Here is a 57,671-nt window from a genome sequence, read left to right as displayed (position 1 = left end):
TTCAGCTATCCTTGGAGATACTTATGGTGTAAATATCAACCTTTATGCCACACCCATTAGGTTCATGTATCACTTTAAAGAAAATCTAATGTTTACTGCTGGTTTTGGTTTGGCTAATATTGATTATACCAATCATAACGCTATATCGATTTTATCCCTAAACGCATCTTTAAACAATAACAGTGGATTCGGAATTTTCTATACTTTTAAATAAATTCCAACAAACCCTATTTCAATGCGATTCTCCTTATGGTTTCTTTCTCTTTTCTCGTTCACTATTTTTTCTTGTCAAAAAGAGGAGATAAAGAAACCAAACATCCTTTTCATTTTAACAGATGACCAAGGATGGGGAGATATGAGTAGTCATGGAAATACGTTTATTGAAACACCTCATCTAGACCAACTCAGCCAAAATGGAGCGGAGTTTGACCGCTTTTATGTATCGCCACTTTGTGCACCTACCAGAGCCAGCTTATTGACGGGTAGATATCACTTAAAAACTGGAGCCACTTCTGTTTCTAACGGCCTAGAGATTATGGACTCAGAAGAAGAGACGATTGCCGAGGTTTTTAAAAATAATGGCTATAAGACGGGTATTTTTGGCAAATGGCATAATGGCTCGCATTACCCAAACCGCCCAACAGACCAAGGCTTTGATGAATTTATAGGCTTTTGTGCCGGACATTGGAGCAACTATTTTGACACTAAACTAGATAGTAATAATACCGAAATTCAGAGTACAGGATTCATCACAGATTATTTGACAGACAAAGCCATAGACTTTATAGATAGAAATAAGGACGAACCTTTCCTATGCTATGTTCCTTATAATGCCCCTCATAGCCCTTTTCAAGTGCCAGACCGCTATTTTGACAAGTATAAAGCGAAAGGCTTAGAAGATGAACTCTCCACCATTTATGGTATGGTAGATAACGTGGACTTCAATATTGGAAGATTACTAGAAAAACTGGAGAAGGAAGGATTATCAGAAAACACCATCATCGTTTTTATGTCTGACAATGGACCAAACGGTGTACGTTATAATGGCGAAATGAAAGGTGTAAAAGGCCATGTGGATGAAGGTGGCGTAAGAGTACCTGCCATGATCAACTGGCCAAATAAAATAGCGAAAGGAAGGAAAATTGAAGGGCTTGCCGCACACATTGACTGGTTACCAACACTCAAGGAGCTTTGTGGTATTGAGCAAGCTTCTAAAAAAGGTATGGACGGCATAAGTCTGGCAAACGTATTGTTAGACTCGGAAATAGAAATACCAGAAAGAGAAATATTTAGTCATGTGGCCTTTTTAGAGAAAGAATTAAAAGACAATCCAGGAGCTTTAAGAATAGGCGAAAACTTGATGGTTTATAAGGGCAAAAAGCCGGAACTTTATCAACTAAAAACAGACCCCTCACAGAAAATAGACCTTGCCAGTGCCAACAGTTCAATTACTGATGACCTATTTAATAAGTACCTCCATTGGTTTAAAGAGAGCTCAAAGAATTACCAATCTGTAAAACCTATATCAGTCAATACTGCATATATAGAACTCCCAGCTTATGAAGCTCAATTTTCTGGAAATTTAAAATATGAGGAAGGGCATGGCTGGGCACATGATTGGCTAAAAAACTGGACATCTACCAAAGACCAAATGAGCTGGTTAATCAGTTCCACAGAGGAAACCAAGCTTAATGCATACTTAATTTACAATTGCCCTGAGTCATCCATAAATTCTGAAATCAAATTAGAAATTGGCGACCAAAAGGTGAGCAGTTCTATCTCCAAAGCATTCGAGGCTCCTTTAATACATAGTCCAGGCAGGGTTAAAAGGAAAGAAGCCTATGAAAAGGAATGGGCAAAAATGAAAATTGGAAATATCAAGATTCCAAAAGGTACAAACGAAATTGTACTTTCAGCTCTTTCTATTCCCAATTCAGAAGTCGCAGAAGTAAAGGCTATTGTTCTTTCGAAATATTAGTTCGTATCAATTTTCACGAACTCAGCCAGTTTCTTGCGAAACAATTTTAATTAAAAACCTACGCTTGTATTTTCTGATCTTGGGTCTGATGCTCCTTCTAGCATACCATTAGGATGTAGCATAATACAGTCCATTCTGCCCAAAGAACCTCTTTGTACTTCTATGATGAAATCTTTATTCAAGAGCTCTTGTAAATCCTTTAAATCTATAGCATCTTTTTCAAAAAAGGTTTTATCTGGTAACCACTGATGGTGAAATTTCAAAGCATTCACCGCCTGCTGCATGCCCATACCATGCTCCACTACATTTAAGATGGTTTGGTAAACCGATGTGATAATAGTACTTCCTCCAGGTGTACCCACCACCATAAGCAACTTTCCATCTTTCTCCACAATGGTTGGTGTCATAGAAGAAAGCATTCTCTTACCGGGCTGAATTTCATTGGCCTTATTTCCAACCAAACCAAACATGTTTGGAACGCCAGCTTTTACGCTAAAGTCGTCCATTTCGTTATTCATTAAAAAGCCAGCTCCATCCACCACCACTTTACTTCCGTATCCGCCATTTAACGTTGTGGTCAGAGAAACCGCCATGCCGTCGCCATCTACGATAGAAAAGTGTGTGGTTTCGTCAGACTCATAATAGGGTACTGCTCCACCTGAGATATCGTCGCTCTTACTTGCTTTTCTCTCATCAAAAGACGCCCACCTTTCTTCCAAATAAGGATAAGACATTAACTCCGTCATGGGTACTTTCACAAAATCCGTATCGCCCATCCATTTGGCTCTATCGGCGTATACTCTTCTTTCTGCTTCTATCATGACCTGAACCGTTTTACTTGAATTCCAACCCCAATCTTTTAAAGGAAAAGGCTCTACCAATCTCATTAACTGCACCAAAGCCACTCCTCCACTAGATGAAGGCGGCATAGAAACGATATCATAATTTTTATATGATTTTTTTATGGCCTCTCTCCAAATGGCATCATAAGATTCTAAGTCCTCATGACTGATAATTCCACCGCCTTTTTCCATTTCTTTTACAAGTAAATTTGCTGTAATACCCTCATAAAAGCCCTTGGCTCCTCCCTTTTGAATTCTTTTAAGGCTTTCCGCCAAATCCTTTTGAACAAACAAATCCCCTTCTTCCCAACTTTCCTTGGAGGGATGAATAAAATAGGGCGTATCGTCACCATTAATTTCTTGAAAACGCTCTTTAGTACGATTCATTCCTGTAGCTCTACCTTCGGTTAGTATCACTCCTTGCTCTGCAAGATCAATAGCAGGTTGTAATAGCTTCTCCCAAGACATTTTTCCTAGCTTTTGATGAAGCTCTACCATTCCAGCTACTGCACCAGGTACACCAGAAGCTAAATGGCCTGAGGTACTTTTTCCTTTAATAACGTCGCCATTGGCATCCAAATACATATCTCTATGAGCCTTAAGAGGTGCTTTTTCTCTAAAATCCAAAGCGTGGTTAGTTCCATTTGCCTCACGGATTACCGCAAAGCCTCCGCCACCCAAATTTCCTGCGAAAGGATACGTAACTGCTAAAGCAAAAAATGTGGCCACCGAAGCGTCTGCGGCATTTCCACCCTTTCTTAAGATTTCTTTGCCTACTTCTGAGGCCATAACATCAGCAGAAGCCACCATGCCGTTTTTACCGAAAACGCCTTTTTTATCTGAATAGAATGTACTTCTATTCTCATCCTCCACAAAGAGTTCAAATAAACCTTCCCCGGTTTTAATGTCAGCTGCCTTTTGAGTGGTTTTACAAGAAAACAGAAATAATCCTAAGAGAAGGATAGTAAGATTTTTAGTCATTATTAATATTTTTATATAGCGGGATGTATACCCACCAACAACACACAATAGATAAATTTTATATTCACATGAAATACCTCACTAAAATATTACTTTTAAACATTTTACTTTCATCTAATTTCGCTTTCTCCCAAGATACTACCATATTCTTACCTAAATATGCAATAAAATTCCGACCATTTGCCATGGTCAACATTGACCCAACAATTCAGTTTCAGGCGGAGTATTTTCTAAATACAGAAAACAGCCTTCAATTTTCATACGGATTTGGTGCTCCTAAAATATTTACAGAAAATAGATATACTAAAGCCAACCTTTATAGGCTAGAATATAAAAGATATTACAAAATTATAGATATGGATAATCCTTGGGGGACTTATTTTGGAGGAGAGCTTTTTTACAAAAATGTCCTTTACCCCCAAACGGCCACCAAATCCGAAGAATTTCCCAGTGAAAACCCTCAAACAGACCAATATATTGTTAACATTAATGTTGCTGCATTTCATTTGAAATATGGCAAAACTTTTATTCAAAAAGGTGTCCCTGCTTTCGACTTTTTTGTTGGAGCTGGCGTGAGGTATTATTACAACTATGACCAAGACCTTCTGCCAGGATATAAGTTCTCACACCATACACAATACAACCGATTAGCCGGAAGGGGCTTTGCTCCTTCATTCACCATGGGTATTACTTTCGGTATGAATGGATGGGCACACCATCCATAAATCCGCTTTTTCATCCGTTCGTTTGCCTACGCACGGCCTCCCTCCCAAAAACATTGTTTATAGCACAGTATTTATATTCCTTTACATTTCCATAAATGGCAAAATGAATGAAATTTCTACGACTGGTATTTGAAAGTTTTAGGTTTGCGTGGCAAGCTCTGAAAGCCAATTTACTTAGAACGCTTCTCTCCTTACTTGGGGTTACGGTAGGGATTTTCTCGATCATTGGCGTATTAACCATGGTAGATTCCTTAGAAGCTAACATTAGAAACTCATTGAGCAGTATTGGAGAAAAAACTATTTACGTAGATAAATTTCCTTGGATGTTTGAAGGTGGAGCAGACTATCCATGGTGGAAATACTTTACCCGCCCCAGACCCAAATACTCGGAATATCAATATTTAAAAGAAAGCGTAAAGAATGCCAATGCCATTACTATAATGGACTATTCTGTAGCAAATGCAAAATACCAAAACAGTAGTTTTGACGCTTTATGCCACGGTATCACAGCAGATTTTAACCTCATTACGGATGTACCCATCATAGAAGGCAGATATTTTACGGAGCAGGAGGTAAATGCGGGTCAAAGTGTAGCCATTTTAGGTGGAGAGGTTTATGATACTTTTTTTCCAAAAGGAAATGGAATAGGCGAAAGTATAAAAATCAAAGGGCAAAAATTCACCGTAATAGGTACCCAAGAAAAGAAAGGGAAACAACTGGTGGATGTTGGAGGAAACCCTGACTATAAAATATATATTCCCTTTCTAAAGCACAAAAGAATGTTTTCTTCGGGAAACCTTTATGGCATGATACAGCTTCAGGCCTATCCTGATGACGAAAACATGGTGGCCTTAGAAGGAGAAATCACCGGATTAATGCGAACGGTAAGAGGTTTGAGACCTACGCAAGAAGATAATTTTGCACTTAACAGACCAGATGCTGCGGCAAATGCCCTCTCCGCAGTTTTTAGCTCGCTAAGAATAGGTGGTTATATTATTGGTGCCTTTGCCTTACTAATAGGTGGGTTTGGCATAGCCAACATTATGTTTGTTTCTGTAAAGGAACGAACCAATATCATAGGCATACAAAAGTCTTTAGGGGCCAAAAACTACTTCATTCTTTTCCAATTTCTATTTGAATCCGTGTTTCTTTGTGTTTTAGGAGGTAGCATTGGACTACTCTTGGTGTATCTCATCAGCTTTATAGACTTGGGCTCCCTTGATCTTATTCTGACTTCTGGAAATATGATTGTCGGTATTTTCATAGCCAGTTTCATTGGAATTTTATCTGGAATTATACCCGCTTCTCAGGCTGCCGCCATGAACCCAGTGATTGCTATTAGATCGAAATAAGTATCTTGACCTTACAAATAGGGATAATCTTGAAAAAAATCCTTTGATTTGTGTTACAAACTATAAAAAACCGCATTTTATGAAATTTAGAATATTTCTGCTCATAACACTCTTACTTCTTATTGGAGCATTTTGGTATATTAGTACAGGATATTTTAGCTCAGGTGAAAGGGCCGGAACACTTTCAAAACTTAGTGAAAGAGGCTATATTTTCAAAACTTACGAAGGCGTTTTAAACGAAGGAGGCTTCTCTGGCGAAACGGGTACATTACAGCCTCGTTACTGGGATTTCTCTACTGTGGCAGATTCTGTTATTTTAGATTTAAGAACAGCTCTAGCCAGTGGCGAAAGAGTGACCCTTATTTATCAAGAGAAATTTGTGCGATTTCCATGGAACGGAGACACCAAATATTTTATAACCAAAGTAGTTTTCAGACCTACTCCTGAAAGACCTGCATATCAGGACTATGAAACGCCTGAAAGTTTCCCAGGGCAAAGTTCAACTCCTCAACCACAACCAGTTAATCCTGTTAAAGTGGATACTTTAGTGGCCGAACCTGTTTAGTTTTTGATAAAAGATTTTACAAAGACTTTATTCGTAGCGTCTTTAAATTTAATAAAATACCTTCCAGCCGGAAGGTATTTTACGTTTAGGCCATTCCCATCCCACGCTCCTTCTGATAAATTTTGCCCTAAACTATTCAGTAATTCATACTGGAAGTCCTGATTTAGAACACCATTAAGATTCAATTTGTCAAAAGTAGGATTGGGATAAATCTTTAAATCATACAATTCATTTGTACTTAATACATTTGAAAAATCGACTTCAGAAACATCCTTTAGAATATGGTTATTAGGATCTAACTCGACCGACAATACGGCTTCTGTTAGATCATCAAACTCGAAAACAAGCTCATTGGCATCAACGAAAACCTTCTTTATTAAGCTATTGCCATTGGCATAAGAGATCTTGATTTCCATGGGCATTTTAAAAGTTTTCACGGTGTTAGACCCAGAGTGCATAACACTAATTTTTAAAGACTTATCAATACTTTGTTGCCATCCAAAATTATATTTGGGATATCCATCTCCAAAAAGCCATTGGTCAAAAAAGTAGGTCAAATCCAATCCGGAAACACTTTCGGCAACAGATTTAAAATCTTCTATAGATGCATTGCCATAAGCAAATTCTGTGTTCTGAAACTCTTTTAAAGTGGCAAAAAACACCTCATCTCCTAAAACACCTCTGAGCATGTGAACCACCATGGAGCCTTTCTGATAAGTCTTGGAAAAATTAAAAATTGCGTTCACGGAAGATGTATTCTCTATGGCCACGCTTCCTACCGCAAATTTGGCTCCTTCCATAGCGTCCTCTATCAGTCTCTTATACGTAGCGGATGTTCTAGTACTAGACTTCTCAAAAAAGTAAATAGACGCCCATTCCGCAAAACCTTCATTGATCCAAATATCTCGCCATGTTTTACAAGTCACATTATCTCCAAACCATTGGTGAGCCAGCTCATGCCCTATCAAACTTGCAGAAAACCCTCCCATGGAGCTAATGGTCTGATGCTCCATACCTCCTCCAAAACCAAACATGGCATGACCATACTTTTCTTTCACAAAAGGATACTCCCCAAAACTTTCCGAAAACACCGCTAGCATTTCTACGGTTTCGTCTAATAAGGGTTTAAGCCGTGTATCATTTGCTATTTCTGGATAAACATAATTTAAAACGGGCATCTCCTTATCTTCAGCGTTCACATAGGTGCTTTCCAATAAAACATAATTGGATGCGGCTATTGAAATTAAGTATTGGGAAATAGGATATCTGTGTTTCCATTTGGCCGTATTTGTACCGTCAGCATTAATTTTAAGTTCTTCCAATATGCCTTGAGAAACAGCGGTGTAGAAATTTGGAAGCGTAATCCAAACATCGCAAGAGTCTGCCTTGTCGGCCGGATTATCTACACATGGCCACCACAACGGTGCATCGTAAGGTTCACTTAACGTCCATATCACGGGCTGCCCTCCACCATGAGTGCTAAACTGAAGACTAAAATTATTTTCACTTACTGGCGGTGTACCGTGATAATAAACCATTAAAGAACTTACCTCAGAATTAGAGGCTGCCGTTTTTAATTCAACTTTAAGGGTAGAAGCCGCATGACTATAAGTAAGCTTCTGCTTCTTTGCTACAATTGAATCAACGGTATAAGCATTACTTAAATCTAGGGACACCTCTTTCAAAGAAGCCACCAAGGGAAGAAAGTCTATTCTAACCGCCCCACTTATGTTTTTCTTAGTACTTGGGTCAATCTTAAGATCAAGGAAATAATATTTTACATCGATGTTTCCCTCACCTGGGAAAGCCACCTTCGATTTTTTAAGGTTGCCATCAGACATTCTTGATTTGGCCTCGAAACAACTGATACCTTCCTCAAAATAATTCTGAGCTGAAAGTGCATTAGAAACAAGCACCGTAACCATTAATAATATTTTCTTCATATCTCAGAGAAACTTCTTAAGCTATTTACATAAAAACCAAACACTAAATAATGCTTTATCATTGTACGTAAAGCTATACCTAATAGATCTGAAAGCCACTTTTAATAAAAAAAGCCCTTAAAAAGGGCTAATTAATAAAATTAATGGTTCTTAAAGACATTAAACACTCATGATGTCTTTTTCTTTGTTGGCCAACATGTCGTCCACTTTTCCCATGTATTTATCTGTTAATTTCTGGACCCTCTCTTCACCTATCTTAATGGCATCCTCAGAAACACCATCGTTCTTAAGTTTTTTAATCTCGTCATTAGAATCCTGTCTTACTTTCCTCACGTTTACTCTGGCGGTTTCCATTTCAACTTTCACCTTTTTTACCAAGTCAAATCTTCTTTCTTCGGTCATCGGTGGCAAGTTAAGTCTAACGAATTCCCCATCATTGGTAGGAGCCAAACCTAGATTGGCGTTGATAATAGCTCTTTCAATAAGCGACAATAAACTTTTTTCGAATGGTCTTATAGATATCGTTCTAGCATCTGGAGTGGTAATAGAGGAGGCCTGACTGATAGGTGTAGGCACACCATAATAATCTACACTAATACCATCGAGCATATTTGGATTTGCTTTTCCTGCTCTAATTTTTTTCAATTCAGATGAGGTATAACGCAATGCCTTCTGCATGCTATCTTCCGCCATCTCTAAAATCATGTCTATTTCTTCCATCTTATAATTTATTTCAAATTCTTATAAAATTGATTTGTTCTAGAATCATTAATTCAATAACGACCTAAATTTATAATTTATTAAACGCTAATCTTTTACCAAAGTACCAATTTTCTCGCCTTGAACCACTCTAAGCAGATTTCCTGCCCCGTTCATATTAAAAACGATAATGGGTAAATCATTTTCTTGACACAATGTGAACGCCGTTCTATCCATAACTTTCAAGCCCTTATTGATGGCATCATCAAAAGTAATTTCGGTATACTTTACAGCATCATCATGTTTACGGGGGTCTTTATCATAAACGCCGTCCACGTTGGTTCCTTTTAATAGAACCTCTGCTTCAATCTCGTTAGCTCTTAAAGCTCCACCAGAATCTGTAGAAAAGTAAGGATTACCTGTACCTGCTCCAAAAATCACCACTCTTCCCTTCTCTAGGTGTCTAATAGCCCTTCTTCTAATAAAAGGCTCTGCTATTTGCTCCATTTTAATAGCAGAAAGTAATCTGGTTTGCAGGCCATGGTTTTCAAGGATCGACTGAACCGCCATTCCGTTAATTACAGTGGCAAGCATCCCCATATAATCTCCTTGAGATCTATCTATGCCAGAATCGGCAGAGGCACCTCTATATATATTACCGCCGCCAATGACAATGGCCACTTCGCAACCCGCTTCTACCACTTCTTTGACCTCTTTGGCAAACTGAGACAGTATTTCTGGATTGATTATCTGGCTTTTATCACCTCCGTTTAAGGCTTCGCCGCTTAATTTTAGTAGAATTCTTTTGTACTTGATTGACATTAATTAGGGAGTTTGTGCAAATATAATTGAATTGAAATTAAATTTTAAATTAACAAATTGGCTTTTCGGCTAAAAGCTATTCTAATGCTGCTACTTTGTCTTTCTTATTGATTAAATAAACACCTATTAAGATAATAGACATACCTGTATAGTGCCACACTGAAATTAACTCACCATCAAACAAACCGGCAACAGTAGCCACAATTGGAACAAGATAAGTGACCGAAGATGCAAAAACAGGAGAAGAAATTTGAACCATATAATTAAACAAAACCAAAGCTAGAGAGGTATTAACCCCCGCTAAACATAGCAGATAATATAGGGTAACCCTATTCTCTGGAGCCAAGATTTTAACGTAAAAGTCTGTAAAGGATAAAATTATCATGGCAACAATGCCGACAAAAAAGAAAGCTACAGCCGTTAAATGCACTGGTTTGAGCTCATTAAGAAACCGACTCACTATATTAACATTGAAACCATACATTACCGTAGCACTCATGGCCAAAAGAGCATAAGGGTTAGCAAAATTTAGCTCACCATCATTTCCGGTCAAAACCAAAATGATACTCCCAAGAAAAGCAATGGTGATACCGACTATTTGAAATTTCTTGATTTTCGAAGCAAAGAATAAGGCTCCTATAAGTAAAACAAAAATGGGCGTGGTGGAATTAAGTGTACCAGCTAAAGAGCTATTAAGCTTAGAACCTACCCAAGAAAAAATGAAAGCAGGAAAGAGATTTCCTAAAAGTCCAATGCCAAATAACCACTTAAACTTTTCTTTGGGTATTGTTTTCAAACCCCTTAAAACCCAAGGAATTAAAAATACAGCTGCCAGAAAAACCCTACCAGCTCCAAGCTCAATGGGTGTGAGAACCACAACAATTTTTTTAATAAAAAGAAAGGAAAGTCCCCAAATAACAGCTAGGAAAATTAAAATAGACCAGGCATACAGGTCACTAGAAGCTTTCTTAGTTTCAGACACACCAAATTTTTTTGAGGCATAATTCAAGTACAACGCCGCAAATGTAGACAAATACATTTATTAGGTAGAGCATAAGCAACGCTATTAAACAATCTTCCTCCTTTTATTCATGTATTTTTATGAAATATTTTCAACCTGAAATAATTTAACTAAACGTTTATTATGAACAAAACACTCTACTTAATGGGTGCATTAGCTTTTTCGGCATGCACCTCAACTCCTGAAGAGCATAAAGATGAAGTAGCAGAAGTGGCTATTATCGACAGTAAAACCGTTAAGACTTTAGAGATTGGGGCGGCCGCACCAGATTTTAAGTTAATGGGCGTAGACGAAAAAGAGTATTCGCTGAAAGACTTTAAAGACGCAGAACTACTAGCCGTACTTTTTACCTGTAATCATTGTCCAACGGCTCAAGCTTACGAAAGTCGCGTAAAAAAATATGTGGATGATTATAAAGCCAAAGGTGTTCAGTTAGTAGCTATAAGCCCCAATGCCGACAAGGCCGTATTATTTAATGAGCTTGGCTATACCGACGTGAACGATAGTTTTGAAGACATGCAGTATAGAGCCAAAGACCAGAATTTCAATTTCCCATATTTATATGATGGAGGTACGCAAGAAATTACGGCCAAGTATGGTCCCGTGGCGACCCCTCATGTTTTCCTTTTTGACAAAGACCGCAAACTGCAATATGTTGGAAGAATAGATGATGATGAGCATATTGGCAAAGAGAAAGTTCATGATTTAAGAATGGCTACCGATGCATTACTTGCTGGCAACACCCCAAATCCGGCCAGTACAAAAACTTTTGGCTGCTCTATAAAATGGATGGAAAAAGCTAAAAACAAAGAAAAAGAAATGGAAGATTGGGCTGCAGAAGAGGTAACTCTTGAAAAAGCCGACCTTGCTAAACTGAAGGAAGTGATGGCAAATAAGGGTACGGGTAACTATAGATTAGTTAACGTTTGGGCTACATGGTGTGGCCCTTGTGTGGCAGAGTTTACGGGTTTAACAGAATCTTACAAAATGTATAGAGACCGTGACTTTGAGTTTGTTACCGTATCAAACGATGAAGCTGATAACTATGACAAAACATTGAAATTTCTCGATAAAAAGAATGCCAGTAATACCAACTATATACTTGAAGCAGGCATAAATAAGTATGATATGATTGAGACCATTGACCCAGACTGGCAAGGTGCCCTACCCTATACTGTACTTATTTCTCCGGAGGGTAAAAAGGTCTATTCCCAGATGGGTGAGATAGATATTCTAGAACTTAGAAACGAAATAGCAGACCATATTGGTAGATATTTCGACTAATAAGGATAGTACTAATTCTTCTTAATTTGAGCCAACTTTAATAGGGTTGGCTCATTTTTTTTACCGTAAAATAAGTTTTTACAATTCCTCTATTTCAGAACACATTTATATCATGTCTTCCATATGAGAATTTTAGGATTCTAAAACAGATATTTTGCACCTTCAACTCAGCACTTTTGTCTTTTCAGAAATGCCACTCTTTTCCATATACGTACAGCTGTAAGGATTGCTAGAAAAAATTGTACAATCATAATATTAATTTACGTTTACGCCCTTAAATCAGACTACTGATTTTATTTAACATTCTTTAACTTTCAAAACCTTTCTAGTTAAAACAACTCTATTTTTATGAAAAAAAACAGACAAAGAAAATCTGGAATATCCTTCAAGTCGCGGTTCCTGCAGCCTTTTTGGGCTAAATGCAGTTTCCTACTTCTTTTATTTGGGATAAGCCTGCAATCGGTTGCACAAGTAACCGGAACTGTCAACGGAGACGATAACATGTCATTACCGGGTGTAAGTGTCGTAGTAAAGGGCTCCACCATTGGAACCACTACTGATGTGGACGGGAAATTTTCTATTAACGCTGGTGCAAAAGCAACCCTAACATTTTCATTTGTTGGCTATGAGGCACAAGAAATTGTTGTTGGCAGTCAAAGTATTATCAATGTTACATTAACCACTGACGCTGCTTCCTTAGACGAAATAGTAGTAGTAGGTTACGGTACTCAGAAAAAGAGCCAAACTACGGGAGCTATCTCACAAATTTCGTCTAAACAGATTAGTGAAATGCCTCTGACTAACGTAGGTCAAGCTTTACAAGGAAGAGTAGCCGGTGTGGACGTATCTCAATCAGGAAGTAAACCTGGTTCTACACCAAAAATCCTTATTAGAGGAAGAAGATCTTTCAGAGCTAATAACGACCCGCTTTATGTGGTTGACGGAATTCCTTTAGCTGGAGGATATGAAGACTTTAACCCTAATGACGTTCAATCTTTAGAAATACTAAAAGATGCTACCGCTACAGCCATTTATGGAGCTAGAGGAGCAAACGGCGTTGTACTTATTACCACCAAAAGAGGAGCCGTAAAAGGTAAAACTACGGTTTCTTATGACACCTATTTCGGTCAATCAGAAGCCTTAGATAAGATTGAACTATTTTCCGGTGAAGAATTCGCAGAATACGTAAGAGAAGCTTATAGATCTACAAAAATCTATACAGACGCTAATGGTAATGTAGTACCTACTGGTCAATCTTCTGTAGAAGCAGATAAGAAAATTGCTGTATTAGGAGGAGATCCAAACGTAGCAGCTGGAATAGCCGCTGGTAGAAACACGAACTACCAAGACATGATTTTAAAGAGCGGCTTTATCCAAAGTCATTCTATAGGTGTTCAGGGAGGTACAGACAAAACTCAATTTTACGTTTCTGGCTCTTTCTTTAAAGACAAAGGAATTTCTGAAGGTCTAGACTATACCAGATCTTCTTTAAGAGCTAACGTGGATCATAATATCAACAAATCTGTTAAGATTGGTTTATCATCTTATATGATGCTATCAGACAGAAATGGTGAAAACTTAAATCCTTATAGCTTTACGCTAAACCAAAACCCTTTAGGTTCTGCGTATGATGAAGCTGGAAATATCCTTTTTTCTCCTACCAATGATGCCCTTTTAACTAACCCACTTGCTGAGATAGTACCAGGTGCACAAATTGACAATACCAAGGCTTATCGTATTTTCAATAGTATGTTTGCCGAAGTGAAAATCATGGAAGGTCTAAAGTACAGAATGAACTTTGGCCCAGATATTGACATCTCTAGAAGTGGTCGTTTTATTGGTTCACAAACCAATGCAAGAAAAGGTGGAGACCCACAAGCAAGCAGCACCAATACTTTTTCTTTTAATTATACTTTAGAAAACATCTTGTCTTACACCAAGTCGTTCGATAAGCATAACCTATCTGCCACTGCTCTTCATTCTATTCAGAAAGACCGCTTTGAGTCCTTCGGAACGAACGTTCAAGGCATTCCTGCCGAATCTCAGGAGTATTTCAACTTTGGCAATGCAAGCTCTGTAACTGGTGTTTCTAGTAATTTAGTAGAGTGGACCATTAACTCTTATATGGGCCGTATAAACTACGATTATAATGACAAGTATCTTCTTACATTGACCTTGCGTCGTGACGGATCTAGTAGATTTGGAGAAAATACTAAATATGGTAATTTCCCTGGTGTAGCCGTAGGGTGGAATATCGGTAACGAGAATTTTGGAAAAGAAATTACTTGGTTAGACCTATTGAAACTAAGAGCAGGATGGGGTAAAGTTGGAAACCAAGCGGTTTCTCCTTATCAAACTCAAGGTTTATTAAGCAGAACTGCATATGCATGGGATAACACTGCTGCTTTTGGATACAGACCAAGCACTATTGGAAACCCAGATCTTAGATGGGAAAGCTCAGCAACTGCTAACGTAGGAATTGACTTCAGCATGTGGAGAGGTAGATTACAAGGATCTTTAGAACTATATCAAACCAATACCACGGCATTACTTTTAGCAGATCAGCTTCCAGGTTCTATTGGCTTTAGTCAGGTTACTAAAAACGTAGGAGAAACAAGAAACAGAGGTATAGAATTAGGTTTCACTACCGTTAACGTAAACTCTAATAATGGATTCAAATGGACTACGGACGTTCAATTTACCAAGAACAACGAAGCCATCATAGAGCTTTATAATGGTAAGATTGACGATCTTGGTAACAGATGGTTTATTGGTCAGCCACTTAACTCATTCTTTGATTATAAAAAGGCTGGTATATGGCAGCTAGGTCAAGAAGAAGAGGCTAAATCTTATGGTTCTGCTGTAGGTCAAATTCGTGTTCAGGATACCAATAATGATGGTGTAATTAACGCAGACGACCGCGTTCTGATTGGTTCTGATGTTCCTGATTTCTCTGCGGGTCTTACCAATAGATTTTCTTATAGAAATTTTGACTTGTCATTCTTCTTATTTGGAAGATTTGGAAATACTATAGTGAGTGGATTCCACCAGAGTCAAAACGCATTGGCTGGAAGATATCAGCAAATAAAAGTAGACTATTGGACGCCTCTTAACCCTACCAATGAATTCCCTCAGCCAAAAAGCACGCAGGAATTCCCAGTATACAATTCTACTTTGATTTACTTCGACGGTTCTTTCATCAAGTTGAGAAACATCAACTTTGGTTATACTTTAAACCAGTCCGTTGCTAATAAAATAGGTATGGAGTCTTTAAGATTATTCTCCTCCATTCAGCAGCCAGCCATATGGGCTAAGTTCAGATCTAAGTATAATGGTGTTGATCCAGAAGCTACTATTTCTTCTTCTGAAACCAACCCTATTACTGCTGTGAACAATAGTGTAACACCAGCCACTAGGGTGTTTACTTTCGGTATAAACGCCAAGTTCTAATTGTTACAAACTTTAAAAAAATTGAAGAAAATGAAATTGAATAATATAATAAAGCCTGTAAAATTATTAGCATTAGCGGCTTTACTTTTACCTGCTTTGTCTTGCGAAGATGTACTCGACGAAGTAGTGGTCTCTGGAATAGGCAATGACTACATCAACACCCCAAAGGGATTTGAAGATGCAGTTAATGCGGCATACTCCTCGTTAAGATACTATTATGGTACGCAGCAAGGACTTACAATGACTGAATATGGAACCGATATTTATGCTACAGGAGCTGATGGTGGTTATAAAGGTTTCCACTTTTATGACCCACAGTTAAACCCTTCTGTAAATTATTTGGCAAACGTTTGGGATGAGTTATACAGAGGTATCAATACCTGTAATGCTATCATAGACAGAGCCCCGGCATCAACGGTAGCTGCTGAAACTAAAAAAACAAGAGTAGCAGAAGCTAAATTCCTTAGAGCTCATTACTACTTTATTTTGTTTCAACAATATGGTGGTGTTGATTTAAGATTGTCTGAAACTTTGGCTCCTACTAAAGCAACATCTAGAGCTACAGATGCTGAAATGTACACCGCCATCATTGCCGACTTGAATGCTGCTATTGCTGATTTACCAGCTACGCAAAGCCAATACGGAAGAGCTACAAAACCTGCTGCAGAAATGGCCTTAGCTAAAGTTTATTTAGCGAAAGCTTATTCGTCTTCGAAAGCAAGTGATGATTTCAGTAAGGCTGCAACATTAAGTCAAAGTGTAGTTAAAAATTACGGATTCTCTTTACAAGATGATTTTGCAAGTGTTTTTGATGAAAATAATCAGAAGAACTCAGAGATTATTTTTGCGGTGCAATACACCTCAGATCCGCTTACCAACCTTACCAATACCGTGAATGCAGTTAATGGTGGAAACAACCTTCATTTGTTCTTTGGTATGCAGTATGATGTTCAGTCTGGAATGCAGCGTGATATTTTTTACGGTCGTCCGTTCAAAAGGTTAAGACCTACTACATATGCCTTAGAAACAGTTTTTGGAGAAAGAGTAAATGACTCTAGATACAAAAAGACTTTTAGAGATACATGGAAATCTAACAAACCAGGTACGTACAATTCTGCTTTTGATGATTCTAAAACAACTTTAAAATTCGCTTCTGGTGATACTACTATATTTATCCCAGGCTATGAAATGTCAAAAGCAGAAAGAGCGAAAAGACCATATCAAGTATTGAACCCTAGTAAGTACTCTGAGGCCTTATTCCCTACTTTGACAAAATTCTTTGATACTAAAAGACCAGATATGACCTATGAGTCTGGAAGCAGAGACTTCTTTGTATTTAGATTAGCGGATGCTTATTTAATGTTAGCTGAAGCTCAATTAGGAGCTGGAAATATTCAGGATGCTACTGATGCCATTAATGTGGTTAGAAGAAGAGCAGGATGGCCAGGAAAGAAAGACGCCATGGTAATTACACCAGCTCAAATGAACATGACTATGCTTATGGAAGAAAGAGCAAGAGAATTAGCAGGTGAGCAAATCAGATGGATGGATTTGAAACGTTGGGGTAACTTAGTGGAAAGAGTTAAATTATATAACCCACAAGCCAAAGATTTCGTTTCTGCAATACACCTTTTACGTCCAATTCCTCAGACTCAGATTGACAGGTCTGATGCGGGAGTTTTTAAACAAAACCCAGGATACTAACAGGACTATTATCATTTTTTAATTTCCTAAGACACCTCCGCTTTTGCGGGGGTGTTTTTTTTTGTGCCCTATGCTTTCAAAACCTTGATTTTTCACATGCAAAAACAGATTATTCATCTATATATAAAGCAATTAAACGATGTAAATCAAATGGCATAATTTGTAGACGAAAATCAAAATAGTATTAGAAAATAACATATATTATTATTTTCAAATGGTTAAATAAGCAGACATAAGTAATTTATTAGATTTTAAAAAGGCATTTTTTGACTACTCTTATGAAATTATTTATAGAAAATTTTGCAATTTTCTACTCCTCCTGCTACCTTACCGACCAACGATGTTGATAAAGCACCAATTTGACTTGAAAACATCACATTTTAAACCATTCCATTTTATTAATCTTAACTCTATTATTTATGAAAAGAACTAGACTCAGTAAAGCTGTGAGCTCCTTTGACATTAGGAAGTTTCAGCCAACATCTGCCAGACTAAGCATTTTACTTTTATTTTTACTGGCAGGATTGCAATCGGTTGCACAAGTGAGTATAACAGGTACAGTTGGAGGAGACGACGCTCCAGAACTGCCGGGCGTTAGTGTTGTGGTTAAAGGCACCACCATAGGTACTACGACAGACGTAAACGGAAAATACACCATCAAGGCTCCTGCCAATGCTACTTTAACATTTTCCTTCGTTGGTTATATTAGTCAAGAGCTGGCTGTAGGTAACCAATCTGTCCTTAACGTTACGCTTATCACCGATGCCGCTGCTTTAGAAGAAGTAGTAGTGGTGGGTTACGGTACAGTGAGAAAAAGTCAGCTTACGGGTGCTATTAGTACGGTAAAGGCAAAAGACATCACGGACTTACCTATTGAAAACACGCAGCAGGCTCTTCAAGGAAGAATAGCTGGTGTGGATGTAATGCAGGGTGGTAGTAAGCCAGGAACACAACCTCGAGTAGTAATTCGTGGCCGTCGTTCTTTCAATGCTTCTAACGACCCGCTTTATGTATTAGACGGTATTCCTTTAGCAACCGGAACAGGTGACATTAATCCTAATGACATAGAGTCTATGGAGGTTCTAAAAGATGCATCAGCTACTGCTATTTATGGTGCACGTGGTGCAAATGGCGTTGTTCTTATTACTTCTAAAAGAGGAACAAAAGGAAAACCAGTTGTTTACTATGACGCTTATTATGGCGTATCTAAAGCACATGACATCATTGACCTGATGGACGGTGACCAATTTGCAGCCACTAAAAGAGAAGCTTATAGACAAGCTGATGGCTCTATTCCTAGTGACGATCTAATATTCACTGCTGTAGAACTAGAAAGTATCGCTTTGGGCCGTTCTACGGATTACTTAGATGGTATGTTACGAACAGGAACAAAAATGAATCACCAAATAGGTTTTGCCGGTGGTAATGATCGTTCTCAATTCTACATGTCTTTAAACTATTATAAAGACAATGGAATTATCCCAAATCAAGATTATAATAGAAATGTTCTTAGAGTGAACTTAGATCATAATATTACCAAAAATTTAAGAATTGGTTTGTCAAGTTTCATGAACTACTCTATCAGGAATGGAGAGAGCTTTAATCCATTGGGTGGATCTTTTCGTGAGAACCCTCTAGGAAAGCCTTACAATGATGACGGAACTTTAAACTTTTTGCCTACAGAAGATGGTCTTCGTTCAAATCCATTCTCAGAATTAGTTGATGGAGCTATTGTTAATCAAAGAAAAAGCAATAGAATTTTTGCGGGTATTTATGCAGAATGGAACATCTTGAAAAACTTGAAATATAGATTCAATTTTGGTCCTGATATCAGAAACGAAAAATATGATAATTTTGCAGGAACCTATACCAATGCTGTTCGCTTAGGACCTCCAAGAGCTTCTACTCTGAATGCAGATGTATTTAATTATACCGTTGAAAACATCCTATCTTATGACAAAGACCTTTTTGGCAATCATAAATTAAATTTAACTGGTGTTCAATCCTTACAGAGAGATCACACAGAATTTAATTCAGTTGCTGTAGAAGGTATTCCTTCCGAAACACAGCAATACAACAGCGTAGGAACGGCTGCTACTATCCTTGGTGTTGAGTCTGGTCTTTCAGAGTGGACTATCCTTTCATACATGGGAAGAGTTAACTATGGAATAAACGACAAATACTTATTAACCGCTACAATGCGTGCAGATGGTGCTTCTCGTTTCGGTACAAATACCAAATGGGGCTATTTCCCTGGTGTAGCTGTGGCATGGAACATGTCGGAAGAAAGCTTTATTAAAAGTGTACCAGCTATTGACCTTATGAAACTTAGAGTTTCTTACGGTTCTATTGGTAACCAAGGTATTGCTCCATACCAAACTCAGGGTTTACTAACTCAAACAGCTTATAACTTCGGAAATAGTGCTGCATTTGGATATGCCCCAGGTACTATTGGAAACCCAGATTTGAAATGGGAAGCTTCTACTACTGCAAACGTTGGTTTAGACTTTAGCTTATTCAGTGGCCGTATCTATGGTTCATTTGAATACTATAATACAAACACCTCAGACCTTTTATTATCTAGAAATTTACCAACTTCTACTGGTTTTACAAATGTGACTACTAACGTTGGTAGAACAAGAAATAGTGGTTTTGAAGGTACGGTTAGTACAGTCAATGTGTCAAAAGATAATGGCTTCAGATGGAGTACAGATTTCACATTCTTTACCAATAAAGAGCAGATTGTAGAATTGGCTCAAGGAAAAGTTGATGATATCGGAAATGGATGGTTTATTGGACAACCTCTTTCTGTGATTTATGATTATGAGCAGCAAGGAATTTGGCAAACAAGCGAAGCTGACTTAGCTGCTAGTTATGGTGGCGTTCCTGGTGAAGTGAGAATTGTAGACCAAAATAACGATGGTGCTATTAACGCAGACGACAGAGTTATTCAAGGTTCTGGTGTTCCTAAATTCTCGGGTGGAATCACCAACAGAATTAAGTACAAAAACTGGGACTTTTCTGCTTTTGTATATGCTCGTTTAGGTCAAACGATCAGAAGTAATTTCCATACTAGTTATAATACACTATTCGGAAGATACAATAATATTGATGTAGACTACTGGACACCAACAAACCCGGTAAACACGTTCCCTAAACCAAATCAGAACCAAGAATTCCCAAAATGGAATTCATCTCTGAACATCTTTGACGGTTCTTTTGTGAAAGTAAGAAACATCAATTTAGGATATAACTTTGCTGAGGCAGCGGCTAAAAAACTAGGTATGCAGTCTTTAAGACTTTACACCAGCATTCAGCAGCCATTTATCTTCTCATCATTTATTTCGAAGTATTCAGGCTCTGACCCAGAAACTGATTTTGACGCATCACTTAGCGGTGATGTTACTCCTGCTACTTGGTCAGCAACCTTCGGTTTAAATGTTAAATTTTAAAAATAAGCAACAATGAAAAATATAAAACAAACACTATTCAGAAAGATGAAGAGTTTAAGAGTGGTAGCGTTGCTTTTAGTTACGCTTTTCACAGGGCAATCATGTGAAGACATCCTTACTGAAAATGTAATTTCAAACATTGGTAATGACTATATCAATTCGCCAGTTGGCTTTGAAGATGCCGTTAAAGCATCATACTCTTACTTAAGAGCATATTATGGTCAAGAGATGGGCATGACCATGATGCAAATGGGTACCGACACCTACACGCATGGTGCAGATGGTAGCTACAAGAGATGGGACAGGTATGAGTCCGATTTAGACGGAAGAGATAACTGGGTAAGAACGCTTTGGCGTGAGTACTACAAAGGTATCAACACCTGTAATGCGGTGATTGAGCGTGGGCCAAACATTGAAGGAATCAATGCCGCTACTTTGAAAACTAGAATAGCAGAAGCGAAAGCTCTTAGAGCACATTTTTACTTTGTATTGGTTCAGCACTATGGTGGCTTAGACTTAAGATTAACGGAATCTTCTGGTCCTATTACTGAGATCACTCGTTCTTCTGAAGAGGCTGTTTATACGCAAATATTAGCAGATTACGCTGCTGCTTTGCCTGACCTTCCTGCTACAAATAGCGAATGGGGAAGATATACGCAAATGGCGGTAGAAGCCATGCTGGTAAAAGTACATATGGCTCGTGCAACACGTACTTTTGGTGGTGGAGCTGCTGACTACGCTAAAGCAGAGCAGTATGGTAAAAATGTCATCAATAACTATGGAAGAAAGTTAGTAACTGACTATGCTGAGTTATTTGAACTGGGCAATGACGAGCACTCTGAATCGGTATTTTCTATTCAGTTTAGTTATGACTTGTTAACAGCTGGTGGTTACGGAAACAGATGGCACTTATATTACCTTATGGAATATGACACACAGCCAGGCTTGAGTCGTGTGGTAGAAGTAGGTCGTCCTTGGAAACGTTTAAGACCAACAAGCTATACATACAACATCGCTTTCGCTAATAGAACTGATGACGCTCGTTATGACAAGAGCTTCAAGAAAGTATTTTATGCTACACGTGCAGGAACTTTCACAACTTCTTTAGATGATTCTAAATCAGAATTTACTGTAGCCATTGGCGATACTGCTATCTTTATGCCTGGTTACGAAATGTCTAAAGCTGAAAGAGCCAAACGCCCTTATCAAGTATATAACCCTAGCGTGTATCAAGAAAAACAGTTTGGTGTTTTGTCTAAATTCTTAGACCCATTAAGAGCGAGTACAAATGAAGTACAAGGAGGTAGAGACTTTATGGTAACGCGTTTAGGAGACATTTACTTAAATGTAGCCGAATGCTTGATTCAGCAAGGTAAAAATGGGGAGGCCGTAAACTACATCAACCCTGTAAGAAGAAGAGCTGCTGTGGCTGGTCATGAGAGTGCTATGGAAATTACGGTAGACCAAGCGAACATGGCATTCATTATGGACGAAAGAGCAAGAGAGCTTTTAGGTGAAGGACATAGATGGACTGACCTTAAGCGTTGGGGCAAATTAGTAGAGAGAGTGAAAGCTTATAACCCTAATGGTTCTGTAAACATTCAAGAAAAGCACAATTACAGACCAATTCCTCAAGAGCAAATTGACCTTGTGGATGGTGGTAATGCCTCTTTCCCTCAAAACCCTGGTTACTAATAAGTATTGTTCGTAAATAAGAATAGGGCATCTCCTTTATGGGAGATGCCTTTATTTTTTTAAGCGTATTACTTGTGGACTCTTTTTAGGAATTCTCTCTACAATACCTCTCGCCTCCAAATCCAGTTTTACGGTGACAAAATACCACCCTACCTTCCCATCAAAACTTGGCTGTATGTCCTTTATAGCTTTCTCAAATAGTTCCGAGAAGCCTATATCGCCATGGTCTATAAGGGCAGACACAATATAATCTTTGAGGGTATTATACTTTTCTAAATCAATATTCACTCCGTTCTTCCCTTCTGGGTGTAGTGTTAGTATTTTCTCCGGTTTTACCATACGCTAAAACTTATTGAGCTTATTTTTGTCCAAATAAAGGATGAAGAAACTTTAGCCTTCTAATTACAAATTCATAAATAAGCCAAGTAAACCCAAACGTGCCTAACACTAAGGCGACCATTTTGAAACCATAATGCACATCGAGGTCTACCAAATAAAAGGCTATCAACATAAGGATAGTTTGGTGTAAAATATAAAAAGGATACACAGCCCTGTTTCTATAAGTCAAGGTTTTGCTAGGTTTATTAAGATACCTAGAAGCAAAACCAAAAATGGTCAATATCCAAGCCCAACAGTTTATCTGACGGGCAATAGGTATCCAAAAACTAGGGTCGAGATTATTCCAAAGCCAAACTAGGCATGGTAAGGCCATCATGCCTATCATTAGGGAAACAAAACGAAGTTTCTCCAAAGTTTTCCAAAAAACTTCATCCAATCTTACCAGCAGAAAACCGAATATGAATAGCGTAAAAAACCATGTTAAAGCATACCAATCTCCTACCAAAGCGTGTGTAATGGGGTAATCTCCTTCTAAAAACAGGTCGACCAATATTAAAGGAATAGCGAACAAGTATATCACTCCGTTTCTCTTACCAATGACACTTTTCAGAAACAAAACCATTCTGTTTCCCTCTTTTCTCATCCAAAGAAACAGCGGCAAAGCCGCCAAAGACATTAAAAATAAATAAGGCAAAAACCATAAGTGATGCCAACTGAAATTCCCATCAGGATATGCCCCAGTATTAAAAACAGAAGGGTAAAAATCGAAGAAATTTTTATAGTCTGTTCCATTATAAATACGCTCCAGATAGACCTGAGGTGGGACAATGAACAATATCCCCATGACCAAAGGAATAAAAAGCCGCTTAAACCTTTCTAGGGTAAACTGACCCACACTTCTTTGTGCCAATGCATAGCTCGTCCCAATTCCAGAAACTACAAAGAGTATAGGCAAACGCCATTGATTCACAAAAATCATGGGCCATTTAATCCAGTCTACAATGACATTATTTTTCAAATGGAAATCCCACGCTACAAAGAGCATTCCTACGTGATAAAAGATGAGGATATCGAAGACGATAACCCTTATTCTGTCAATGTCGTGTCGACGTGATTTTTCTTTCATTGCTCATGGATGTCGTTATCCACACATTGGTTGCTTAATGAATGTAAATGTCTAGCTATAGCTATCATACAGCGTTTTGGCTTAGGGATAGCAGTGGCATACTTTTTTGGGTGCGGCTGGAAAAGTATTGAAAAAAAAGATATAGCGGATAGCCCGACCCTTGGGGTAAGCCCCTAATTATCTATGGCCTGAAAAACCATTTGCCTGAACATATCCCCCGTATAATCTCCTCCTACACGCTGCGTCTGCTTCATGATAATACCGATGATCTTTTCTTTAGGGTCGGCAAAATACTGTGTGTTAAAGTAGCCTCCCCAACGAAAAGTGCCTTCGCTACCTTTGCCACCATCCGTTGCTCCTTTTTCGTTTAGAATTGAAAAACCTAAACCAAAACCAGCATCGCTACCAAACAAGTCTCCGACCTGATTTTGAAGCATAAATTCTACGGTTTTCCTCGAAAGTAAACGCATACCATTTAGTTCACCTCCGTTAAGATACATCTGTAAAAATGTGGCATAATCTAAAGCGGTACTAGAAAGACCTGCACCTCCAGAAAAGAAGGTTTTGGCTCCCGTCTTAGGATAATTTACATCATAAAAGGTATCGGTAAAAGGCACCCATTTTTCGGCCTTCTTAGTTTGAACCTCCACTAGCCTGCTTGCCTTATTGGTAGGCAAATAGAAGTAGGTATCGTTCATTTTTAAAGGTTTAAAAATATGGTTTGTGAAATATTGGTCTAACTTTTCACCCGAAATAATTTCAATCAAATAACCCAAAACATCTATTCCTTCGGAGTATACATACTTTTCTCCGGGCACGTGATGCAAGGGTAGTTTAGCTAATTTCTGAACACTTTCTTCAATAGTCACTGCATCTATGGTAAACAAATCTGTGACACCTGCCTTTTTATAAATGGCTTTGAATTGCTCATCGCCATCTATTATGCCATATCCTAAACCAGAAGTATGATTTATGAGCTGTCTTATAGTAATTTCTTTCCCTGCAGGCTTGGTCGTATAAGAGCTATCTGCCATGCTGAACCTGTCGATAAGTGTTGGGTTTTTAAACGCTGGAATAAACTTGGAAACGGGATCGTCTAAGAAAAAGTAACCTTGCTCCCAAAGCATCATCATGGCAGTGGTGGTGATGGCTTTGGACTGAGAGGCAATCCTGAAAATACTGTTGTTTTCAAAACTCTTTTTCTCTTTTACGTCCGACTGTCCAAAGGACTTGTGATAAACTATTTTTCCGTCCTTGGCAATGATGGCTACCGCTCCTGGAATAAGATTTTCTGAAATGGCTCTATTGATCATGGCATCTATCCGGTTCAACCGCTCAGAAGATAAACCTACCGACTCCGGTTTTGCAACCATAAGTGGTTCACTGTGCTGGATAGAGGCGGTTTGCCCAAAGGCAAATGAAGAAATGAATATTAATAATAGGAGTGTTTTTTTCATGAATATGGGTATTGAATATTACCAAAAATAAGAACTTTAAAAACACTATAACTAATTAAGCTTATACCATTTTAGTACTAAAAGGCATTTCTAAAAACTTAATACTACCTTTACCCACCCTAAGAGCCTTTTATGACGAATAGAATGAAAACCAAGGTAAAAAAAACAGTCCAATATGGATTGCTTTTTATGGCCTCAAAATGGACGATTACCGCCTTATTATATTATTCGGGGTTTTGGTCTTATTGGTTTCTACTGCTCTTTCCAGTTGCAGATACCATCGCAGCCACAATCGCCATTATCTACCTGACCAACAACTACAGAAGATACTTCAAGAAAGTACTGGAAGAGGCTTACCCTGATGAGTTTAAAGAAATTATAGAGAAAATAGAAAAGAGCAATAGCCTCATAGCAACCGACACCAAGTTTGCTCTAAAAGCCACAAATCCAATGGATAAAAGACTGCTTTTTTCGGGTTACTTCTTGGCCACCATAAAGGTCTTAGAAAAGAGAGGAGAGTCTTTTGAGCGAATCAGAGAATTATGCTTACAGATAGCCAAAGCTTATGTGAAACCTAAAAACAGGATTCATAAGTGGATAAAAATCATTCAACCTAAACTTATTGAGCTCCCCCTTTCTAGGCTTATTCTTGAAAGAATGAAAAGGAAAGTAAGTGTAGCTGCCGATAAAAATGGTTTTGTGGCGAACATAACTACAGACAAAAACGAAACCTTGGGCTTCGGATATGGTATTGATATTTTAGAGTGTGGAATTTGTAAATTATTCCAAAACCATCAAGCCTACCAATACGCCTCCATACTTTGCGAAGTAGACAAACTAACCTCTAGCCTTGCCGGTTTGGAACTGGTAAGAACTGGCACCATAGCTACAGGTGCCAGCAAATGCGATTTCAGGTTCAAGAAAGTTTAATAAGCCGGAAGACCAGGCTTGCTATATCCTTTGGATGCGTCGTCTATGACCATCACCCAATCATTCCCTTTTCCTGCAGATGGCGGTACCGCAGAGAAAGAACCATAGTTAACGGTATTCCCGAGCATAAAAGAAGCTCCGGTTCTTACATCGTACCACCAGATTCTCAAGTTTTGTCCTCTTAAATTCTTGGTATTGATATTTACCGTTTTTCCTGTAGGGGAATAAATAAAGGCATAAGTCCCCGACTCATCTCTGGTTCCTATCGCAAAGTTTTCATCATCCGGCTGCTCTCCTTCTATTAAATTTTGGTCTGGGATTCTATCAAAAAAGGGTCTCGATAACATCAAGTTTTTCAGATGTTTCATTTGATTAGCCATGGGCAAATCTAAAGCTTGTTTCCAAGGTCTGAGTGGACCATTAACGCCTAATCCTTTACTTTCGTCATACATTTGCCAAACGTCGTGACAACCATAAGTTTGTCCGAATGCTCCAGCAAAAACATTCCAATACATCATTTTCCTAATATCCTGTGGAAGACTATATCCCAACTTTTTAGCATTGAAACAATTTGGATGGTCTTCGTAAAGCGGCTCAGCATCTATGGTTGGCTTTATAGGTTCTAAGTTATAATCATGGCTTATTTTCTTATACGTAAGTTCATTTGGACAGTGTCCGGTTTGATGCATATTAAAACTCAACCAATCATCATTATGAAACCAATTTGAAGAGCCTCCCGGTTCTGCCGGTTGAGGGTGAAATGTAAAAATACCATCTACAAAAATCCCTAGCCCTTCTTTTATACCATTTGCCATGGCTCTCCAAACTTCTACATCTTTTGTGTTTGCTCTTGGCGTTCTATCGCCGCCTAATACCCAAACGATATTTGTTTTATCTCTCAAATGAAGGCCTAAAAGTTTTCCGTACTCAAAAGCGTTTTCTTTATTGAAAATCTCCGGACCTTTACCCCAGTTGTCTTTAAACAGCTTATCTCCCCAAGTAGGCAAAAGAGCCACATACATACCATTTTCTGCCGCTTTATCTAAAACCGTTCTTACATGATTGATATATGAAATGTTTAATTTAATAGGGTTCACAGCGTTCAAAGGCTTTTGACCCAATGCATTCGGTGTATCAATGCCATCTAATTCAGCTAGAAATACGGTTTGAACAATATTGAAGCCTTGCTCAGCTCTTGTTTTGAAGTAATAATCTACCTCCTCATAATTAAGCTTATGAAGTAACTCCCAGGCCGTATCACCCGTCCAGAAAAAAGGCTTACCGTCCTCTGTTTGAAGAAAACGATGATTTTCAGAAACTTTAAGTTTTGGTAACTGAGCAAATAATTGGGTAGAAATAAATAAACACGTAATTAGAAGGAATCGCATATAATTGTTGGGTTTCATCAAATGCTAAGATAATCCCAAGCGACATATTTAGAAGCCTTTACTTCGTAATTTTATTTGACGGACTTTGATATTCAATCACCATATCCGTGATCTTGTTCTTCTTCACAATCTTCATCAACTCACCGTTTTCGTAATAATACTGGTCGATATTATCTTGTAGTACGCCTTGATAGTAATCCTTGGAGGGTCTGGTGATATTTATAAAGTCGGCATAATATTCTGCATAAACTCTATCTCCATTTTTGGGTTCATTAAAATATATACTTGCAAAAGTGCTTGAAATTTCTTTGGCTATTTTCTTATTGACCTTTTTCTCGTGCTGAATAGATTTCACATGATAACCCTCGTTGGCCTTTTGAGTATCTGTTAAAAAATTGCCTTTATTAGAAGCCACTTTTACCACAGAGCTCTGTAGTTCCCCGTCTAACAAAACCGAAAGAACGTGATAATCCACTTTTAATTTATACACGAGGAAGTTGACATCCACTTTACTGGAAAGTTCATAGGTAAATTGGTCTGCCACTTTTTTTTGAGTGGCATATATAGTCCCCACCCTAATGCCTACTACTTTTACAGCATACTCTCTGGTTTGGGAGAAGCCATGTAAGGAGAAAAAAACGAAAAATGTAAGGAATAGTTTATTCACAAATAAAGCTACGTAAGAAAAAACATTTTAGATTAGTCCACACCTGCGTAATCCACTTTCTTGGCTTTGGTTTCCAAGAAGTATCCATCAAATTCTGTTAAGACATCATCCAAAATTGAAAACAATTCCTCTGGTTCCAGGCTTTGAACTAGCTTCATTCGGTGTTCTTTAAAATGAGGTAAGCCTTTGAAATAATTGGAATAATGACGTCTCATTTCTAAGATCCCCAAACGCTCATTTTTCCATTCTATAGAGAACTTCAAATGCTGTCTGCAGGCATCTACTCTTTGCTTCATGCTCGGTGCAGGTAAATTTTCACCCGTAGCGAAGTAATGTTTTATCTCATTAAATATCCATGGATACCCTATGGCCGCACGGCCAATCATGATACCATCAATACCATATCTATTTTTATACTCTAAAGCTTTTTCTGGCGAATCAATGTCTCCGTTTCCGAAAATAGGAATGTTAATTCTTGGGTTCTCCTTGATTTTGGCAATCAATCGCCAATCGGCTTCACCTTTATACATTTGAGCTCTTGTACGCCCATGAATGGTCAAAGCCTTAATTCCTACATCTTGAAGTCTTTCTGCAACCTCTTCAATGTTCTTTGTTTCATCATTCCAGCCTAATCTCGTTTTGACCGTTACGGGCAAGTCCGTAGCGTTCACTACGGCTTCTGTCATTTTGACCATCATCGGGATGTCTTGCAGCAGTGCCGCACCCGCTCCTTTACATGCTACCTTTTTAACAGGGCAACCGTAATTGATATCAATTAAATCTGGATTTACCGCCGCAGCAATTCTGGTACACTCTGCCATGGTCTCCACATCAGAGCCAAAAAGCTGAACACCAATCGGTCTTTCATAGGGAAAAATATCTAGCTTTTGACGGCTTTTGTAAGCGTCTCTAATAAGACCTTCTGAAGAAATAAACTCCGTGTACATCATATCCGCCCCATTTTCCTTACAGACTTGTCTGAAAGGTGGGTCGCTTACATCTTCCATGGGAGCCAGTAGCAATGGAAATTCACCGAGTTCTATGTTGCCTATTTTGACCAAACAGTTTAGGTATTTTGTGTATTAAGCCGCAAATTTACACCAAAATAACCTGAAAACATGCGATACAATTCCATCCTTGAGAAATTAAAGTCCGACAAACCAGCTCTTTCTAGCATTCTAATCATCATTGGAGTAGTGCTTTTAGCTATGGTTGTTGGCAATATTGCCGCAGCCGTTGTGATGATTGTGGTAGGTGGGATTGGCATGGATGATTTGAGTAATATTAATGGAGCACTCATGTCCTCTGATTCAGGGTGGTGGGCTCTTATGCTTGGGCAAGGTGTTGCGGCATTGATAACCTTTGTGGCTGCAGGTGTATTTTACTGGAGAGTGGTAGAGAAAAAACTACTTTCTGAACTCAGTTTCCAAAGTTTGCCAAAACCCGGAATCTTCGTTTTGGTCATTTTAATTCAGCTATGCTTTTTACCTTTTAATGGATGGCTACAAGAAGTCAATGAAGGCATGAAATTTCCTGAGAGTTTGGCAGGATTGGAAGCATTCTTTAAAAACATGGAGGACTCTTTAGCAGAAGTCACAAAGTACCTGACCACTTTCGACAGCTTCATTAAAATGTTGGTAGGTCTTATTGTCATTGCGGTGGTAGCCGGCGTGGGTGAAGAACTTATTTTTAGAGGATTAATTCAGCGTAAACTATATAAAGGGTTAAATAATCCGCATTTAGCTATTTGGGTGGCGGCATTTATTTTTTCTGCTATTCACATGCAGTTTTATGGCTTTTTACCACGATTAATGCTTGGTGCCCTATTTGGTTACTTCTATTTCTGGACAGGAAACATTTGGGTACCCATAGTCGCTCATATTTTCAATAATGGTTTTGCGGTGGTGATGTTTTACCTTTCGCACACAGGCGTCATCAGCACCGATTTAGAAGAATTAGAAACTTTCCCAATTCCTGCAGTGATCGCTTCTTTAGCATTGACTGGCGGGCTTATTTGGTTTTTCAGGAAGCAGCAGGATGAAAGTATTTCTTAGTATATTATTTATTCTAATTATTGGTAGCCAAAATTCCGCTTATAGTCAGTCTTTTGGAGTGGATAGCAGTTATCTTATTCCTAATAAACAAGGTTATTTTTCAGAGCGTATTTATAAACTCAACGATTCTTCTTTTTTCGTTGGGTATAATAATCTTGACAAAACATTCAAGAATTCACCCACTGCCATTGGATTTAGTCTTGGTCAATTTCAGGCTTTTGGTATTTATTCAATAGATAAAGAAGAACTGTATTTCCACGATTTCTTAATAAATGAAAATCAAGATCATGTCAATTACCTAGGTCTAATAAACGACAATTTGATTTTTAAAAGTGGGCACTCTTTAACGCCTTTCAATGTAAAATCACTCACTTTTCTTTCCTACAATCCTAAGCTCGATTCTTTACCAATACTCGGCATAAATCCATACACCACAGAGCTTTACTATCATGACACTTTAAACAATGCTATTCTTAGTAAGCATCTATTTAATGGAACATTGAAAAATGAATTCCGTTTAGACGCTAACACTGAGAGAGTTTCGATTGCTTTCACCAAAAAAACAATTTGTTTGGTGGTAACTGGAGAGCAGTTAAAAAGTACAAAAGCCCTATTTTTAGACTGTGCCCTGAAACCTATTTCTACAAGAGAACTATTTCTTAAGCTTGAGCTACCTCCTTATGGCCCTCTTCTTTTTAAAGTTATGCCTAAAAATACTTCAGAAAACTTCATACTTGAAGTTTCAAATTATGGCGAGGGTGGTTCTTATTTCAACTATTTTGAAATTGGTAAAGCAGAAACAACAAAGTTACATACTGGTATTAAATTCAGAAGTATGAAACAAATGGATAATGGACTTTCATTTTTCGGTCAACCTTGGAAATCCACGGATAATCAGGTACAAATAAGACATGATACATATGACTTTATTCAAATAGACACAAATTTCTATGCCTTGGATAAATCTGGCGTCCGTAAACTAAAGGATGGCTTAATCTATCTAGACTTATTCCAACCTGTGCAACGTTATGAATATTTATCAAAATTTCATGTCCTGGAATATGAAACAAATAGTTCAACACCTCCAAATTTCAAGATTGAAGGGCCTGGTTATATTTCAAACGACACGGTATTTTTTAACACTGCCGGAAGTATTAAAGTAATAGGAAACACTACGGAAAACCGTAGCCCCTCCCAAGAAGTAACAATTACTGTTAATAAGTCAAGCTCCAATTTTTATATTAGAAACTGTGACCATCCGATTTTTTGGAATTTACCGAGTGACCTTCCTTTGAACAAACAAATTGAAGTTCATAATCCTTATCATAATCAACTAGAAGCAAGCATTGAGGGTGGTGATGCCACCTATAAAGACGGAACTCTAATTATTAACGAGTTCATTAATAATGCCGTAACTTTGAATATACGGTCTATCGAGAATGAAAAATTTTATGCCTCCGAGTTTAGTGATTGTAGCTATTGGATTGCTATACCAGGTTTGGATGATGGCTCTGGTCTTGAAGTATATCCAAATCCTGTAAATGGCAATACTTTTAATATACGCTTAGTACGTTCTGAAAGAGACAAAACCCCAGTGTTAAAACTTTTTGATTTAAATGGGAAGGCTGTCAAGTTTAAAATGTTCGTAGCTGACCCATTTAATTATGAAATTTATATCCCAAAACCCTCTCAAGGTATCTACATTTTGAAAAACATGTCTTCCAATGCATCTCAGAAAGTTATATTTAATCAGTAAATCTTATTTACAATTAAATAAATATTAGGAAACATAGGACACTACACATAAGTAGTAAACGGATAAAAGACTATGAATACTTTCCTGAAAAGTGTTCAATGCAAATAACGATTTGTGTTAAGTAAATAAAACATGAATGCATATTTGAAAACCCATGAACACCTTCTTACTCATACAGATATATCATTTAAATTCCTTCTCCTTTATAAAAACATTACCGGTTCGGAAAAGCAAACCAACAAATAACATCGCTAAAAAAGAGTCATTAAGATAAATGAGTCATGCCTTAATACTTAACAGAAGCAGGATACCTCAAATAAATACTTTAAACTTTAAAGGCTATTACAAAACAGCAAGAACTCCCCTGAACTAAGCATATTCAAATTCGCCAAACTGACTTGAAATGGTCAATTTCTTCGTTTCCGACGCCTCTACTCTACCCACTATCTGTGCGTGAATATTGAAAGATTTTGAAATATCTATCACCTTCTGAGCATGTTCTTTAGGCAAGTAAACTTCCAAACGGTGACCCATATTGAACACCTTATACATCTCTTGCCAGCTGGTAGCACTTTCTTTTTGAATCAATTCAAAAAGTGGTGGAACAGGAAGCATATTGTCTTTGATGATATGAAGATTATCTATAAAATGAAGGATTTTGGTCTGTGCTCCACCAGAGCAATGTACCATTCCGTTAATTTTACCTTTCAATTCTTCCAACAACTTTTTAGCCACTGGAGCATACGTTCTGGTAGGTGAAAGAATCAGTTTCCCCACAGAGATTTGCTCTCCAGTTTCTACCGTAATTTTATCTGTAAGTTGTTTACTTCCTGAGTAAACTAAAGAACTATGGATACTAGGGTCAAAACTTTCTTTATACCTCTCTGCATAAATATTCTCTAAAACATCATGCCTAGCAGAAGTAAGCCCATTGCTTCCCATACCGCCGTTATATTCGGTTTCGTAAGTAGCCTGACCATTAGAAGCTAAGCCCACTATCACATCTCCAGCTTTGATATTATCGTTAGAAATAACATCAGAACGTTTCATTCTTCCTATTACTGTGGTGTTCACCGTAATGGTTCTCACCAAATCTCCTACATCCGCTGTTTCTCCACCTGTGCTGTATATTTCCACGCCATTATCACGTAGCATTTCTAATACTTCCTCGCCACCATTAATGAGTTCAGAGATAACTTCACCTGGGATTTTGCCTTTATTTCTGTCAATGGAAGACGACATCAGGATAGGTCCGGTAGCTCCAATACATAGTAAATCATCGGTATTCATGATGATACTATCCTGTGCAATACCCTTCCATACACTCAAATCACCGGTTTCTTTCCAATACAGATAAGCCAAAGAAGTCTTGGTTCCGGCCCCATCCGCATGCATGATATTGCAATATTCAGGGTCGCCCCCTAAAGTATCAGGCGATATTTTGCAAAATGCTTTTGGAAATAAGCCTTTGTCTAATTTCTCAATGGCTTTGTGTACGTCTTCTTTTGAAGCCGAAACGCCTCTTTGCATGTACCTATCGGTCATGGGTAAAGTAGTTTTTTGATTCTGCGGGTAAAGGTATAAAATAGATGGTAATTAGTTTTGAAATTCTATTATTTGAATCTGTTTTAATTGATTTAAATAATAGACAAAATTTTCTTTTTAAAAACCTATTGACGTGACAGTGACTTATTTATCATCATCTCGAACGTTCTCAATATGGTCCAATGCTAGAATCCGCTCTTTATATGCGGAAGGCAGAAGAATTAATTTGAGATATCTTTCCCATCGAAAGTATCTGAAAATTTTATAAAAAATAAGTGCCGGATGAATCATCTTTATGGCTTTAAAGCCTAGCATCCTATAAATTATATCTGGAACAAGGGCCTTTTGCGTCTCTAAAAGTAACGTATACCTCACTAGGCCTAAACTCCTTCTATATTGACCGTATAGGTCTATACTCAAATCACTTTTGACCAAGTTTCCTTCAAGATGCTCTTTTCTGCTTATGAGCCAATCGGAATATGTTTTGGGCAAAGTCTTTAATTTCATCCTTTGGCCAAGTCTATAGAAAACGTCAAAAACCTCTTGTTTCTCTTGAAGGCTTAATGCTCGATGCAGTAGCTCAAAAGCTGCAATAGAATAATAAATAAGCATGTACAAAACATCTCTAAAAGCCCAGTCAGGAATTTTCATACCTCTAGCATTTTCCACGTGCCCGTGAATTTCAACCATCTTATCGATGGTTTTCAGAGCATTTTCTTCGTCTGAGAAAAGAATATCTTGGGCATAACTGACCGTTGAAAATAATCTTCCAATGGGGTCTTTCGGGAGTTTTCCAGTAAAATAGAGCCAATCAACAGATTTATTGAGAGAAAACTCAGCCGCCGTACCAGCAAAAACAAAAAGGAGCGTATCTGAACTTCCCCAAATCTCTCTTACTATAGAATCTTTAGCTACGAAATTCATTTTGACGGATTTAGGTTTGAATAGTTTTCTATGAGCAACACGAAAACAATACCTAAAGAATAAGCCAAGATATCTTCCCAAGAGAAAGATGTTCCTAAGACAATTCTGAAAAACTTATGACTATGTAAACCGGACCATTCCAAGAAATTGAAATATTGAAGTACTTCTACCAAATAGGACAATAACAAACTGAAAACCGTGGCAAATTTAACAGACATTTTTAGTATGCTCTTCAGACCCAAATAAACTAAAATGGACGCCAAAAAATCTCCGAAAAATGGTCGAATAAAACTGTCATGGACATAAAGGGCAATAAACACCTCTATCAAAAAAATGGTGATAAAGAGCAGGAAATAGTTTAAGCGAAATATTATCATTTTAAATTTATATGTTTGAGGTAGCGAGGATAGGCTTAGCCAGGTGACTTATTTGTGACTCAGGAGCATTGAAAAGAGCATGAGTAATTTCATTAAACTTGTATTTGGCCTTACTTAGGTAAGTCTTAAAAGTATAGCCAGCTTTACCAAAAACTTTATGATGACCAATCCAAACAGCCATACTAATAGCATAAAAGAAGATATGATAGATAAGCCTTCTAGTCCATTTCTTCCAAACCGCATTTTGGTCTAGATAGGTGGCTAAACGTTCTGTTTGAAACTTGATATGAGCTGCCTCATCAATTAAAATATCCTTACAAATAGTTTTTAAAAGCGGACAGTGAATAGACTTACGAACTGCCTCATAATATAGCTGGGCATATGTTTCTACAATGAGCACGGTAATCGTCCAGATTTCCAAATTGGTATTGAACCCTCTCACTTTTCTGAAAAAATGATCACCCCAGTTGAAAGTTATGCGGCTTTCGCCAATCAGATCTAGATATCTTCCTAAATTATTTCCATGCTTCTGTTCTTCTTTAATAAAGAGCTTGATGGCATAGAGGTAATCATAATCTTGAATCCTATCCGCATAGATTTTAGTGGCATTAATGAGGTTGTGCCCATCTGAAGTTTCGCCCAATTGCCAAGCTTTAAGCGATTTGATAATTAGGTCTCTTTCTTCTCCCGTCACTTTGGCCTCAATTCGCCAATCAATTCTTTTATGGGTAGCATTATCTTGGAAATATTCCACCCATTCTTTGGTTGTTTTTCTTTTCATTTTCATATTAAAAAGTACTTTGTATTTCAAAGTATATGTACAAAAAAAATTAAGTATTCCTTTTTATGAAGGCTTCTAGCACCGCTAAATGTTCTTCAAAAGCCGTTTTCCCACTTTTGGTAGCACTATATGTGGTGTTTGGTTTTCTATTCACAAACTCTTTGGTAACGGTAATAAACTTGACTTTTTCAAGAGCTTTAAGGTGGGTTGCCAAGTTTCCGTCGGTCATCTCCAATATTTCTTTGAGACCATTAAAATTGATGGCGTCATTAACCATCAGCACCGACATTATACCGAGCCTGGCCTTATTCTCAAAAGCTTTATTGAATTTGTCTAAATTCATATTAAAAAGTCGTCCTATCGTATTTATAATACATACTAATACCGTAGACAATATGCAGCACTCCGAAACCAATAGCCCAAAAAAGCAACGAATAACCAGAAACAAATAAGGCCATTAGCCCTAAGGTAATTTCAAATAAACCAAGGTAATAGACGTCTCTATAGGTATGCTGAGAAGTATTTATAAGAGCAAGACCATAAAAAATAAGTGTAGTGCCAGGCACCAATCTCACCAAACCATTCATCACTAAGGCTACTGCGAAAATACCTCCAACTAATAGCGGAAGAGCCAAACTTAAGGCAAGTTTGCGAGACAAAGGATTCCATAGCTTTTGACTAGACTTACTCGTTTTTCGCCATGTCCAAAACAGTCCACCAGATATGGCCAAAACCAGCGTTACAAGAGCTAAAAAAAACAAAAACTCCAAATAACCAGAATCCGAGTTTCTGTCAATGTAAAAACCATTTAGTTTATAAGACCCTGTGGAACTCACCTTTTTAAAGTATAAAATACCTGCAGAAAGCAGAGCCACTACACCGGCAAAAACTCCTGAAAGTCCGCTGAGAGAAATAAACTTGGAAGACTTCTCCATCAGGCTTCTTATTTCTTTAAGGTCATTTAAATGTTCTTGCATGATGTTAAAAATAAAGGGTTATCAATCTATTTCCTAAAATCAAAATGGCCACCAAAATGGCCAAGACGGCAATGATTAAAACTCCAGCTGCAGCTATATCTTTTACTTTGCCAATTTTCTCATGCCATTCTGGCGAAACCACATCGCAAAGGATTTCTAGAGCTGTATTAAAAGCTTCTGCAGAGAAAACCAGACCAATTTGAATAACCAAAATAACCCACTCTAGCCGAGACACTTGAAGCCAGAATCCACAAACAACCACCAAAACTGCTGCAAGAAAGTGAAACTGAAAATTATTTTCACTGCGAATTAAATGGCTAAACCCTTTTTGGGCATAGCCAAAGCTTTTTATCATTTTAATGATATTCATCTGTCTTGACATTTAAAATTCTAAAAGAAACATATAAGACAAACAAAACCAAGGTAAAAACCAAAGTTAGTTTGATCGCCAACGGATTATAAGCCTCTTGTATAGAGCTTTGTAAAAGAAAAACAGGGTTCGTGAATAAATCCCAAGAATTAAACCTAGAAAACCTTCCTAAATAGATGCCAAAGCCACTCAAGAAAATACTTCCAAATACCATTAACCAAGCTACAGCCACACCCCAGTACTTCTCAAAAAGATGATGAACAATGCTCAAGGAATATATTCCGAGAATGAGACCAGTCATGGCCGTTATAAAAATCCCTAAGGAATCAAACCACCATAAAGATGCCGTAAGGTGACTCAAATGGACAAAATCCGTAATTATATATGGAGCGTTTGGAAAAAATAAAAGCCAAAAACCAATACATATATGTGCCAAAATGTGGTTTTTATTTCTCACATATCTTCTAGCCACAAGGGCAAAAAACAATGGCACCCATGCTAAAAATAAATTCCAAATTAGTCCAAAACCCAGCATTTCAGAAGTATGAAAGAATCGTATTAAAAATAAAATGGAGCAAAGTCCCGATAACATCAGGAGACTTTTGGTAGGACGACTAATAGATCGTTTATTCATTTATTAAAAGTACTTTGAACCGCAAAGTACTATAAAGCACTTTTAAAAAGCAATCAAAACGGTCAAAATAAAATGAAGGGATTGAGGGAAAGTCAAAAGCCCCCTTGATTACTCAAGAAGGGCTATATCGGTCATCTAAAAGGGGTTTTAAAAAAGTTGACAACCATATTTCGTTAAATGACCTACGAAATTGATTTTATTGGATAAAGAGACAAAAACAACTATTTATGAGGATTTAGCGAACCATTAATATCTAATTTCTGCCCTTATTTGCTATTAAGACTAAGAGAATTTAAAAAGTCACAGGATTAATCCCGTTTTGTCTCCATAAACTTTAGCAGGTCTTTTAAAAACGGGTAGCTTTGCGACAGAAAATTAACAAGCGTATGCCAAAACCCAAGAAAGTCTCTGAATCCCTTGCTATCAATTCTCAAATGATCATGCCAAACGACACCAATACTTTAGGTAATTTGATGGGTGGGAACCTTATGAGAATGGTGGATATCGCAGGTGCCATATCTGCTCAGAGGCATTCTAACCGGATAGTAGTGACAGCTTCTATTGATAATGTATCTTTTGAAAGCAAAGTACCTTTAGGCGACGTGGTTACTTTAGAGGCGAAAGTCACTAGAGCATTTAATACTTCTATGGAGGTTATGGTTAAAGTGTACTCTGAAAACATACCTGCTGGCACCAGAATTCAAACCAACACCGCCTTTTTAACTTTCGTGGCCGTAGACCAATCTGGCAGACCTATAGAAATAGCAGAGGCCATTCCAGAAACTGAAGAAGAAAAGGAATCCTATGATGCGGCTTTAAGAAGAAGACAATTAAGACTGGTTTTAGGGGGAAGAATGAAACCCGCAGAAGCAAATGAATTAAAGGCTATTTTTGGACTTTAAAAACATTTAACTTTACGCAGATTATAAGGATAGCTCCGTAGTTCTCCCGATAGCTATCGGAAGATAGAAAGGGTTCACCACCCATTCGGTTTATGGTATACTTGGTGAAGGATTAAAAAAATAATAGCACCGTAGTTCTCCCGATAGCTATCGGGAGATAGAAAGGGTTCACCGCCCGTTCGGTATACGGTTTACTCGGTGAAGGATTTAAAATAAAATGGCTCCGTAGTTCAATGGATAGAATGAGGGTTTCCGGTACCCTTGATGAGCGTTCGATTCGCTCCGGAGCCACTACAAAATCAAGCATTATCAACTAGAACGCATTTGCAAACTCAATAATGGTGTCTCGATGAGTACACCAAATCTAATTAAAACCCATCTCTGCATGAAACCCATTGACTGGTTTCTTTATAATTAGGGCTTAGCATTGTCTTCTTTTTCTATTGAATAGCTATCATCAAATTATTGGCGAGCATTGCAATGATCAACCTTGCGTAAAACTCCACCCTTCTTAGAAAGGCCGTGTTTCATTTAGAATCCCTTTGAAACAAAATTTTCATCCATGTGAAGTACTATGCCAGAGAAAACAATGAAGTTCATTCAAATTTTACATTGTCGCGAAATCCATACAGAATAAGACATAATATGTCGTCATGTCACGACAACTCAGGCAAGACTCATCAAGATGATTTGTTCAGTATGCTCCATTAGGAGAGTAAAAATGGTTTATACCTATTAATTTTAATAAAGAAAACCTGTCTTCTTCACTGACCTTTGGGACGAAAGGAGCAAGCAAACGGATATAAAAACAGCTATTTATTACATACACGTGTACCATTCAACGCTTTGGTTTTTTGAAAATGCTACCCAAATCATCCAAGGACATATTGTCTTTAAAACCTTTCTTCTTCAACAAACCCGTTCATTCTTTTGAAAGATACAAGGGCATTTATTACGCAGGAATGATCACCTCTATGGCATCGGGAATTAACATTGCTTTAATTTCATTTACTTTTCCAATATATTCTCCATCGACTTGGAAATGCACTTTTTTGACTGACCGTATCCATAAATCATGCGTTTGGAAGACCTCTGTTTTTGAAGAATCAAACGCTCTATGGGTAAAAACCATTTTTAGTACTTCTAGAATCGAAACTTTTTTCACCACTATAACTTCAAACAACGCATCATCTAACTTCCCCACTGGGTTTATTATTGCACCACTACCATATTGCGTAGCATTGGCTATTACTATCATTTCGGCATGTAGTTTAATGGTCTTCTTATCAATTTCCATAACAACTTCCATCTTAGGGTTTTGGAATAAAACGTTTAAACTAACCATAAAATAACCCCACTTACCTCGTTTATTACGAAAATTGAATTTCTTCATGGCATAGGCATTTAGGCCAATATCACTTAGGTGAATACATATTTGATTATTGATATTGGTCAAGTGTATTTTACGGGTAATCCCTTGCAATATTACATCTAAATTCAATTTTGGGTTTTCTGAAATACCTAATTCACTTGCCATGCCATTGGCCGAACCAGCGGGAATAATCCCCAATGGTATGTTTGAATATATCAGACATTCTGCTACTAATTTTATTGTGCCATCTCCTCCTACAGCAATGATTCGCTGTGGCGAAAAAGTGTATATTAATTCTTTGATTGACGTTACTGTACAGTCTTTAGTGAGGTAATGTATTGCATAAAAATGAGGTGACTTTTTAAAATATGTCTTTATCTCCAATGACCAGTCGGTGTTCTTATTTCCTGAAAAAGGATTGACAATAAAAAGTAGTTTGAGAACCAGATTTTCATTCATATAATAAATTCTAATAAGCACTCAGAGTTTAGTAAATTGCTTAAATGGAATGGGAAAACGAAAATTTTACAGCCACAGTAAAAGTCTATCATGGCTATGGACATACCCATAATTTGATTGTTTATGGTCATATTTTAGCTGGAAAAGGTCTTAGCAAAAGTAAGTTTTCTAATAATGTATTTTCTAATATTTCCCATTTAGTGAAGTTGTTTCTTGTAAAGCCACTTCCTTATGTAAAAGTACAATTAGACTGGCAAAACGAACACTTTTTTAGCCTTACTGAAAATGATGGTTTTTTTAAATTTGAATGGCAATCCTCTAAAGAAGTAGCTGCAGGTTGGCATTTGATAAAAGTGCATTTATTAAATCCTCAAAACCAAATCATTGAAACGGGACAAGGTAAAATTTTCGTACCAAATTCTACCCAATACGGTTTCATTTCAGACATTGACGACACCGTTCTTGTATCACATTCGGCTACTACTGGCAAAAAGCTTAGTGTGATGTTTACCAAGAATCCACGTAGCCGAAAAACATTTGCCGATGTCGTGAAATTTTATCAATTGCTTTCATTGGCACACACTGAAGTCAAAAACCCCAATCCTTTTTTTTATGTTTCAAGCAGTGAATGGAATTTATATGATGATTTGAATGCGTTTTTCAAGCATAATGAACTCCCCAAAGGGGCATTTCTATTAAACAAAATCAAAAAATGGTATCAATTGTTCAAAACAGGAACTGGTAAACACCAGAGAAAACTGCTTCAGGTAACTCGAATATTAGATTCATTTCCAAAACAGAGATTTGTTCTTTTGGGCGATAATTCGCAAAGTGACCCAGAAATCTATTCGTCCATAGCAAACAAATATCCCAAACAGATTGCATGTATCTATTTTAGAAATATCAGCCTCAAAAAGGAACGCTCGACTTTAAACTTAATAGACTCAATAAAAGAAAAGTCCATTCATACATGCCTGTTTAAACATACCGACGAGGCTATATTACATGCAAAAGGAATTGGATTGATTACTTGATTATTTCTCCCAAAGACTCCTAAACTTACGTTTTAACTTCTTAACAAAACTTGTATCAGACACTTCGAATTCTAGCTCCCCTACCAAAAAACTATATGGTTTTAGTTGCTCAATGTGGTCGCCAACGATTTTGAAAATTGCTAAGAGCGGAATTGCCAATAAAATACCTGGAATACCCCAAACCAATTCACCTAAAACCAGAGCTATAATAGTAAATAAAGGATTTATTTTCACTTGACGTCCTAATATTAATGGCTCCAAAACCCAACCTTGAAATAACTGCACACTAGCGTAAATAATTACGATTCCACCCAAAGTTGATGGGCTAGCTCCGTGCAAAGCCGCTACCAAAAGTGTAAGTGCACTGCCTGTAAGGTTACCTACGTAGGGAATAATTTCTAATAATCCGCATAGAATTGCGAAGAAAATAGCATTTTTTATACCCAGAAAACTAAATCCAATGCCATACATGAACCACAAACAAACTATCATTTTTGAAAGGCCGAGCAAATATTGCTGTGAAACATTGGTGGCACTCGTAAGGATTTGTGCCATTTCAGCTTGTTGTGAAGGCAAAACCAGACGTATAAAAAATTGCTTGATGTGTTTTCGTGAATAGAGCAGAAACAAAAAATATGTAATTATCAATACAAAAAAGGAGATCATTGAGCTCAAAGAGCCGATTGTCAACTGCATGATACTAGCCAGCGAAGGCTGCTCTCCTTCGAGCATTTTTGACTGCTTTGCTAAAGAAATTCCTAAATTACTGAAAATGTATTGTTGTATACTGGTACCGACTTCAATGGCCTTGTGTTTGATAATACCAACGTCCTTGATTAGTCCCGAAATCTGCCAGCCAAGCAGTGAAACCAAAATGGCGACAATTAAAACAAGTAGCAAAAAAGCAAAAAAAGAAGAAACGCCTCTTGAAAACCCTCTCTTTTCTAACCAATTGCAAAAAGGCAAAAACACTGTTGCTAAAATACCTCCTATTAAGAGTGGCATCAAGAACGTTTTCGCATAGTATAAACCCGCCACAACCAAAAAGATAAGTACTATTTTTTTTATGGCGGAATTTGTCGTGACTATCATTGCTTTACTGTTTCTCCAAAAATTTCGTCAGCCAATTTTTCGTCCAAATCATAAATGTCTTTTCTGAAATTCAATGCTCCGGTGTTATCAACCCATGAAGTAAAATAGGCAATATAAACTGGCACAGTTGGGCTTACTTTTATACTCGTTTCGATATTGGTTTTGAGTATATTATCAACTTTTGATTCACTCCATTCTGTTTCATTTCTAAGCAAATAAAGGGCTAACTTATGAGGCTCTGCAACCCTAATACAACCATGGCTAAAAGCCCTGCTGGACTCATTAAATAAACTTTTAGAGGGTGTATCATGTAAATAAATGCTAAAGTTATTGGGAAACAAAAACTTGATTTTACCTAAGGCATTGTTCTCACCAGGCTTTTGACGAAAATTATACGGAACATTTCCACTGTATTTATTCCAATTAATATTGTTTGCATCTACCACTGTATTTCCTGATAAAACCTCCATATTATTCCTAACTAAATATCCAGCGTTCTTCTTAAGCTTTGGCAAAATTTCATTCCGAACAATGCTAGTAGGCACCCCCCAGTAAGGGTTTAATACAATTCGAGAAATGTTACCCTTGAAAATATTTGTTTTATGTATGTCCTTTCCAACGACCACATTCATTTGCCAAACTTGCTTTTGATTTTCAAAAATATGTAGCCTAAATTCTGGTATATTCACTAGCAAATATTCATTTTCCATTTCAACAGGTACCCATCGAAGTCGTTCCATATTGACCATTATTTGTTTTATTCGCTGTTCTATGGGTACGTTAAACTCAACTAAAGTTGCAGCATTTATTTTTCCGTTTTCCACTAAACCCATACGATGTTGAAATCGTTTCAGGGCGGTTTCCAATGAATCGGTGAAAATATTTGAGTTCTCATTTTCTGCTAAATCACCCGTCAAAAACAAGTGCTTTTTAGCACTAGATATACAAGCATTACTGTCGCCGATTGCCAATAATTTTGCGTCAGTTTCAACCATTGGCAAGCCCCCCTTTTTCTGAATTTCTCGGTAATTTATTAACTTAGCTTTGAGTAAAATATAATATTGATTGACAGGCTCTTGCACTTTCTCACCTCTAGTAAATGATACCAGTGAATCGAGTAAAGTTTGGTAGTTTTTCTTTTTGCTAGGAATAAACCATTCGAGGTCGAATGGGTCCGCTATCGTACCACTAAATGTTTTATAGGCATAGTTGAAAAATGTGGTCGTAAGCATCAATTCTAACTGATAAATATTTTTCTCTTGTGAGAGGAATAGTTTCTCGTCAGTTTGCGAAAGCATCATTAAGCTATCCAAAGTACCATTTACCAATACCTTATCTTCAAACTCTTGAATATGACTTAGTAGTTGGCTAAAAAAGTTAGGAGCTGCATTGGTCATCCCTTTTTCGTTGAACCATGCCAATTGATAGTTTCTGCGGTTATAAAACGCCCTTACTTCATTTTGAATGGAGTCGTTAGCAGAAAAATTCTTAAAGAATGAATCAATCTCCAAACTATCCGTTTTTAAATCAGTAAAATTTTGATCTGAATAGACACTTTGGTCAGCCAAAATTGCCTTCCTTTTCTTTTTAACAGATTTGACAATAAAAAAAGTAGCAATGAGGGCACAAATAACAAAGGCAAGGATGCCTAATTGAACCGGTCTTTTTTTAACTATGGATATAAAGTAAGCTTCCATTGGCAAGTACAGGTACTACCTGCGGAATAAGTTCTTGTGGCAAAGCTGGGCAGCCAAAACTGCGACCACAGCGTCCGTGTTGTTGAACAAAAGAGCTACTAACATAAGTAGCCCCGTGAATAATAATTTCTCGGCGACGGGCATTATCGTTAATGCCCTTTTCTAAGCCAAAGAGTAATAGGGCTGAACCGTGTTTTGGACTCTGTATTTCGTTACCCACCATGTAAAACCCTAAGCTACTTTGGTGAGATTCCATAATGTTAGAAAACGAATGAGCCATATTTTCGCCTGAATTTTTACCGTGAGCAACCAACGACGAAAAAAGTAATTTTTTCTCTTCAATATTGATTACAAAAAATCTTTCTACGCTTGAAGGCAGTGAAAAATCAACTATCGTTATGATTGATTTTGTTGGATGAAACTTTTCATAACCAAGCATTGCTTCTTTAAATGCATCATAATTAACAATGCCTGTGAGCTGACAATCCGCATAGATTGATTCTGATGTCTCAATAGCTACAACAGCTGGATTTTCTGTTGCTTTAAAAGAAGAAAAATTAAGAAGAAAATAAAGTAATTGAATGCCGATAAACATAATCTTAATGGAAGCGTTTTAATTGTAACAACAATAACCTAGTATACATTGCGGATAAGACTATTTATCTTTTGACGTGTGAAGCCCTAAAACTTATATCTCGATAAAGTCTTTTTCAAGATTTGATTACAGACCATTTAAAAAATGGCGAATTAACCAACGCCAGTATCTAAACGTTACGCTCTGATACCAACTAATAAACTTCCATTACCATATTCATTTACGTCTACGCCTCATCCTTTGTTGTACGAATCAAACTGATACCTGACAGGAAAAACAGAAAGCCAATTACGCCATAAATGATTGGTCCTTTTATAGCATTTACGCTGGACGAAGAGGAATTTACAAACAAAATTGAGGCATAGATAAGCCCAGCGATTCCCAAAACTGTAAGCAATGCTCCGAAGATTCTTTTAAGATTCATTTGTTTTTTTTATTTAATGTCTGCTTCAAATTTACTTAGAAGATGTGATACTTTTTCAAAAGCCTACTTAAGTTTAAATCGGCATTAATTAACCTCTATCGTCCTCTAAATCGTTATGGTTATCTCCGCCATTACTGTAATAATTATTTTCCTCATCTTTGCTCCCAATACGTTCCTGATCGTCATCCAACTCCGATCCTGGAAATTCCTGTTTCTCGATATTCTGAGGAGAGGTCGCAGCCTAATGTGATTTCGTATATTCCATTACTAATTCTTGTAAAAACTGATAGTGATTTTCAAGGTTTTCGATGTTAATTTCAACTTCTTTTGATCTGTTTTCTGGCATCTCCATAATGTACTTCAATAACTCCGGAAATTTCTGAAGAATAGTAGTGGTAATGTTTATGATATTTTGTTCTAATTCTAATTTAGCTGTCATTTATCATTTTTTTTAAACATTACATTTGGTATTCGCATCCGCTAAAATCCACGCTTTATCTAAGAAGCCCTTATTGCATACTAGCAACATCTTTACAAAAAAACGATAGGTCGTTAGTTGGACTTATAACCTTCAAAAATTCTCCATTATAAATGGATTCTGAGCGTCGGTGTATTATTTTCTGTTGATTTTGTCTTGTTACTACTTCATCGCGTGAAGGAATTTTGCTTCAGACAAAGCTCCGATATTAGTCATCAGAAGTATTACATATTTGAGTGTCAAAGTTATATAATTCACACGTTAGGTAAAACGGGTAATGTGTATCTATGATTCTTCCATATAGCGGTAGTTGGTGGCTAGGTATAAATCCAGCCGGTCATTCTTATTTCTAAAATCTCATTTGATTGAGGGTCAAAATCCAATTTAAGGCTCATAAAATGAGGCACTTGAAATCCCAGACTTTAAATCAAAAAACTTCGTTCAAATATATCAACAGGTTCGGTCTACTTTGAAGCTATAGCTAAATACAGAAGTGTAGTTTAGCACTACTCCAAAGCTTTTAAAAAAATATAATTAACAAAAAAGAGGTCGTCCATTTTATTATGGAGCGACCTCTTTTCTTTCAAATACTTCTATTTGGTTATTTTACTTGGTTTTTACTATTGAAATTGGAACACATAAAGAAACATTACAGCTGGAACAATTGTAAGGTGGTATTATGGAAATATCTGTTGCACATTTACTATTTTCATCCTTAATTGTGACACTAAATGAACCACTAGCAATACTAAAATATCCGACTGGACCACTAGGTTGACCCACATTTAATCCCGTAAAGCTTAAGCCATTTCCTATAATTGAATAGGAGTTCCCTAATTTCCCAGTAGGGTTTATGTTAAAGTTGAACGTATCATCTGCTCCATCATTTTCTGTCCCATTATTATCACAAAGCGTTACAATGCTATGTACTGCCAGACTTTGATTCACTACAACATTGAAAGTGTCAATTGCGGTACAACCGCTTTCAAAAGTTGCAACCAATATATAATTACCACTATTTAATGCAGTGGCTGAATTTATACTTACTGTACTGTTAGACAGTAATGAACCGTTTGGTAGCGTCCATAAATAACTCGTAATAGTTCCTGAACCAGAGGCTGTAAGGTTGATAGGACTTCCAGAACATAAGCTATCGGTTCCTGCAATGGTTACGTCTATAGCAATACCTCCAACTACAATAAAAGGACAACATAGGCCTGTAACACAGCCAGTTTCATTATCTATATCTACCGTATAGGAACCTTGAGTTGAAACGTTAAGCGTATTTGATGTAGCACCAACAATAGGAAGACCATTCAGATTCCATTGGTATGAAGTATATCCGGCTGCCACGCTTAAAGTTATAGCATCTCCCCCACATATATCAAATGGAACACTTGAACAAGCTAGCCCAAAATCATCTTCATTAAGCTTGTTGTTACCTGGTGTAGAATCTATATCTGTTTGGTCTGCAGCTATTACTTCTGCAGCATTAGAAATCACGCCAGAACCCACCACTTTTACGGATATACTTAAGGTTACCGTATCAATAGTTGCCATCACATTTCCAATATCCCAGATGCCACTTATCGGGTCAAAAGTGGTTCCTGCGTATCCTATATGACTAACGTATTGTGTTTCTAAAGGTAATTGGTCTAAAACCTGAACTCCTGTGGCCGCAACACCAAGGTTTTCATTCACTAAAATAAGCGAGTATATAAGGGTATCACCCATAGCGGCTATTGATTTATTTACTGTTTTTTTCAGATTCAGATCTATGCTACAAGCAACGGGGTCACATGGGTTGTTAGGGTCACTCTCTGTTGCATCTACCCGTCCATTAAAGTTTTTGTCTTCAGCACCATCAGTGTATCCATCGTTATCTGTATCAGCATTAAGGGGATCTGTAGTGGAAGTGGGGTCGCTATCTGGTATGAAAATAGCAATATTTGTATATTTATTCGGTAAGGTAATGCCTACCTCAGTACCGTCTTGGATACCATCATTGTCAGAATCAGCCAATAAAGGATTAGTGGCAGCAGACAAAGGAGAACTTGCAAAGATCTCTGCATAATCAGAAAGTCCGTCATCATCCGTGTCACCATCAAATGGATCGGTTAAATACACGGTGATTTCATCCGTATCTGGGATTAAGTCATTATCGTCATCTAAGTCGCAATCGTCTGGAATACCGTCTCCATCATTGTCTTGCAAATCATTTCCAGCACATTTATCTAAACAATCATAAACGCCATCTCCATCTGAGTCTAAAGCGGTGTAAGCATAATATACCTTCATAGTCGCCAATAAGCTAGCGGCAGCATTTACGGTAAGTCTAATTTCATCAAAGCTTTGTGCCGTTTTAAATGATACGGTTTGTATGGATGAATTGCTCAATACACTCGCAGTTACCAAAGCGTTGTTTGCAGTATACGACTGTTTTAAAACGCCTCCTAAATACGTTGTGATTTGAATACTTCCAAGAGCATTCAAGTCCAAAATCCCAGAAGATGGTGAAATGGCGAAACCGGCTTCGGTTCCAGCTGGTTTTGCAGCTCCAGTTTTAACAGATATAGAGCCACTAACACCTAAGCCAACCGTCTGATTAATAGTGGCAAAAAGTGTGGTATCATTATTTATGACATTAGATTGATTGTCGACAGAGCATAGCAGACAAATACCACTAATTCCTGTTCTACCACTAACAATACTCGCTCCAGATGATGCTTTTGCAGCCACAATACAGTTGCTTGGGCAGCTAACAGGTTCTTCATAGGCATAATAAACCCGGAGGTTAGTTAATAATGATAAAGTCCCATCCACCGTAATCTGAATCTCATCAAAATCAGAAGTAGCTATTATTCCAACTCTTTGAAGACCAGACGAACCACTTAACAAACCCAATGAAACTAATCCGCTGCCCGTGGTTCCCGTTTGAACCAGTACATTGTTTTTATAGAGTTTAATACTTAGTGCAGACAAAACATCAGCACTCAGGATTCCCCCAGTAGTTTGGATTACAAAACCAGCTTTATTTCCAGACGGGTAGAGATGAACAGAGTCTTTGATAGACAAAGCAGTGCCGCCACCTAATAATGCCACTCCCGTTTGCATTTCGGCATAATTACTCAAGTTCCCATCCACAGAATTATTTGCTGATGGCACCCCACCTAAGAGATTAATTCCGGCAGTTCTTGCTTGATTGATAAATACTCCAGCTCCTACTATTGGATCTGTACATATTCCATTGGTTTCAGATATCTGACCATAGACGGAAGCTGAAAGAAAAATTAAAAAAAGATAACCAAATTTGAGGTTTCTTATCATGGCATTTAAAGTTTTATTGTGAAGACAGGAATCACAATTCACATGCCTTTTAAGTGCCATACACTAAAAGAAGAACTACTGGAATATTTAAAAGAACAATAGGACAATTTAATTACCCTAATTAGGAAAAGACTGACCTACCTCAAGCTAATCTATTCATCGTAAACAAAATAGAAAACCTAAATCTTTCCCTTCAAATTACAAGAATGGTATATGCATGTACGTTTAGGTCATTATGTAACTTATAAGGTCTATTGAATCACAAATAATATTGACAATTTGCCTTTGTATATTGTCTTATTTTCACTTCATTAGACATTAGATATACGCCCTAGCTTTGTTTTAGCTAGAACCATGAAAACCATAATACGCCGTTTAAACTTACATGACACATTATAATATTAATGCGAAAGACCCTTCGACATTCTGGAAAGATATTTTGCAATACAATGAAGTCTCTTCAACTCCGAATGAATTTGAATTAGACGAAAAAACTGGATTAGGAAGTTATCGTTTTAAAAAAATAGACGCTAACATTCAATATTTACAGTTTGATATTAAGCTAAATAAAGCTATCAAGTTCAACTTCTATCAGACAGAACATGCCAAGAATTATAAATTATTATTATTCCAAAAAGGGTCATCAAATTCTGTTAGATTTCTAAACGCTAAAGAGCAGGAGAATTCTGTAAATGAATCTATGCTAAACCCTGGGGGTGAAAATGATAAAACCACGATTTCATGTCACCTACTATCACAGTTTAGTGACATACCTAATTTTATTATCCAAAAAGATGAACCCTGCATATTCCACTTATTATTTTTAAACCAAAATGTGCTAGACCAAATGCTACCTGACAATGCCAATCTTAACTTTCAGGAGCCTTTGTTTAATAAACGGAGACCATCTGAAATAATTGGCCTTAATAAGGTTGTATGCATTGATAAACTGTTTGAAACCCTTAATACTTTTCATGACCAATCCCACTGCAATAAATTTGACAAACTCGGAGACTTCCTAAAGATGCTTGGAGATTATTTCTTCGTGATTAAATACCTTAAAGAATCTCCTTGCCAAAAAGCTTCAACAATTCACGACAAAGACTTCAATAAATTAATACTTATAGAACGAAAGCTTAACCAAACTCTAAATTCAAGCTCCCCTTCTTTAAAAAACCTATCAGAAGAATTTGGAATATCTAAAACGAAAATGTGCTTGGAATTTAAAAATTTCTATGGAAAAGCTATCCTCTGTTATTACAATGATTTAAAGTTAAATTTAGCAAAAGAACTACTGACAACCACTAACCATAGCATGAAGGAAATATCCAATCAACTTTCCTTTTCAAGCCAAAGTAATTGCAATAAATGGTTCAAAAAATATACAGGAATACCCCCAAAACTTTTCAGAAAGGGTGATAAGCTATAATTAGTGAGATTTAGTACAGCCATTTAGAATAAACGGATTGGAGCTCTTGCACCATTTTCTGCCGTGAACGCTGCTTTATACATTTATGCCTATTAAAACAGGATGAATTCTTGATTTTATGGATTCTATAATGCGAAACAAAGCTTTAACTCAAAAAGACTTAAGAGTTCCATTATTCCATTTCGGTTAAAACAAAAAAACAGTAGAGTCTTAATAACTCTACTGTAATTCATATACCAACTATAACACAGCCGACTCCTTTAATTTAGGTATTTATAATACGAAATAAATAACATCAATTTCTTAGCCCAAGGCTTATCCATTTCTAGCTTTTAAATATAAAACTTACTGCTTTTTAGCAATTCTTGTTAATTGGTTCGGAACTTCCTTTACCGTGGCCACATGAACCTCCGCTATTTTCTTTAATCTATTTACAATATCTTGATTCTCTGATGCTATATCTATCTTCTCCGACGGGTCTGTAAGTACATTAAACAAAGTAGGTTTCTCCAATTCTTCTATTTTAGGCGGATATCCTACGGGATTATTTGATAAAAAGTAAAGTTTATGAGCCCCTTTCCTTACTGCAAAAAGTCGTGTTCCATGATAATAAAACATCTCATCACGTGGGGTTTTGTCTTCTCCACGTAGCACTGGAGAAAGATCATATCCATCTAAAATACGGTCTTTAGGCACTTCAATTCCGGCTAAACTGCATATTGTTGGCAATACATCTAAGGTGCTTCCCATTTTTGAGACTATTCCAGATTTCACATCTTTGCCCCAGATCACACAAGGTACTCTTTGGCCACCTTCATAACTCGTACCTTTTCCCCCATACAATAAACCTGCTGAACCACCATTTTCACCAAAAACGAGCCAAGGGCCGTTATCCGTCGTAAAAATAACATAGGTGTTGTCTTCAAGTCCTTCTGATTTTAAAGTTTCAAAAATCTGTCCTACGCTCCAATCAATTTCTTGAATCACATCGCCGTAAATTCCCCTTTCGCTTGTTCCTGCAAAATTAGCATTACTGAACAACGGTATATGCGGCATATTATGAGCCATATAAAGGAAAAATGGCTTCTTCTTATGCTCTTTAATAAACTTGATCGATTCTTCTGTGTAACGTTGAGTCAATGTACTTTGATTTGCAGGTCTTTCTATTTCTGTTTCATTTCTTAGAATCGGTACATTAAATCCACGGCTATCTCCGCTAGTTTTCTGGAATCTTTCATACTTAAATTCAGGGCTAGGATTTCTGTCCATATCATTGGAATAGGGAATACCAAAATAGGAGTCAAAACCATTTGATGTAGGTAAGTACTCTGGTAAATGCCCTAAATGCCATTTACCTACACACGCTGTACTATAGTTTTTCTTCTTCAGCATTTCTGCAATAGTTAGCTCATCGGCTGGTATACCACCTTCAGAATCTGGGAAAAGCACGCGTCTACTATCCGGACCTTCCATACCTGCTCTTACTGGCAAACGACCGCTCATAAGACCAAAACGTGAAGGTGTACAAACATTAGAAGCCACATAAAAGTTAGTCCATTTTTGTCCTTCATATGCCATTCTATCAATATTGGGTGTCTTAATAGTGGGATGTCCAAAGCTGCTCAAGTCTCCATAACCCTGATCGTCAGTAAATATGACAATAAAATTAGGCTGACTTTTTTTTTGAGCGTGGCTCTCTTGAGTACTCAAGCCTATTATAGCGAATAGTATCCATTTCAATTTATTCATTTTAATTGGGTTTTTGCCAAGGTGTTTGACCACCTTTTTGTATATAAGTCAATAATAATTTATTCAATTCCCCAAGCTTTTTAGGCTCTTCACTGGCCAAGTTTCTCTTCTCGTAAGGGTCCTGATTTATGTGATACAGTTCTAAAGGTGAATACGGCGTATTTTGTAAAATTTTCCAACCTTGATAAATCAAGGCATGGTAATCATTTCCTCCATACTTTATTCCGCCTTCACGCCTAACAAAGTATACGGGTCTTTCCGAAAACGGTGCGATAGTTTCCAATAAAACCTGCTTAAAACTTTCTCCGTCCCAATTCCCTTTGTTTGAACCATTCGCTAAATCAACTAGTGTTGGAAAGATATCCATGGTCAATAATTGCTCATTAGAAACGGTTTCGTTCTTAATTTTTGCAGGCCATGTGGCAAAGGCTGGCACCCTTAAACCACCTTCAAACATACTTTGTTTTCCATCTCGATAAGGTAAATTATTAGCTAAGTCATCCAGATTTCCGCCATTGTCACTTACAAAAAAGATAAGTGTATTTTCGTATTGCCCTGTTTCTTTCAAACTTTTCACAACGCGTCCAATCCCATCATCTAGGTGCTCAATTAAAGCCACTAACTTTCCTCTTTTAGGATCCATCGAAGGCTCCCTAGCCATCACCTTGTTATACCATTCCTTTGGAGGCTGTACCGGAAAATGTGGTGCATTATATGCCAAATACAAAAAGAAAGGTTTTTCCCTATTGGCCGCTTTTTCTATAATGTCTATAGACCAGTCCGTAAAAACATCGGTGGCGTGTCCCACAGGAGTAACCACTTTATCGTCCTCACGCATAAAATTAATTCCATGGCGTTTATGGTCGTAATAGTCTTCCATCATATCTTCTAGCCAGCCATGAAAATAATCAAAGCCTTTTTGATTCGGTAAATTTGGTGACTCTAACCCTAGATTCCATTTTCCAACCATAGCAGTAGCATATCCATTTTCTTTTAATGCAGCGGGTAGAAGCTGAACATCGGGTTTTAGGTAACCCCAGTTATCCGCTTTAGGATATCTAATTAGGCCGGGTACACCCACAGCATCAGGATATTTCCCCGTCATTAATGATGCTCTCGTAGGTGAGCATACTGGAGAGTTAGCATAGAAATTGTCAAACCTCATTCCTGCCTTACATAGTGCATCGAGATTTGGCGTTTTTACATCCTTATTACCGTAGTAAGACACATCGTTATAGCCTAAATCATCCACCAGAATCAAAAGCACATTCGGCTTTTCACTTTGAGCGAAAGTAAGTTGGCTAAAAAAGAGACCAATAATTAAAATGAGATTTGTTTTTTGCATGCTTAAAGTATGTTTTTACCAATTTGGGTTTTGTTCTAATCCTGGATTAAGAGAAATTTCACTAGCTGGAATAGGTAATAAATCATAATACTCTAAATACCCATTTGGGAATCTCGTTTCAATAACCCCTCCTAAATGATCTTTAATTACTAATGGATAAATTTCCTTAGCTAAATCCCATCTTTTGATGTCTGACCAGTAAAGCCCTTCAAGAGCAAACTCTATTCTACGCTCATGCCTTAATTTTTCTCTTGCTTCACTTTGTGAAAGACTGATTGAGATTCTAGTAATCTTCACGTCATCTCGCTCCGTCCTTACTTTATTAATTAATGCTAATGCTAGCGGAATATCCTTATTTAATTCAATGAGAGCTTCCGCTTTCGCCAAAAGCACATCAGCATAGCGTATCACTATATCATTAATTTCAGACTGTCCAGAGGTTGGTAAATTGGCCATATCGTTCTCTCTGTATTTTCTACAACTAAGGTGCTTCAACCTATTACCTGGATGATTATACGCTCCGCCGGGATAAGTGTAATTTGGGAATTGGTAACCAAGAATAAAAGAGCCTGGAACAACGACTGTAAATCCTAATCTTGGGTCCCTATTCTCATATGGTTTGGACGCATTTACAGGAGAACCATCTATCGTTTCATAAGCATTCACCAAATTATCCGTAGGTACATAACGAGTTCCTCTTGTAAAGCTTCCGGTACCCGTACCACAATATTGATCATGAAATGAGCCTTGAGAATTCTCACCTCTGATGTATTGAATATCGAAAATCACTTCTTCATTATTCTCATTCTCTCTTTTAAATAAGCCCTCGTAACTTGGGAAGAGTGAGTATTTATTTAGAGCTTCTATTTGTTCCGTTACTTCCAGCACTTTATCATATTTATTTTGATACAGATAGGCTCTCATTTTCATGGCTAATGCTGCTCCTTTATCAGCCCTTCCTGCTTCAGGTGCTTTAACCGCCAAGTTGGCAATGGCTACATCGTAATCAGAAACGACTTGATTCCATGTCTCAGATAAAGTTGCCCGCTTTAAATTTTTCGCACCATCTGCCGATATTACTGAGGTAATAAGAGGGACTCCACCATAAGAATCTGCTAAAAGAGAATAGGCCAAACCTCTTAAGAAATGAGCTTCTCCTTCGTAAGTTTTACGGGCTTCTGCTGAAAGTTCTACTTTATCCAAATCCTTTAACAAGCTGTTTGCTCGAAAAATTATAGCGTAACATCTTGTCCATCTAAATGTTAGAATTTCACCATCGGAAGAAGATAATTGGCCAGAACCAATTTTAGCAATTGCTGTATTTCCCCAATTATAAGCATTGGGTGTAGCCCCGTCTAAAACACCAAAACCAAACAAGCCTTCATTATAAATAGCGTTTTCTTTCAGCAAAGAGTAAACTCCATTTAAGTCAAATTTGATGTCCTTTTCATTTTCTGGAAAGTTTGCTGAAGTAATTTTATCTTCCGGAAAAACGTCTAAATAACTGTCACTACAACCTAGGCAAACGGTAAATAAAAGTATATATATAGTTTTAAGTCTCATTGTATTAAAAGTTTAAGTTTACGCCAAGTGAAAGTATTCTAGGCACAGGGTACAGGTTTGATGACGAACTGAAAGTGCTCTTTTCTGGATCGTAACCATCATAGGCTCTACTGGCGATAGTCCATATATTTTGTGCATTCAGATACAGATAAGCTTTCTCTAAGCCATATTTTGAAATGAAGCTTTCAGGAAGTGTGTATCCCAACTGAGCATTTTTTACTTTTAGAAAGCTTCCGTTTACTATCCAAAAATCAGAGTCAGAATTATCCCAAGAATTATCAAATCTAGCCATTGGAATATCCGTATCTGTATTTTCAGGCGTCCATGAATCCAACCAACTTTTAGCAATTACTCTATTCTCAAAAGACAAGTTTGTGAAATTATTACGATTGAAAAGCTTTACCCCTGCTACACCTTGAAGTAAAATATTCAGGTCAAAACCTTTATATTTAAAAGATGGCGATACTCCAAAAGTAACTTTCGGGATAGTGTTTCCTAAAGATTGCTTATCTTGATAATCTAGTCTTCCGTCATTATTTAGATCTTGAAATTTTAAATTACCTGCTTGTGGCACAAAACCATTGGCAAACATATGCGTTTTAGCCTCTTCGTTAGACTGATAAATCCCCTCTACTTTATAACCGTAAAGTTCATTAAATGAGAAACCTTGTCTTATCAAGAATAACTGATCTGGAGAGCGTTCCGTACCGAAGTCTGTCACCAAATTCTTGATATAAGTAGCATTTAAACCCACATTGAATTTCAATTTATTAGGGTCGTAAACCTGGCTATAGTAGTTTAAGATCAGCTCAACCCCTTCATTCAACATCGCCCCTTTGTTTTCGAAAGGTGAGGTGAGTCCACCAAGCGTTAAGGGAATCGGTAATTGTACTAAAATATCGGTGGTGTTCTTTCTAAAGTAATCCGCCTCTAGGGTAAACTTGTTTTTCAATATTCCTACTTCAAGTCCAATGTCTAAAGTGGAGGTTTGCTCCCAAGTAATATTCTCATCTACCAAGTTAGTCACCGCGGCACCTGGAGCAAAGCTGCCACCATAATTATAGCTCAAAGAGTTGCTTTGACTTATGATAGTCAGATAGGGCGAGTAGCTATTAATATTCTGGTTACCCAGCCTACCCCACGATGCCCTTAGTTTCATATTCGAAATAAGATCTGATTGTGCTAAAAAAGGTTCTTCAGACAATCTCCAGCCCGCTGAAAACCCTGGGAAATACCCCCATCTGCTTCCACTTTTAAAACGAGAAGAGCCATCTGCTCTAAAGTTGGCTTCAAAGAGGTATTTGTCCTCCAGAACATAGTTCAATCGTCCGAAATAGGAAAGAATTTTCAAACGATCCATATTTCCTGTCCCTTGAATACCCGAGGTACCCGCATCCACCTGCGTTAAACCCTCTTTTGGTGGGTTGTTTCTTCGAGCATATACCGACTGAATCTTATTATTCTCATTCTGGAAACCAGCCAAAACTTTAAAATCATGACGATTATTAAAGCTTTTGACATAGTTTAAAGTAGAATAAAGATTGGTTCTTACACCATACTCTACTCCTCGGTTCATTTCTAAACCCTCTCTGTTATAGTTCTTTGTAATGGTCTCTTGCCCTGAATCTGTATAACCAAACACGCTAGAATTGTATCTGTCTATAAGGTTCCAGGTTCCGTTTAGTGCGTATGTCGTTTTTAAAACCAGATCTTTGGCTAAAGTTAGTTCCGCTGTGGCATTGGCAGTAAGCAAGTTATTTTGCGTAGTAGTTCGACCATTGGCTGCATCAATTAGTGGGTTTCTATTATCATAAAGCAAAGCCCCATTTTGATTATAAACCTCTACAGAGCCATAATCTCCATCACGATTATACGGTGCAATAAAGGGTGCCGCACCAGAAAGCATATCAAAAACACGCCCTAATGAGCCATAAGTAATATCCGCATATGGTTCTTTTGAATTTCTATTAATGTAGCCTAATCGACCACCTAATTTAAACCAGTCGTTAATTCGTGATTCCACATTTGCTCGAATCCCGTAACGTTGAGACTCCGTATTGGGCACCAGACCTTTCTGATTAAGATGATTAAAGGACAAAAAGGTAGATGTTTGCTCCGAGCCACCTGTAATAGACACGTTATTTTGCTGAATCAAAGCATTGTCAAACAATTCCTTAAACCAGTCTGTGTTTGGGTATTTAAATTTATCCGTACCTGTGCGATATTGATTTATTAAATCTTGAGGATAAAGCTCACTAGAGCCGCCATTAACCAAGGCGGCATTGGTCAAATCCATGTTTTCAACACTATTATTAATGGTATTATAGTGCCTTCCTAAGGATTGCACGCCCACATAAGAGTTTACCG

46 protein-coding genes and 1 tRNA gene (2 of these 47 running past the window's edge) are annotated in these 57,671 nt (G+C 37.4%); 17 read left to right on the top strand and 30 right to left on the bottom strand.

The window, feature by feature from the left end:
* A protein-coding gene (locus ACSBFT_RS21290; protein WP_489602354.1) for a hypothetical protein crosses the window boundary here: on the top strand, nucleotides 1-214 show its 3' end. Its footprint begins 326 nt before the window's first position; 214 of the gene's 540 nt are visible here — the last part of the coding sequence; its start codon lies beyond the left edge, outside the window; it ends in the stop codon at nucleotides 212-214.
* Between the two features lie 21 nt (nucleotides 215-235).
* A complete protein-coding gene (locus ACSBFT_RS21285; protein WP_489602353.1) occupies nucleotides 236-1,978 on the top strand; it encodes an arylsulfatase in 1,743 nt (580 codons plus the stop codon).
* 50 nt (nucleotides 1,979-2,028) lie between these two features.
* Here the strand turns inward: ACSBFT_RS21285 and ggt are convergent, their stop codons facing one another.
* The gene (gene ggt, locus ACSBFT_RS21280) at nucleotides 2,029-3,801 is read right to left on the bottom strand and encodes a gamma-glutamyltransferase (RefSeq protein WP_489602352.1); all 1,773 of its coding nucleotides are present in this window, start codon (nucleotides 3,799-3,801) and stop codon (nucleotides 2,029-2,031) included.
* A 68-nt stretch (nucleotides 3,802-3,869) separates the two neighbouring features.
* On the opposite strand from ggt, the gene ACSBFT_RS21275 reads away from it, so the two are divergent.
* From ACSBFT_RS21275 to ACSBFT_RS21265, 3 genes are all read left to right on the top strand, one after another.
* A complete protein-coding gene (locus ACSBFT_RS21275; protein ID WP_489602351.1) occupies nucleotides 3,870-4,526 on the top strand; it encodes a hypothetical protein in 657 nt (218 codons plus the stop codon).
* A gap of 107 nt (nucleotides 4,527-4,633) precedes the next feature.
* Nucleotides 4,634-5,878, top strand: a complete 1,245-nt coding sequence (locus ACSBFT_RS21270; protein WP_489602350.1) for an ABC transporter permease — start codon at nucleotides 4,634-4,636, stop codon at nucleotides 5,876-5,878.
* Nucleotides 5,879-5,957: 79 nt separating this feature from the next.
* Complete coding sequence (locus tag ACSBFT_RS21265) at nucleotides 5,958-6,443, top strand: hypothetical protein (protein WP_463048300.1); 486 nt, start codon at nucleotides 5,958-5,960, stop codon at nucleotides 6,441-6,443.
* Here ACSBFT_RS21265 and ACSBFT_RS21260 read toward each other — a convergent pair.
* From ACSBFT_RS21260 to ACSBFT_RS21245, 4 genes are all read right to left on the bottom strand, one after another.
* On the bottom strand, nucleotides 6,440-8,386 hold the full coding sequence (locus ACSBFT_RS21260) for a M1 family metallopeptidase (RefSeq protein ID WP_489602349.1): 1,947 nt from the start codon (nucleotides 8,384-8,386) through the stop codon (nucleotides 6,440-6,442). The two genes, ACSBFT_RS21265 and ACSBFT_RS21260, sit on opposite strands and share 4 nt — an antisense overlap.
* A gap of 159 nt (nucleotides 8,387-8,545) precedes the next feature.
* Complete coding sequence (frr, locus tag ACSBFT_RS21255; protein ID WP_463048302.1) at nucleotides 8,546-9,106, bottom strand: ribosome recycling factor; 561 nt, start codon at nucleotides 9,104-9,106, stop codon at nucleotides 8,546-8,548.
* A gap of 87 nt (nucleotides 9,107-9,193) precedes the next feature.
* Entirely contained in the window at nucleotides 9,194-9,907 is a 714-nt protein-coding gene (gene pyrH, locus ACSBFT_RS21250; protein ID WP_489602348.1) for a UMP kinase, read from the bottom strand.
* 76 nt (nucleotides 9,908-9,983) lie between these two features.
* On the bottom strand, nucleotides 9,984-10,889 hold the full coding sequence (locus ACSBFT_RS21245; protein WP_463048304.1) for a DMT family transporter: 906 nt from the start codon (nucleotides 10,887-10,889) through the stop codon (nucleotides 9,984-9,986).
* A gap of 162 nt (nucleotides 10,890-11,051) precedes the next feature.
* On the opposite strand from ACSBFT_RS21245, the gene ACSBFT_RS21240 reads away from it, so the two are divergent.
* The 5 genes from ACSBFT_RS21240 to ACSBFT_RS21220 all read left to right on the top strand — a co-directional run bounded on the left by ACSBFT_RS21240 (nucleotide 11,052) and on the right by ACSBFT_RS21220 (nucleotide 22,513).
* Nucleotides 11,052-12,212 carry a redoxin domain-containing protein gene (locus ACSBFT_RS21240; protein ID WP_489602347.1) on the top strand — a complete coding sequence of 387 codons (1,161 nt, stop codon included), beginning with the start codon at nucleotides 11,052-11,054 and terminating at the stop codon, nucleotides 12,210-12,212.
* A 348-nt stretch (nucleotides 12,213-12,560) separates the two neighbouring features.
* Nucleotides 12,561-15,662, top strand: coding sequence for a SusC/RagA family TonB-linked outer membrane protein (locus ACSBFT_RS21235; protein ID WP_489602346.1), 3,102 nt, complete (start codon nucleotides 12,561-12,563; stop codon nucleotides 15,660-15,662).
* Nucleotides 15,663-15,692: 30 nt separating this feature from the next.
* Nucleotides 15,693-17,366 carry a RagB/SusD family nutrient uptake outer membrane protein gene (locus tag ACSBFT_RS21230; RefSeq protein ID WP_489602345.1) on the top strand — a complete coding sequence of 558 codons (1,674 nt, stop codon included), beginning with the start codon at nucleotides 15,693-15,695 and terminating at the stop codon, nucleotides 17,364-17,366.
* Nucleotides 17,367-17,785: 419 nt separating this feature from the next.
* Nucleotides 17,786-20,818 (top strand): SusC/RagA family TonB-linked outer membrane protein, encoded by a 3,033-nt coding sequence (locus tag ACSBFT_RS21225; RefSeq protein WP_489602344.1) that lies wholly within the window; start codon nucleotides 17,786-17,788, stop codon nucleotides 20,816-20,818.
* 12 nt (nucleotides 20,819-20,830) lie between these two features.
* Complete coding sequence (locus ACSBFT_RS21220) at nucleotides 20,831-22,513, top strand: RagB/SusD family nutrient uptake outer membrane protein (RefSeq protein WP_489602343.1); 1,683 nt, start codon at nucleotides 20,831-20,833, stop codon at nucleotides 22,511-22,513.
* Nucleotides 22,514-22,564: 51 nt separating this feature from the next.
* On the opposite strand, the gene ACSBFT_RS21215 is transcribed toward ACSBFT_RS21220, so the two are convergent.
* The 3 genes from ACSBFT_RS21215 to ACSBFT_RS21205 all read right to left on the bottom strand — a co-directional run bounded on the left by ACSBFT_RS21215 (nucleotide 22,565) and on the right by ACSBFT_RS21205 (nucleotide 25,435).
* Nucleotides 22,565-22,852 (bottom strand): DUF6958 family protein, encoded by a 288-nt coding sequence (locus ACSBFT_RS21215; protein ID WP_489602342.1) that lies wholly within the window; start codon nucleotides 22,850-22,852, stop codon nucleotides 22,565-22,567.
* Between the two features lie 19 nt (nucleotides 22,853-22,871).
* The gene (locus tag ACSBFT_RS21210; protein WP_489602341.1) at nucleotides 22,872-23,978 is read right to left on the bottom strand and encodes an acyltransferase family protein; all 1,107 of its coding nucleotides are present in this window, start codon (nucleotides 23,976-23,978) and stop codon (nucleotides 22,872-22,874) included.
* 173 nt (nucleotides 23,979-24,151) lie between these two features.
* Nucleotides 24,152-25,435: a serine hydrolase domain-containing protein gene (locus ACSBFT_RS21205; RefSeq protein WP_489602340.1), complete on the bottom strand. Its 1,284-nt coding sequence runs from the start codon at nucleotides 25,433-25,435 to the stop codon at nucleotides 24,152-24,154.
* 144 nt (nucleotides 25,436-25,579) lie between these two features.
* Here ACSBFT_RS21205 and ACSBFT_RS21200 point away from each other — a divergent pair, with 144 nt between their 5' ends.
* Nucleotides 25,580-26,365, top strand: coding sequence for an L-2-amino-thiazoline-4-carboxylic acid hydrolase (locus ACSBFT_RS21200; RefSeq protein WP_489602339.1), 786 nt, complete (start codon nucleotides 25,580-25,582; stop codon nucleotides 26,363-26,365).
* Here the strand turns inward: ACSBFT_RS21200 and ACSBFT_RS21195 are convergent.
* Genes ACSBFT_RS21195 through dusB form a run of 3 tightly spaced genes read right to left on the bottom strand, consistent with a single transcriptional unit; the run spans nucleotide 26,362 to nucleotide 29,481 of the window.
* Entirely contained in the window at nucleotides 26,362-27,753 is a 1,392-nt protein-coding gene (locus tag ACSBFT_RS21195; protein ID WP_489602338.1) for a glycoside hydrolase family 140 protein, read from the bottom strand. The two genes, ACSBFT_RS21200 and ACSBFT_RS21195, sit on opposite strands and share 4 nt — an antisense overlap.
* 58 nt (nucleotides 27,754-27,811) lie before the next feature.
* Entirely contained in the window at nucleotides 27,812-28,420 is a 609-nt protein-coding gene (locus ACSBFT_RS21190; RefSeq protein ID WP_463048315.1) for a DUF6134 family protein, read from the bottom strand.
* A 32-nt stretch (nucleotides 28,421-28,452) separates the two neighbouring features.
* Complete coding sequence (gene dusB, locus ACSBFT_RS21185) at nucleotides 28,453-29,481, bottom strand: tRNA dihydrouridine synthase DusB (protein ID WP_489602337.1); 1,029 nt, start codon at nucleotides 29,479-29,481, stop codon at nucleotides 28,453-28,455.
* Nucleotides 29,482-29,538: 57 nt separating this feature from the next.
* Here dusB and ACSBFT_RS21180 point away from each other — a divergent pair, with 57 nt between their 5' ends.
* Together ACSBFT_RS21180 and ACSBFT_RS21175 are read left to right on the top strand one after the other, a co-directional pair.
* Complete coding sequence (locus ACSBFT_RS21180; RefSeq protein WP_489602336.1) at nucleotides 29,539-30,474, top strand: CPBP family intramembrane glutamic endopeptidase; 936 nt, start codon at nucleotides 29,539-29,541, stop codon at nucleotides 30,472-30,474.
* The gene (locus ACSBFT_RS21175; RefSeq protein WP_489602335.1) at nucleotides 30,458-32,230 is read left to right on the top strand and encodes a T9SS type A sorting domain-containing protein; all 1,773 of its coding nucleotides are present in this window, start codon (nucleotides 30,458-30,460) and stop codon (nucleotides 32,228-32,230) included. Before ACSBFT_RS21180 ends, ACSBFT_RS21175 begins: the two co-directional genes overlap by 17 nt.
* 369 nt (nucleotides 32,231-32,599) lie before the next feature.
* Here ACSBFT_RS21175 and ACSBFT_RS21170 read toward each other — a convergent pair whose 3' ends face one another.
* The 8 genes from ACSBFT_RS21170 to ACSBFT_RS21135 form a co-directional block, all read right to left on the bottom strand.
* On the bottom strand, nucleotides 32,600-33,775 hold the full coding sequence (locus ACSBFT_RS21170; protein ID WP_463048321.1) for an AIR synthase-related protein: 1,176 nt from the start codon (nucleotides 33,773-33,775) through the stop codon (nucleotides 32,600-32,602).
* Nucleotides 33,776-33,919: 144 nt separating this feature from the next.
* A complete protein-coding gene (locus ACSBFT_RS21165) occupies nucleotides 33,920-34,699 on the bottom strand; it encodes an oxygenase MpaB family protein (RefSeq protein WP_489602334.1) in 780 nt (259 codons plus the stop codon).
* Nucleotides 34,696-35,076 (bottom strand): ribosomal maturation YjgA family protein, encoded by a 381-nt coding sequence (locus ACSBFT_RS21160; RefSeq protein ID WP_489602333.1) that lies wholly within the window; start codon nucleotides 35,074-35,076, stop codon nucleotides 34,696-34,698. The genes ACSBFT_RS21165 and ACSBFT_RS21160 overlap by 4 nt, the downstream gene beginning before the upstream one ends.
* A gap of 7 nt (nucleotides 35,077-35,083) precedes the next feature.
* Entirely contained in the window at nucleotides 35,084-35,857 is a 774-nt protein-coding gene (locus tag ACSBFT_RS21155; protein ID WP_489602332.1) for a ferritin-like domain-containing protein, read from the bottom strand.
* Nucleotides 35,858-35,906: 49 nt separating this feature from the next.
* A complete protein-coding gene (locus ACSBFT_RS21150) occupies nucleotides 35,907-36,200 on the bottom strand; it encodes a winged helix-turn-helix domain-containing protein (RefSeq protein WP_463048325.1) in 294 nt (97 codons plus the stop codon).
* Nucleotide 36,201: 1 nt separating this feature from the next.
* The gene (locus ACSBFT_RS21145) at nucleotides 36,202-36,834 is read right to left on the bottom strand and encodes a hypothetical protein (RefSeq protein WP_489602331.1); all 633 of its coding nucleotides are present in this window, start codon (nucleotides 36,832-36,834) and stop codon (nucleotides 36,202-36,204) included.
* 4 nt (nucleotides 36,835-36,838) lie between these two features.
* Nucleotides 36,839-37,204, bottom strand: coding sequence for a diacylglycerol kinase family protein (locus ACSBFT_RS21140; RefSeq protein ID WP_463048327.1), 366 nt, complete (start codon nucleotides 37,202-37,204; stop codon nucleotides 36,839-36,841).
* A complete protein-coding gene (locus tag ACSBFT_RS21135; RefSeq protein ID WP_463048328.1) occupies nucleotides 37,191-37,838 on the bottom strand; it encodes a DUF1361 domain-containing protein in 648 nt (215 codons plus the stop codon). The genes ACSBFT_RS21140 and ACSBFT_RS21135 overlap by 14 nt, the downstream gene beginning before the upstream one ends.
* Before the next feature lie 386 nt (nucleotides 37,839-38,224).
* Between ACSBFT_RS21135 and ACSBFT_RS21130 the strand changes: the two genes are divergently transcribed.
* On the top strand, nucleotides 38,225-38,740 hold the full coding sequence (locus tag ACSBFT_RS21130; protein ID WP_463048329.1) for an acyl-CoA thioesterase: 516 nt from the start codon (nucleotides 38,225-38,227) through the stop codon (nucleotides 38,738-38,740).
* Between the two features lie 219 nt (nucleotides 38,741-38,959).
* Nucleotides 38,960-39,031, top strand: a tRNA-Arg gene (locus ACSBFT_RS21125).
* A 661-nt stretch (nucleotides 39,032-39,692) separates the two neighbouring features.
* On the opposite strand, the gene ACSBFT_RS21120 is transcribed toward ACSBFT_RS21125, so the two are convergent.
* A complete protein-coding gene (locus tag ACSBFT_RS21120) occupies nucleotides 39,693-40,571 on the bottom strand; it encodes a diacylglycerol/lipid kinase family protein (protein ID WP_463044464.1) in 879 nt (292 codons plus the stop codon).
* 44 nt (nucleotides 40,572-40,615) lie between these two features.
* Between ACSBFT_RS21120 and ACSBFT_RS21115 the strand changes: the two genes are divergently transcribed.
* Complete coding sequence (locus ACSBFT_RS21115; protein WP_489602330.1) at nucleotides 40,616-41,605, top strand: App1 family protein phosphatidate phosphatase; 990 nt, start codon at nucleotides 40,616-40,618, stop codon at nucleotides 41,603-41,605.
* On the opposite strand, the gene ACSBFT_RS21110 is transcribed toward ACSBFT_RS21115, so the two are convergent.
* From ACSBFT_RS21110 to ACSBFT_RS21085, 6 genes are all read right to left on the bottom strand, one after another.
* On the bottom strand, nucleotides 41,606-42,697 hold the full coding sequence (locus ACSBFT_RS21110) for an AI-2E family transporter (RefSeq protein ID WP_489602329.1): 1,092 nt from the start codon (nucleotides 42,695-42,697) through the stop codon (nucleotides 41,606-41,608).
* Entirely contained in the window at nucleotides 42,694-44,394 is a 1,701-nt protein-coding gene (locus ACSBFT_RS21105; protein WP_489602328.1) for a L,D-transpeptidase family protein, read from the bottom strand. Before ACSBFT_RS21105 ends, ACSBFT_RS21110 begins: the two co-directional genes overlap by 4 nt.
* Entirely contained in the window at nucleotides 44,366-44,989 is a 624-nt protein-coding gene (locus ACSBFT_RS21100) for a murein L,D-transpeptidase catalytic domain family protein (RefSeq protein WP_463044460.1), read from the bottom strand. The genes ACSBFT_RS21105 and ACSBFT_RS21100 overlap by 29 nt, the downstream gene beginning before the upstream one ends.
* Before the next feature lie 226 nt (nucleotides 44,990-45,215).
* On the bottom strand, nucleotides 45,216-45,413 hold the full coding sequence (locus tag ACSBFT_RS21095) for a hypothetical protein (protein ID WP_463044459.1): 198 nt from the start codon (nucleotides 45,411-45,413) through the stop codon (nucleotides 45,216-45,218).
* Between the two features lie 241 nt (nucleotides 45,414-45,654).
* Nucleotides 45,655-45,852: a hypothetical protein gene (locus tag ACSBFT_RS21090; RefSeq protein WP_489602327.1), complete on the bottom strand. Its 198-nt coding sequence runs from the start codon at nucleotides 45,850-45,852 to the stop codon at nucleotides 45,655-45,657.
* Nucleotides 45,853-46,497: 645 nt separating this feature from the next.
* Nucleotides 46,498-49,218, bottom strand: coding sequence for a DUF11 domain-containing protein (locus tag ACSBFT_RS21085; protein WP_489602326.1), 2,721 nt, complete (start codon nucleotides 49,216-49,218; stop codon nucleotides 46,498-46,500).
* Nucleotides 49,219-49,603: 385 nt separating this feature from the next.
* Between ACSBFT_RS21085 and ACSBFT_RS21080 the strand changes: the two genes are divergently transcribed.
* Entirely contained in the window at nucleotides 49,604-50,647 is a 1,044-nt protein-coding gene (locus ACSBFT_RS21080) for a helix-turn-helix transcriptional regulator (protein ID WP_489602325.1), read from the top strand.
* Between the two features lie 345 nt (nucleotides 50,648-50,992).
* Here ACSBFT_RS21080 and ACSBFT_RS21075 read toward each other — a convergent pair whose 3' ends face one another.
* The 4 genes in view from ACSBFT_RS21075 to ACSBFT_RS21060 are tightly spaced (at most 15 nt apart) and all read right to left on the bottom strand, a layout consistent with a single transcriptional unit that may run on beyond the window.
* Nucleotides 50,993-52,396: a sulfatase family protein gene (locus ACSBFT_RS21075; RefSeq protein ID WP_489602324.1), complete on the bottom strand. Its 1,404-nt coding sequence runs from the start codon at nucleotides 52,394-52,396 to the stop codon at nucleotides 50,993-50,995.
* Nucleotide 52,397: 1 nt separating this feature from the next.
* Nucleotides 52,398-53,741, bottom strand: a complete 1,344-nt coding sequence (locus tag ACSBFT_RS21070) for a sulfatase family protein (RefSeq protein ID WP_489602323.1) — start codon at nucleotides 53,739-53,741, stop codon at nucleotides 52,398-52,400.
* Between the two features lie 15 nt (nucleotides 53,742-53,756).
* The gene (locus ACSBFT_RS21065; protein WP_489602322.1) at nucleotides 53,757-55,304 is read right to left on the bottom strand and encodes a RagB/SusD family nutrient uptake outer membrane protein; all 1,548 of its coding nucleotides are present in this window, start codon (nucleotides 55,302-55,304) and stop codon (nucleotides 53,757-53,759) included.
* Nucleotides 55,305-55,308: 4 nt separating this feature from the next.
* Nucleotides 55,309-57,671, bottom strand: the 3' portion of a protein-coding gene (locus tag ACSBFT_RS21060; protein WP_489602321.1) for a TonB-dependent receptor. Its footprint extends 1,069 nt past the window's final position; only the last 2,363 of its 3,432 coding nucleotides appear in the window; its start codon lies off the right edge, out of view — the gene reads right to left on this strand; its stop codon occupies nucleotides 55,309-55,311.

The sequence above is a fragment of the Arcticibacterium sp. SM2516 genome (assembly GCF_057914865.1).
Note: the sequence above shows the minus strand (reverse complement) of the source record. Positions and strands in the feature narration are given on the sequence as shown.

What these genes read in the sequence shown, in the direction of transcription:
- ACSBFT_RS21285 (WP_489602353.1), top strand. Translation starts at nt 236, where the DNA reads ATGCGATTCTCCTTATGGTTTCTTTCTCTTTTCTCGTTCACTATTTTT.
- ggt (WP_489602352.1), bottom strand. Translation starts at nt 3,801, where the DNA reads ATGACTAAAAATCTTACTATCCTTCTCTTAGGATTATTTCTGTTTTCT.
- ACSBFT_RS21275 (WP_489602351.1), top strand. Translation starts at nt 3,870, where the DNA reads ATGAAATACCTCACTAAAATATTACTTTTAAACATTTTACTTTCATCT.
- ACSBFT_RS21270 (WP_489602350.1), top strand. Translation starts at nt 4,634, where the DNA reads ATGAAATTTCTACGACTGGTATTTGAAAGTTTTAGGTTTGCGTGGCAA.
- ACSBFT_RS21265 (WP_463048300.1), top strand. Translation starts at nt 5,958, where the DNA reads ATGAAATTTAGAATATTTCTGCTCATAACACTCTTACTTCTTATTGGA.
- ACSBFT_RS21260 (WP_489602349.1), bottom strand. Translation starts at nt 8,386, where the DNA reads ATGAAGAAAATATTATTAATGGTTACGGTGCTTGTTTCTAATGCACTT.
- frr (WP_463048302.1), bottom strand. Translation starts at nt 9,106, where the DNA reads ATGGAAGAAATAGACATGATTTTAGAGATGGCGGAAGATAGCATGCAG.
- pyrH (WP_489602348.1), bottom strand. Translation starts at nt 9,907, where the DNA reads ATGTCAATCAAGTACAAAAGAATTCTACTAAAATTAAGCGGCGAAGCC.
- ACSBFT_RS21240 (WP_489602347.1), top strand. Translation starts at nt 11,052, where the DNA reads ATGAACAAAACACTCTACTTAATGGGTGCATTAGCTTTTTCGGCATGC.
- ACSBFT_RS21235 (WP_489602346.1), top strand. Translation starts at nt 12,561, where the DNA reads ATGAAAAAAAACAGACAAAGAAAATCTGGAATATCCTTCAAGTCGCGG.
- ACSBFT_RS21230 (WP_489602345.1), top strand. Translation starts at nt 15,693, where the DNA reads ATGAAATTGAATAATATAATAAAGCCTGTAAAATTATTAGCATTAGCG.
- ACSBFT_RS21225 (WP_489602344.1), top strand. Translation starts at nt 17,786, where the DNA reads ATGAAAAGAACTAGACTCAGTAAAGCTGTGAGCTCCTTTGACATTAGG.
- ACSBFT_RS21220 (WP_489602343.1), top strand. Translation starts at nt 20,831, where the DNA reads ATGAAAAATATAAAACAAACACTATTCAGAAAGATGAAGAGTTTAAGA.
- ACSBFT_RS21215 (WP_489602342.1), bottom strand. Translation starts at nt 22,852, where the DNA reads ATGGTAAAACCGGAGAAAATACTAACACTACACCCAGAAGGGAAGAAC.
- ACSBFT_RS21210 (WP_489602341.1), bottom strand. Translation starts at nt 23,978, where the DNA reads ATGAAAGAAAAATCACGTCGACACGACATTGACAGAATAAGGGTTATC.
- ACSBFT_RS21205 (WP_489602340.1), bottom strand. Translation starts at nt 25,435, where the DNA reads ATGAAAAAAACACTCCTATTATTAATATTCATTTCTTCATTTGCCTTT.
- ACSBFT_RS21200 (WP_489602339.1), top strand. Translation starts at nt 25,580, where the DNA reads ATGAAAACCAAGGTAAAAAAAACAGTCCAATATGGATTGCTTTTTATG.
- ACSBFT_RS21195 (WP_489602338.1), bottom strand. Translation starts at nt 27,753, where the DNA reads ATGCGATTCCTTCTAATTACGTGTTTATTTATTTCTACCCAATTATTT.
- ACSBFT_RS21180 (WP_489602336.1), top strand. Translation starts at nt 29,539, where the DNA reads ATGCGATACAATTCCATCCTTGAGAAATTAAAGTCCGACAAACCAGCT.
- ACSBFT_RS21175 (WP_489602335.1), top strand. Translation starts at nt 30,458, where the DNA reads ATGAAAGTATTTCTTAGTATATTATTTATTCTAATTATTGGTAGCCAA.
- ACSBFT_RS21170 (WP_463048321.1), bottom strand. Translation starts at nt 33,775, where the DNA reads ATGACCGATAGGTACATGCAAAGAGGCGTTTCGGCTTCAAAAGAAGAC.
- ACSBFT_RS21165 (WP_489602334.1), bottom strand. Translation starts at nt 34,699, where the DNA reads ATGAATTTCGTAGCTAAAGATTCTATAGTAAGAGAGATTTGGGGAAGT.
- ACSBFT_RS21160 (WP_489602333.1), bottom strand. Translation starts at nt 35,076, where the DNA reads ATGATAATATTTCGCTTAAACTATTTCCTGCTCTTTATCACCATTTTT.
- ACSBFT_RS21155 (WP_489602332.1), bottom strand. Translation starts at nt 35,857, where the DNA reads ATGAAAAGAAAAACAACCAAAGAATGGGTGGAATATTTCCAAGATAAT.
- ACSBFT_RS21150 (WP_463048325.1), bottom strand. Translation starts at nt 36,200, where the DNA reads ATGAATTTAGACAAATTCAATAAAGCTTTTGAGAATAAGGCCAGGCTC.
- ACSBFT_RS21145 (WP_489602331.1), bottom strand. Translation starts at nt 36,834, where the DNA reads ATGCAAGAACATTTAAATGACCTTAAAGAAATAAGAAGCCTGATGGAG.
- ACSBFT_RS21140 (WP_463048327.1), bottom strand. Translation starts at nt 37,204, where the DNA reads ATGAATATCATTAAAATGATAAAAAGCTTTGGCTATGCCCAAAAAGGG.
- ACSBFT_RS21135 (WP_463048328.1), bottom strand. Translation starts at nt 37,838, where the DNA reads ATGAATAAACGATCTATTAGTCGTCCTACCAAAAGTCTCCTGATGTTA.
- ACSBFT_RS21130 (WP_463048329.1), top strand. Translation starts at nt 38,225, where the DNA reads ATGCCAAAACCCAAGAAAGTCTCTGAATCCCTTGCTATCAATTCTCAA.
- ACSBFT_RS21120 (WP_463044464.1), bottom strand. Translation starts at nt 40,571, where the DNA reads ATGAATGAAAATCTGGTTCTCAAACTACTTTTTATTGTCAATCCTTTT.
- ACSBFT_RS21115 (WP_489602330.1), top strand. Translation starts at nt 40,616, where the DNA reads ATGGAATGGGAAAACGAAAATTTTACAGCCACAGTAAAAGTCTATCAT.
- ACSBFT_RS21110 (WP_489602329.1), bottom strand. Translation starts at nt 42,697, where the DNA reads ATGATAGTCACGACAAATTCCGCCATAAAAAAAATAGTACTTATCTTT.
- ACSBFT_RS21105 (WP_489602328.1), bottom strand. Translation starts at nt 44,394, where the DNA reads ATGGAAGCTTACTTTATATCCATAGTTAAAAAAAGACCGGTTCAATTA.
- ACSBFT_RS21100 (WP_463044460.1), bottom strand. Translation starts at nt 44,989, where the DNA reads ATGTTTATCGGCATTCAATTACTTTATTTTCTTCTTAATTTTTCTTCT.
- ACSBFT_RS21095 (WP_463044459.1), bottom strand. Translation starts at nt 45,413, where the DNA reads ATGAATCTTAAAAGAATCTTCGGAGCATTGCTTACAGTTTTGGGAATC.
- ACSBFT_RS21090 (WP_489602327.1), bottom strand. Translation starts at nt 45,852, where the DNA reads ATGACAGCTAAATTAGAATTAGAACAAAATATCATAAACATTACCACT.
- ACSBFT_RS21085 (WP_489602326.1), bottom strand. Translation starts at nt 49,218, where the DNA reads ATGATAAGAAACCTCAAATTTGGTTATCTTTTTTTAATTTTTCTTTCA.
- ACSBFT_RS21080 (WP_489602325.1), top strand. Translation starts at nt 49,604, where the DNA reads ATGACACATTATAATATTAATGCGAAAGACCCTTCGACATTCTGGAAA.
- ACSBFT_RS21075 (WP_489602324.1), bottom strand. Translation starts at nt 52,396, where the DNA reads ATGAATAAATTGAAATGGATACTATTCGCTATAATAGGCTTGAGTACT.
- ACSBFT_RS21070 (WP_489602323.1), bottom strand. Translation starts at nt 53,741, where the DNA reads ATGCAAAAAACAAATCTCATTTTAATTATTGGTCTCTTTTTTAGCCAA.
- ACSBFT_RS21065 (WP_489602322.1), bottom strand. Translation starts at nt 55,304, where the DNA reads ATGAGACTTAAAACTATATATATACTTTTATTTACCGTTTGCCTAGGT.